This window comes from Saprospira grandis DSM 2844, from assembly GCF_000275825.1.
Lineage (GTDB): Bacteria > Bacteroidota > Bacteroidia > Chitinophagales > Saprospiraceae > Saprospira > Saprospira grandis_A.
The window spans coordinates 392,330-434,139 of sequence record NZ_JH719942.1; the positions used below are offsets into that span (position 1 = coordinate 392,330).

The window sequence follows — 41,810 nt, forward strand, 5'->3', positions numbered from 1 at the left end:
ATGGACGTGAACTAGTACGGATGAACGCCTATTTCCCTAAGTTTCCCCAAATAAGCGAACTAGACTTAGTCATGTGATATTTTTAAAAATCTATCTGAATTATAATAGTCTATAAGACCTTTAAGACCTTCCAAATCAACTCTTACATCTTCTTTTGATTCAAAATGATCTCGATCATAATCAGGAAAAAGAATTCTAAAACCAATTGAGCTAAGATCAAATTCTCCATTCTTGGTTATTAAAACAAATTCATAATAATCTTCTTTTAAAAATTATACGTCTTCCTCAACTCAACTTCATTATCATAATTTTCTTTTGCATAAAAAATGAATGCTTTTACGATTTTCAGTTCATAGTCCATCCTCTCCTCGGCGGAGAGCAAATTAAGAATTTTACTATATTCTTCTAGATCATCGATTCTGAATGGCTCATTATCAATAAAATTAGAACTTATTTCAATAAAAAATCCTTCAAGATCTCTATTAACAAGTGCCTCACAATTTAAATAGTTTGTCCTTGAATATTCAATCCTAATTAAATTTGTGGAAATATAATTTCTTATCTCATTTTGACAATCTCCAAACCTTCTGGTCATCATTGAAAAATCACCTTCCTCTAAAACACCCTCATCCACATTGCCCTTACCCCCAAAATTAGGACAGTAGTTTAAGGTGGAAAAATGAAAGAAAAAAGTCGTATAATGAAGCACTAAATTACAAAAGAGATGAGAAAGAAACGTCGTAATTTCAGTTCTAAATTTAAGGCAAAAGTAGCCTTAGAAGCGCTAAAAGATCAATTGACCTTGGCAGAATTAGCGACAAAATACGAGCTACATGCAAATCAAATATCGGCCTGGAAGAAAGAGCTTTTAGCCAATAGTTTTTTGCTTTATGAAAAAAAGCGAGGCCCCAAAGTGGATGCTGATGAAGAAAAAGAAGCCCGTTTATATGAGCAAATAGGCAAGTTGCAGTTTGAGCTGGACTGGCTTAAAAAAAAATATAGGGGAATGTGATGAAGCGTTAAGACTGAGCCAAATAGCAGTATTAGAAGGACTTAGCATAGCTCGGCAATGTGAGTTAATGTCTGTTTCCCGATCAAAATACTATTATCAAGCAGTGGGCGAAAGTGCAGAAAACTTAAAGTTGATGCGTAAAATTGATGAGTTTCACCTGTCACATCCAGAGTGGGGCTACCCTAGGATGACCGAGTATTTAAGGGCCTCAGGCTTGATTTGCAACAGAAAACGAGTTGCTCGCTTGATGAAAAAGATGAATATTCGATCTGTTTTACCCAAGCCAAACACCTCATTATCAGCCAAAAGTCATAAGAAATACCCTTATTTACTTCGAGGCCTAAAAGTGAGCCGTTCAAATGAAGTTTGGGCAACTGACATTACTTATATTCCTATGCAAGCGGGTTTTATGTACTTAACCGTTGTCATGGATTGGTATAGTCGATATGTTTTGAGCTGGCGGATTTCGAACAGCATGGATAAGCGTTTTTGTCTAGAAGCTCTGGACGAAGCTTGGAAATGGGGGCAGCCTGAAATATTTAATTCCGATCAAGGCGCCCAATTTACTTCTCTAGAATTTACGTCTGAGTTGCTCAACAGAGGAATTAAGATCAGTATGGATGGAAAAGGCCGAGCCTTAGATAATGTGTTTGTAGAAAGATTATGGTGGTCCGTAAAATATGAGCATATTTATTTGAGAGCTTATGAAAATGGTTTAGATTTACACAACGGACTTAAAGAGTATTTTAATTATTATAACAATCACAGGCTTCATAGTTCTTTAGGATATAAAACTCCTCAAGATATTTTTCTTCAGCATCTTCTCTAGAGAGGGAAGCTAGTTCCCCTCCCTGAAGAAACTCCACCTTAAATTAAGGGACTTTCTGTTTAAGCATTGGGGTAGGCGTACATATCTTAATTTATATTGATGCTGATTAAGATCATAGAATACCATAAGACCTTCGACTCCACATAAGTTTTGAGGTATGCTAAACTGATTATATACTTGTCCCATTACTATAGCAAGATTTAATATTATTAAGTTAATAGTTAATGTTACTCTTTTCATTTTCATCTAGTTATTTATCAATGGGACACCAAGTGGATTAGCCCCTATCAAATCACGATCGTTGTATCCATAAATCCATCCTGGCATCCTTGCTTTAAATTTAACCCTAATTACTCCATTTACTTCCTTATAAAAAGCAACATAATGTCCAAAATTAATTGATTTGCTTTCCGCATAATTCCGAATACTAGAAACATCCGTAACATCGGCAGTTGTTACTAAGTAATAAAACGTAGCTTTCTTTTTTGCAGCATAGGGGAACTTATGCTCGATTGCTGCAATTTGAGCTCCTATTTGTTTATAGTTTTTATATATTTTTTCCCTCTGTACTCTTTTTACTTCATAAAAAGCAACACCCTTTACTTGCTTGTACCGATGTCCTCTTCCTGGATATACATCTGTATGATACCCATTGGACTTGCCATCGAATGCAACGTTTCTCCCCCAAGGAGAATAATATTGGTCACTTTCTTTTTGACGTTCATATTTAAGCCTTATCATAACAGGACTTGTTTCTGCAAATCTATTCCAAGCATCCTCCAAATAAAAACCAGAAGTATGTGAATTTCCTGTAGTCATTTTATCTAACAATTTTGCGGGTAAAGGCATCCACCCATCTTGAACATCTCTTTCTAGTTGAGTAGATTGTTTACCACTCCTTGCCCCTTCTCGTCCTTGAATTGATTGGTCTTCTCTGGAATTAGAAATTCTGATATTCCTAGAATCTATTGCTAGATCTTTCTTATCTCCTATTCTTTCTGCAACTACTTTAACAGTTTCTGTTGTTCCCCCTTCTATTGTTGGAGGATCTTTTTCCTCATCTTCACCAGACTTCAAAGGGTTATCATCATCTTCACCAGACTCTATCCCACCACAATCTACGCAGGCCCCAGAAGCATCCGTATAATATATCGGATTTCCATCAAAGGTATTATAGGGCGATTGATGCGGGAAGGTAATAGGGTCCGTAGACCACCAGCGGCCCATCCGCCCATCTAGCTCTCTAAAGTAAGTAGTATGATGCCCTGAGCCAATTTCTGGGCTTTTGCGCATTTCAAAGAACGAGGTCTAAAGATAGTATTTTTTTGGGGCCTGCCGCCTAAGGCGGCCGGGCCCTTTCAGGGCTCGCAGGTTTGCTCGGCCCTGCGGGCTTCGCCCTTGGTCTGCCGCTGCGCGGCACCCTTGCAGGCCCCTAGGCCAAGTCGCTTCGCTCCTTTGCGGCGGCTTCGCCGCCTGCTAGCTGTGGGCTGCAGGTTGAAACCCGCAGCCATACAACAACCCCATTCTACATCTATAGTGCGGAGAGGATTAAAATCCTCTACCGCTTTGAACAAGGGTTATTTTTTTCTTCGGTTGTTTGATTTTGTTTTTTTCTCCTCCATAAATTTCATAATAACCCTAGGGCCAAGGCCCTAGGCTATCGAAAAAATCGCCATCCCCTCATACGAGGGGATTTTCTGTTTCACTAGGCTCCATCAGCAAAGAAGGGCTTTAGCCCGCCAGTTTGCATAGACCCGCAACCATGGGCTTTAGCCCATGGCAGAAAAGGCGAGCTCCTAGAATCTTTAATTAAGCTTAGTCAACAGCGGCTATGCTTAGCGCCCTGGGCTGAAGCCCAGGGTTGTAGACTTGAGCGAACTAGCGGACTAAAGTCCTTGTTCGCTTTTTCTACTTGTAGCTTTCCATTAAGCTTCAGCCCAAAACTACCTAGCCACTAAAAAACGCTTTCTTTATCTCTTATCTCTCCTTTTTCAAAAAACCCCAGAAAAAGTTGAGGGACTAATATTAAAATCTTCTGTGCGCCCTTTCCTGCGCCTAGGGACAAGCCCCTAGGCGATGAATGGCAGGCGGCTTCGCCGCCATGGCCGAAGGCCAAACGGCCTAGCGATGTGCAGGGGTGGCCAAAGGCCAGACCCAGCGGGCGCAGCCCGCGCAGGGCCGAGCGAACAGCGAGCCCCGAAACGTAGCGCCGCAGCTTTGCTGCGGAGGCCCCTAAAAAAGCAGAAGAAGCAAAGGGAATCTGGAAAAAAATAAATATTCTTCTTAGCTTTGTGCGAGCCAAAAATGCCCAATTATGTTGATGTATCATTTATCAAAAAGAGAAATACGAGCCGGTAGTCAATTGACCCGGGGCGTATATGGGGAGCGGATCCGCCGCGATGATTTTTTGAAAGCAGCCTATGGTAGCTACCTCAAAGAAGAGATATTTGAAGACATTCGGCAGCGGTATTACCCTGATGCGCCATCTCGTTTTAAGGCCGTTTTTTTGTTTGCCGATTTGACGACAGCCAAGGCTTTTTGGGCCAATCAGGACCATTATCAGTCTTATATTTATAGTGTTCGTTTGGCGGAAGACGCCCAGCCTTTTCTGGCCGAAATGGAGCTTTTGCGCACAGACGGACTCCCCTATTCCGATATTTTGGAACGAGCGCATGCCTATTGGCAGCAAAAACAACAGCCCGAATCAATGAGCCTAGAGGCCATTTGTACGGGTACTGTATTGGTGGAGGAGCTAATTTTGCCTCCTTCTTCTATCTTATAAGCCTTCGGGCCATTCAATAGCGTAATAAAACCAGAGCTTATGGTATTTCTAGATTTTGAACAACCCCTAGAAGAACTACATAATAAAATGGAGGCGCTCCGCGAACGCCAAGACCTGACCGAAGAGGAAATTGAGGAGCAGGTAGGCAAGTTGGAGAAATTGCAGTCTTCTTTGCGCCGTAAAATTTATAACAACCTAACCGGTTGGCAGCGGGTGCAGCTTTCTCGCCACCCCAAACGCCCTTATACCCTTACTTATATTGAGATGATGTGTAGCCGCTTTGTAGAAATGCAGGGCGACCGCTGTTTCCGCGATGATAAGGCGATTGTTGGCGGTGTGGGCCGTTTGGACAATATGACGGTGATGTTTGTGGGCCACCAAAAAGGAGCCAACACCAAAGCCCGTCAGTACCGCAATTTTGGTATGCCTAACCCAGAGGGGTACCGCAAAGCCTTGCGCCTTTTCAAAACGGCAGAGCGTTTTAATATGCCTATCGTTTGCTTGATTGACACCCCCGGTGCTTTTCCGGGCATTGAGGCCGAAGACCGCGGACAGGCCGAGGCCATTGCCCGCAACCTCTTTGAAATGGCCCGCTTGACCGTTCCCGTTATCTGTGTCATCATTGGCGAAGGGGCATCTGGTGGAGCCTTGGGCATTGGTGTGGGCAACCGCATCTTTATGTTGGAAAATACTTGGTATACCGTTATTTCGCCAGAATCTTGCTCTAATATTCTTTGGAAAACCATTGATTATAAGAAAGAAGCTGCCGAGGCCCTAAAATTGACCGCTCCCGATGCCCTAGAACTGGGAATCATTGATGGTGTGGTCAAAGAGCCTTTGGGCGGTGCGCATATTCAGCCCGAAGCCATGGCCAAGGCCCTCAAAAAGCACCTAAAGAAAGAAATCAACGAGCTTAAGAAATTGAGCCCCGAAGAATTGGTGGCCCAAAGAATTGAGAAGTTTAGCGCCATGGGCCCCACACAAACGATCAAAAAACAGTAGGGATGGGATTAAAGTCTGGCCTTCAGCAAATGGCCTATAAGCAAGCATTAAAACCACATTTGGCGCAACAACCCGCTCCGCAGGCCCTCAATTTTTTGCAATTGCAAAAAATTGCCATTCTCTTTGATGCCAGCTCGGCCTCAAATACAGAAGCGATTTTGGCCTATGCGAAGAGTTTGCAAAAAATGAAAAAGGAGGTGCAGCTTTTGGCCTATTGGCCCGAAAAAGAACTGCCCGAAGGGCTGCCCTATGAGGCCTTTTCTACTAAGGAACTCAACTGGGCGGGCATCCCTAAAGGAGAACAAATTGATGCTTTTTTGGCCCATAAATATGATCTGCTGATGGCCCTTTATGTTGGCGAACAGTTGCCGCTCGACTTTCTGCTGCAGGCCGCCCCTAGCAAAATGCGGCTGGGTTTCTTTGCAGAAGGCCGTACCGATCAGTTTGATTTGATGGTGCATGCCGCTAAAAAACCTATGCCCAGCCTCCTCAAAGAAATTCATCAGTATTTAGAACGCATAAACAAAAAATAGCATGTACGCTTCTCTTATTCGTCAATTGCGTGGTACTGGGGTCGCCCTAGTTACCCCCTTCAAAGCTGGCCAAATTGATTATCCCGCACTGCAAAAACTTATTGACCACTGTATAGAAGGGGGCGTAGAGTTTTTGGTGAGTATGGGCACCACTGGCGAGTCGGTAACGCTCTCTAAGGAAGAGAAAAAAGCCTTATTGGCCTTTACCAAAAAGGCGATTGCAGGCCGTGTACCCTTGGTTTTGGGCCATGGGGGCAACAATACCGCCGCCCTAATTGAAGAGCTGCAAGCTATTGATTTGGAAGGAGTTGACGCTATTTTGTCGGCTTCTCCAGCCTATAACAAACCCAGCCAAGAGGGGATTTATCAGCATTATATGGAGTTTGCAGCCAATTGTCCCTTACCCATTATTCTCTATAATGTGCCTGGCCGAACCAGCAGTAATATTTCTGCCGCCACTTGCATCCGCTTGGCCAAGGCCAGCAAGCAGTTTATTGGCGTAAAGGAGGCCTCGGGCAATTTGGGCCAAGCCATGGAGATTATCCAAGGCGCACCCAGAGAATTTGCCCTTTGGTCTGGCGATGACAACCTCACTTTGGCATTAATTGCCTTGGGAGGCGATGGCGTGATTTCGGTGGTGGGCAATGCCTATCCCCTTCGCTTTTCAGAAATGGTCCGCCATGGCCTAGAAGATGAATTTCGAGAGGCCCGAGCCCTGCATTACACCCTCAGCCAATTAGTCGATTTGCTCTTTGTAGAGGGCAATCCCGCCGGCATAAAATGGGTGCTCAACGCTATTGGCATTATGGAAAATGAGTTGCGTTTGCCTTTGGTCCCCATGCAAAATGAGCAGTATATCAAGGCCCTAAAAGCCGAGGTAGATGCGCTTCGCTAAGCAAAAATGACTTAAAATTATATGGCCCAGTTCTGTTTTAGGACTGGGCTTTTTTGTGGATTTTTGGCCCGCTATGCAGTAGTCGTTCTAATAATAAGCCTAAGGCTAGATTCTACTCCACTGCCTCATAATAAACCAACACCCATTCTAGCAAAAGAGAAAAAAGGGACTTTGCTTATTTTTTAAACAAAGTCTGTAAAATCAGCAACTTTTTTTCTAGATTGTCGTTTGAATCCCCAACACCTACTTAGTTTACATAATAAACAAAGCTATGAAAATTGCAATCGCTCAACTCAACTACTATATTGGCCACTTTGAACAAAACTTGGCCAAAATGCTTCGGGCTACAGAAGAAGCCAAGGCCCAAGGGGCTGATATTGTTGTTTTTGGAGAATTGGCTAGCACGGGCTACCCGGCTAGAGATTTCTTAGAATTTGATGACTTTATTGCCAAAAGCGATGCGTTGGTCCAAGAGTTAGCCGAAGCGGCTCAGGATATTGCCATTGTGCTCGGCGCGCCCTCTCGCAATCCGGTTCCAGAAGGCAAGGACCTCTATAATTCGGCTTACTTTTTAGCTGATGGCAAAATTTTGCATAGGCAGCACAAGGCCCTTTTGCCCACTTACGATATTTTTGATGAGTATCGTTACTTTGAGCCCGCCACTGAATTTAAATTGGTCGAATATAAGGGCTATAAAATTGCTCTTTCTATCTGTGAGGATATTTGGAATGTGGGCAATGAAAATCCGCTTTATACCATCTGCCCCCTCGATGAGCAGTTTAAGCAGGGGCCAGACTTTATTCTCAATCTATCGGCTTCGCCTTTTAGTTACTCTCAGGCCCAAGAGCGGCTAGCCATTATCAAAGAAAATGTGCAGCGCTACAAATTGCCCTTTTTCTATGTAAATCATATGGGTGCCCAAACGGAAATCATTTTTGATGGGGGCTCGGCGGTTTTCTCGCCCAATGCAGAGCTTTTTGAAGAGCTGCCTTATTTTGAAGAGTGCATCAAAACCTTTGACCTTAAGTCGGTGCGCCTAGGCCAAACCCCCAAGGCCCAAACCAAAGAAAAGATGCAACTGATTGAAGATGCTTTGATTCTCGGTATCCGCGATTATTTTGGCAAATTGGGCTTAAAGAAAGCCATTTTTGGCCTTTCTGGCGGCATTGATTCTGCCGTGGTGGCGGTTTTGGCGGCCAAGGCCTTGGGCCCACAAAATGTGCGCTGCCTGCTCATGCCTTCTCAGTTTTCTTCTCAGCATTCTATTCAGGATGCCAGGCAATTGGCCCAAAATCTCAATATTCAGTACGACACGATTTTTATTGAGGATATTTACAAGGCTTATCAAAAGGAGTTGGCTCCTATTTTTGCAGGTACTACCTTCGATTTGGCCGAGGAAAACCTTCAGGCCCGCGCTCGGGGCATGTTGCTTATGGCGGTCTCCAATAAGTTTGGCAATATCCTGCTCAACACCTCTAATAAGAGTGAGGCGGCGGTGGGCTACGGCACGCTCTATGGCGATATGGCCGGCGGCCTGTCTATTATTGGCGACCTCTATAAAACCGAGGTCTTTGAGCTTGCCCGCTTTATGAATATGGAGGGCGAATTGATTCCAGAAAATATTATTACCAAGCCCCCAAGTGCCGAGCTTCGCCCCGATCAGTTTGATAGTGATAGTTTGCCCGACTATAATATTCTGGACCAAATTTTATTTCAGTACATTGAGCGCCGCCAAGGCCCCAAAGAGATCATCCAACAAGGTTTTGATGCTCAGTTGGTCCGTCGAGTGCTCAAAATGGTCAATCGCAATGAGTTTAAGCGGGCCCAAACGCCCCCTACGCTCCGCATTTCGAAAAAGGCCTTTGGAATGGGCCGCAGAATGCCTATTGTCGGTCGCTATTTGAATTAGTATTAGGGGCCTCCGCAGCAAAGCTGCGGCGCTATGGTCCACAGCTCGCAAGTCTGCTCGGCCCGTCACAGGCTGCGCCTGTTCGGTCTGCCGCCTTTGGCGGCACTGCTCCCCAGCGCTAGGCCCTGCCAAGCTGCTGTAAGAACGGTATTCGTCGCTGCGCTCCTCATTCCTTAATATTAACCCGCCCACCCTCCCCTCCAATGGATTCCCTAAGGAATCCATTGGGGGAGCTTGGGCCATTTTTTCATCCTGCAGGCCCAAAGGGCCGCAGGCAATAGCCAGATTTAAACGCACTCACTTTTATTGTTTGCAGCAATTTCCCGCTAGTCGGCCCTATTTTTCTCGACCATAGCGAAGGCTATGCCCTTAAAAAATAGCTGGCCTAGCAGAAAATTCATAGCAAACTATAGCCAAAGCAGCGCGATTAAATCTGGCTGAGGGATGGACAGCAGTGGCGCAAAGCGCCAGACCCAGCCGCCTTTGGCGGCGCAGGGCCGAGCGAACAGCGAGCTGCGACACAGCCCGACCCAGCCAAAGGCTGGGGCAGCCCCAAAAAAAACAACAGCATGTCCAGCAAAAACTACTATATCCTTGGCCTAATGTCAGGCTCCTCCCTAGATGGGCTAGACCTCGCCTACTGCCGTATGCAATGGGGCCCAAATGGCCTAGAAAACTGGGAGCTGCTCGCCGCCCAAAGCCTGCCCTACTCCAACAGTTGGGAGGAACGGCTGCGGGCCCTGCCCCAACAATCGGCCCTCATTTATGCCAAAACCGACCAATACTTTGGCTTTTATATGGCCGAATTAGTGCAGCAGTTTTTGGCCCAAAACAACATTCGGCGGCTCGACTTCATTGCCTCGCATGGACATACCGTTTTTCATGAGCCCCATAAACGTTTTGGAGCCCAAATTGGCCGGGGCAGCGCCTTGGCCGCACTCACAGGACGGCCCGTCATTAGCGATTTTAGAAGCCAAGACCTCAGCTTATCTGGAGAGGGCGCTCCTCTAGCTCCTTTAGTTGATGCCTACCTGTTTCCGGGCTACAATTATTACCTCAACCTAGGCGGCATTGCCAATTTATCGGCCAAAGCAGGCCAAAACTGGCGCGCCTTTGACTTTGCCCCCGCCAACCAACTACTCAACTTTTTGGCCCAAGAAAAGGGCGCCAGCTATGATGAAGACGGCCAATGGGCCGCCCAGGGAGAAGTTCAAGAAGAACTATTGGCCGCCCTACTCTCCGACCCATTTTATCAACAACCTTATCCCAAATCGCTCTCTAATGCCTGGGTGCAAGGGCCACAGCTCCGCACCTTAGCCGAATTTGAAGCCAGCACAGAAGATAAGCTGGCCACAGTTTGCGAACTCATTGGAATTAGCCTGCGCCAAAGCATTTTGGACCTCAAAAAAGAGGAGGGCTTTGGGCAGGCCGGCAAACTCTTGGTCTCTGGTGGGGGCGCTTTTAATCACTACCTTTTGGGCCAATTACAAGCCTATGTAGAAGATTTGGGCATAGAGATTTTTCTGCCCAACAACAACATTATCGAATTTAAAGAAGCCCTACTAATGGCCCTACTTGGCCTACTGCGTTGGGAAAAACAAACAAATGCCTGGCCCCAAGTGACCGGCGCAAAAAAAGCAAGTATCAATGGGGGCATCCACTGGCCGCCCCCCAAATCTTAAGATTATGAAAAAAGTAGATATTTTGGTCTTGGGCTCTGGCGTGGCCGGGCTCAGCTTTGCCATTCGGATGGCCCAAAAACAGCCCCAAACGAGCATTGCCGTACTCAGCAAAACCATCTCTTCAGAGAGCAATACTAGCTATGCCCAAGGTGGAGTAGCCGCCGTTTGGGACGATCAGAAAGACTCTTACCAAAAACATATTGAAGACACCCTAGATGCTGGCGATGGCCTCTGTGATGAGGAAATTGTTCGGATTGTGGTAGAAGAAGGCCCTAGCCGAGTCCGCGAGCTCATTGACTGGGGCAGTCGCTTTGACAAAGAAAAGCAGGAAGAGCAGTATGATCTGGGCCGAGAAGGCGGACATTCGGAAAACCGCATCTTGCATTATAAAGACATCACGGGCCGAGAAATTCAGCGGGCATTGCTGGCCAAAGCCAAAGAACTCCCCAATATTGAAGTCTTAGAGCATCATTTTGCTATTGACCTCTTAACGCAGCATCATTTGGGCCGTTGGGTCACTCGACTCAGTCCCAATATTGAGTGCTATGGTTGCTACTCCCTCAACTTAAAAACCAATCGAGCGGAGCGCATTTTGGCCAAAGTTACCGTTATGGCTTCTGGTGGAGCCGGACAGGTCTATAAATCGACCACCAACCCAACTATTGCCACAGGAGATGGCATGGCCATGACCTATCGGGCCAAGGGAAGAGTGCGAAATATGGAATTTGTGCAATTTCACCCTACTGCCCTTTATAATCCCGCTGGAGAAAATCCCGTTTTCTTGGTCTCTGAGGCCGTCCGTGGATTTGGAGGCATCTTAAAAGATGCCGAGGGCCAAGAATTTATGCAGAAATACGACCCCCGAAAATCTTTGGCCCCTCGAGATATTGTAGCTAGAGCCATTGACCAAGAGATGAAAAATAGTGGCTCTGACTGTATGTATTTAGATTGTCGACATTTGGATCAGGAAGCTTTTTTGGCCCATTTTCCCAATATTTATGAAAAATGCAAAAGCATCGGTATCGATCCCTTTGAGCAGATGATTCCTGTACTCCCCGCCTGCCATTACTTTTGTGGCGGCATTGAAACCGATGCTTGGGGACAAACCTCTATCCATCGCCTTTATGCCTGCGGCGAATGTACCAGCACGGGCCTACATGGAGCCAACCGCCTAGCGTCCAACTCCTTGCTAGAGGGCCTCGTCTTTGCCGATCGCATTGCTAAGGACCTAGACCAAAAACTAGAAAAATGGGACTGGAAAGAGGGGATTCCCGCCTGGGAAGCCACAGGCAGCCAAGACCCCAAAGAATTGGTCCTCATTACCCAGAGCATGAAAGAGCTCAAAGAAATTATGAGTAGTTATGTGGGCATTGTTCGCTCTAATCTGCGTTTGGAGCGGGCCTTTTCTCGCCTGCGCCTACTCTATGAAGAAACCGAAGAACTATATAACAAAAGTAGAATTTCGCCTGCACTTTGCGAGCTGCGCAACCTGATTACCGTGGCCTATTTGGTCACTCGCTCGGCGGCTATCCGCAGAGAAAGCCGGGGGCTACATTTTACTACGGATTATCCCGACCGACAAGAGTATTTGGATGATACTCGCCTATAAAAGCAAAATGGCCCATAACGAATTGTTATGGGCCCTTTTTATTGGTCCTAAAGGGCCGAGCGACCCGACCAACGGGAGCCGACGCAGCGAAGCAAGTAACAGCGAGCTGCGCAATGGCCCAACCCGATCGATAATTCATGAGGGTTTCAACCCTCATTTTGTCTAGCTTCGCAAAGCGATACCGCTTTGCGCTGGGTTTTAACCTAGCGGAAGGGGCAGCCCCAAAAAATTAGATCTTACTCATCATCTAATTTAAAAGGCGTATGTTCTTTTTGGGCAGTTTCTTTATCATCGATCCCCATAAAGCGCTTTCTGAGCATGCTAGTAAATTGCAGGGCAAAATAGCTCTGGCTGCTTAGCGAATACTCAATTTCCTTCTCGCTCATCTCCTCGATAAAGTAAGTAGAGCTGAGGTAAACCACCTCATGGCCAGCCTGTTCTCTCGTCATCGAGAAGCTCTCGGTAATGAGTTGGTGGTTTGTTTTGAGGATCAGTTCCATCAATTCTTGGCGGGCTTCGATAGCTGCGGGCACCACCACAATAGGCGAAACGATGACGAGGCTAGGGCGTTTTTTCTGCTCAAAAGTGGTAGATTCTCGGAGGAGGACCACAATTTCGGCATTGCCACGATGCAAATGCCAGCGGTTTTCTTTGTCGGTGCGGCAGACCTTGGGATCTACGCCCAATTTCTGGATAGCCGCTTCAATGGTTGCTTGGTAATCAGCTAGTTCTTTCATGATTATTATTATTTACGACTGCCCGTCTAGTTGGGCTAAAAATTCTGCTTCTGTAAGGATATTGATGCCTAAATCTTGGGCTTTTTTGAGTTTAGAGCCTGCTTTTTCGCCCACCACCAAAAAGTCTAAATTTTTGGAGACCGAAGAGGCAGCAATGCCCCCAGCAGCCAGCAGGTGTTTTTTGGCTTCGGAGCGGCTCATCTCTTGCAAACTGCCCGTAAACAGGACCTTTTTATTGGCAAAGGGGCCTTCTTTGGGACCCTCTTGGGGTTTTTCTTCTTCTAGTTGTTTTAGATTGAGGCCCAATTCGCCTAGCTCTTCTAGCAGCTGTTGGATGGCGGCTAGTTGAAAGCTATCATAGACCGATTGGGCCATTTTGGGCCCCACATCTTTTAGCTCGCTGAGCTGCTCGATGCTCCAGTTTTTAAGTTCTCGGATATCGGGGACAATAGCGGCCAAAATCTTGGCATTTCCGCTCCCCACATGACGCAGGCCAAGGGCATAAATGAGGCGGAAAATCGGTTGATTTTTGGAGGACTCAATCGCCTCTTGCAATTTGGCTACAGAGCGCTGGCCAAAGCCCTCGAACTGAGCAATTTTATCATAATCTAGGCGGTAAACATCGGCTAGGCCATGCAGCAGGCCCTCCTCATAAAACTTCTCGACATAAGCGGCACCAAAACCAGAAATATCCATGGCTCCCTTAGAGACAAAATGCTTGATGCGTTCTAGCGTCTGGGCCTCACAATCGGGATTGATACAGCGCCAAACAGCTTCGCCTTCGGGCCGTTCCAGCAAAGAATCGCAGACCGGGCAATTGCTTGGAAAAACGATGGGCTGCTCCTCTCCGGTCCGTAAATCCTCTAGGGGTTTAACGATTTGGGGAATCACATCTCCCGCTCTTTTGACCAGCACATGATCGCCGATGCGCAAATCTTTTTCGGCAATTTGCTCGGCATTATGTAGAGAAACCGAGCTTACGGTTACCCCGGCTAATTCGACCGGGCGAATTTTGGCTACAGGAGTAATGGCCCCCGTTCGGCCCACTTGATATTCTACACTTTCTAGGACAGAACTAGCCTCTTTGGCGGTAAATTTATAGGCAATAGCCCAGCGGGGATGATGATTGGTGTAGCCACAAATTTCTTGTAGGGCCAAGTTATTCAGCTTGACCACCATGCCATCAATTTCGTAGGCATAATCTTCTCTTTGGGCCTCCCATTGGGCGCAAAAATTGCCTACGGCGGCAATATTTGGGCAAAGTGCCCGCTCTTTATTAGCAGTAGGGACCTTAAAACCTAGGTCGGCCAAGCAGGCCAAAATATCCCAATGGCTCTCAAATTGGTCCAAAACATTTTCGGCTTTAGCATTAACCGCAAAGCCCATTTGATAGACAAAAGCCTCTAATGATCGGGCTTTTACTTGTTGTGGATCTTTTAGGCGAAGGCAACCCGTTGCGGCATTTCGGGGGTTGGCAAAAAGGGCCTCTCCGGCGGCGGCTCGCTTTTCATTGACCCGCTCAAATCGGTCTTTTCGGATCAGGGCCTCTCCGCGCAGTTCCACTTTTTGGATGCCGTATTTACTAAAATTGGCCTGTAGGGGAATGCTAGCAATGGCGCGGGCATTGGCCGTGATTTCATCGCCTTTTTCTCCATTTCCGCGGGTGGCGGCACGGACCAACTGATCATTTTCATAAACCAACACAATTGTCCCCCCATCAAACTTGGGTTCTACACAATAGGCCAGTTCATTTTGGGCCAAATCTTCGGGCAGAAGGCGGCGAAGACGCTGCTCAAAATCCTGAAGATCCTCCATATTTTCAGAGTTCTCTAAAGAAAGCGTAGGCGTAAGATGCTCCACGCTTGGAAAGCCCTCTGTTAGGTCGCTAGACACTCTTTGCGTGGGCGAATGCGGGAAAACCCATTGGGGGGCCGCCTCTTCTAGGCGCTTCAATTCTCGAAACAACTGATCATATTCATAATCACTCAGCAGGGGCTGATCGAGCACATAATAGCGCCATTCATGATAAGTAATCAGGGCAATTAGCTCCTGAATAAAGGCCTCTTCTGTAGGCAATGGCTTTTGGGCCAAGAGCGCTTTAGAGCGCTCAAATAATTCTTTTTGCTCTTGAGCAGAATAACGCATAAGTTAATGTATGAATTTTTTTTGTGGTGTTGGGGCCTCCGCCTCGCTGCGCTCGTCGGCGCTACGTTTCGGGGCTCGCAAGTCTGCTCGGCCCTTCAGGCTCCACTTCGTTTCGCCTTTGGTCTGGCCTTCGGCCACCCCTCCACATCGCTAGGCCGCGGACCGTTTGGGCGGCATTTGGGGCTCCAATTTACTGAAAAATTTTCTCCGCACTATGCGGGCAACGCTTAAAGATTCGTTTCTCTAAATCTTGGAGAAAAAACTCTCTTTGGGCATCAGATAGACCTTTTTTGTAGGGTTCAAATTCTTCTGCAAAGCAGGGATTTAGGCCCGTAGCATATTGGAAACCTTCTTCGAGCAATTCGTAATCACCAGTTTGGACCTCTTCCATTAGGGTGCACTCACAGAAACTGGTGGCCAAATTATTTTTGATGCGATCATCGCGAAAAGCAATATAGTCAATCGTATAGATGAGGACGACCAAAAAAAAGAGGACCGCCGCTCCTGTGATACTCCACTGGATAATGGTTTTCCGTTCCATAAGATAATTGGGTAAATTATTAAGTGTGTATGCGTAGTAGAATGTAGTATGCTATGCCTTAGAAAGGTAAGAGATTTATAGCGTTAAACTAATTTTTTTTGGCCTTCTTTTGGGCCTTTTTTTTGTGGTGGGCTGTCTTACTGGCCATTTGTTATATTTGAGCTTAATCTATATTTTCACTAGAACGAAGCGATTCTGTTCAAAGGCAGGGGAAAAGACAATTTGAGGAAGAAGAAAAAAGCCTTGCAGAAATGCAAGGCTTTTTTCTTAGGCCTCCTTAAAGGCTCTGGTCATTTCTCTTTTGCCTTTTGGGCCAGGCAGGGCTTCTACCCTAAAGCCGATGCTTTTGAGGAGTCGCTTGAAGGCGCCTTTGGCGCAGTAGGTGGTCAGGCAAGCGCCGGGGCGCATGGCCTCATAAATCTTTTTGAGCATGGGTTCCTTCCAGAGTTCGGCCTGTACATTTGGAGAAAAAGCATCATAATAGACAATATCGAAGGCATTTTGGGCGGATAAGTCCTCAAAATGCTGAATATTCAAGCAGAAATTAAAGTTTTCGGCTAGGGTTTGCCAGCGGTTGGGCTGCTTGTGCATAGCCAGAAAAGCAGCTTGGCTAGTTGGGCTGGCTAGCTCTTGGGTATAATTAAGGGCCTGGGCGGTTTTGCTAGGAATGGGATAAGCCTCTAGGGCCAAATACTGAATTTGGCATTGGGGCGCTTCTTTTTGGCTATACAAATAGCTCATTAGGGCATTTAGGCCGGTACCAAAACCAATTTCTAAAATAGCTAATTGTGCTGGCCCCTTAGCCAATTGATGGGCCAAGGCCGCCTGTATAAAAACGGTATCGGTTTCTTGGATGGCCCCATGTGTAGAGTGGTAGCTGGCCGCAAACTTTGCCGACTCTAGGCTGTGAGAGCCATCGGCGGTTAGGATAATTTTAGCGTTAGAATCTGCTTGCATATAATCTACTAAATTGGATCAGGTCAAAGTAAGATTTTTTGATGTTTATACAACAGCCTAAGGAAGGAAGTTGTTTAGTTGGTCCTTTATATTTGCGGTAGACAGGGCGCGAAGCGCCCGCAGGCCTAGCGATGCGGAAGGGTGGCCCAGAGGGCCAGACCGAGTAGGCGAAGCCTGCGAAGGGCCGAGCGAACAGCGAGCCCTGAAGCGTAGCGCCGCAGCTTTGCTGCGGAGGCCCAAAAAAAAAGGCCCTCTTCCCAGAGGACCTACAACAATAAACATCTAGCTGTAAGGCGCAACATTTAGTAGCGGACATCATGGTGAATGGCAGCTAAAAACTCCTTGCGGAACTGCTCTTTTTCAAATTGACCACTGTAGGCGGTTGTTACCGTACTACTAGATATATCTTGGATGCCTCGGCTAGAGACACACATGTGTTTTGCATCAATATAAACGGCCACATCATTGGTACCTAGGCTCGTTTTGAGTTCTTCTAAGATTTGGCGGCTCAGGCGTTCTTGTACCTGCGGGCGTTTGGCATAATACTGCACTAATCGGTTAATCTTTGAGAGGCCGATCACTTTACCATTGGGAATATATGCTACATGGGCCTTGCCATAGATGGGCAAAAAGTGGTGTTCGCAGGTAGACTGCAGCAAAATGTTCTTTTCGATCAGCATTTCTTCATACTGATATTTATTTTTGAAAAGGGCAATTTTGGGTTTATTGGCGGGATTGAGACCACTAAAAATCTCCTTGACATACATTTTGGCCACTCGGTAGGGGGTCCCTTTTAGAGAGTCGTCGCTAAGATCGAGCCCCATAATTTCCATGATAGCCTTAAAATGGGTTTGAATCTGCTCTACTTTTTCCTCATCGGAAAGTAAGAAAGCGTCTTCTCGCATGGGGGTATCGATAGAGCTAAGAATATGTTGGTCGCCCATTTCATCAAATAGGGCCTGCTCTTTGGCAGTCAGTGTTTTTACGGATTGGTTCATTTTAATTGAATTTACTTCTGAAAAAATAGGCAGATAAAAAATTCAGAAAAAGCTCTGCTACTTTTTTTGTCGTTAGATACGACTGAATTTTACGTTTTGTTTAGCCCTGAGGGGCTAAAATTTAGGGGCAACTCAAAACAACAAAGCTAAGGGAATCTATTGATTTAGAGTAGGCAGTTTGCGCATTTTGGTAATTTAGGTGTAGATGTCTGACTCCTTTTCAAACAGGCCTTGCTTTTTTTTGTTTAAAATACTACTTAGACTAGTTAAAAAAAATAGTAGAAAATGAAAATAGGCATTATTGGCTCGGGCATGGGGAGTCTTTCTGCGGGAGCGCTCTTGGCCAAGGATGGGCATGCTGTTCACATTATAGAACAAAATTATTTGCCTGGGGGTTGCACGAGTTCTTATTATCGTAAGGGCTTTATTTTTGAGGCGGGGGCCACCACTGTAGTGGGCTTAGACCAGCATATGCCTTTGCGCTACATTTTAGAGCAAACGGCGATCCAAATTGATATGAAGCCCTTGGATCGGCCCATGCAAATTCGGCTAAAAAATGGGCAGCAGCTAGAGCGATTTGCCAATTTGGAGGATTGGATTAGGGAGGCCGAGCGCATTTTTGGACCAAAGGGGCAGGCCGCTTTTTGGCGGCGCGCCTATGCCATTAGTCAGTTTGTTTGGGAAACCTCCTTGCAGCAGCAGAGTTTCCCGCCCTCTTCTTGGCAAGATTTGGGGCCTATGATCAAGGGGTTTCGGCCCAAGCAGTTGGCTTTTGCTGGACTGGCCTTTCGCTCGATGAAAAAGATGCTGCAACAATATGGGCTAGACAAAAATCCCGATTTTATTGCCTTTGTCAATGAGCAGCTGCTCATTACGGCCCAAAATTACCTGGAGGAAGTCAATGTTTTGTTTGGGGCCACGGCTCTTTGCTACACGCTTTTTGGCAATTATTATGTCTATGGGGGGCTCTACCAACTGGTCAAACCTTTTTGCGATTATATTGAGGCGCAGGGCGGAGAGCTTCATTTGCGGCGAAAAGTAGAGCAGATTAAGCGCAAAAATGGGCAATATATTTTGCAGACTAATCAGGGCCCAATGGCTTTTGACCGGCTGATTTCGGGTATTCCCATCAATAATTTACTCGATATTTGGCCCAATAAAAAGCTGCATCAGCGCTATAAAAAGCGGTTGTTGCAAAGTCCGCAGCTCAATTCGGCTTTTCAGATGGGCATAGGCTTTAAGCGCCAAGAGGACTCCCCGGTTTTGCACCATCAAATACATCTCAAGCAGCCACTTTCTCAGATTGGAAGCCAGAGTATTTTCCTCAGTTTTTCGGACCCCATAGATTGGTATCGAGCGCCTTTGGGCCAGGGCGTGGCCTCCATTTCTACGCATATTCCAGACCCCGCCCGCCGGCCCGTTAAAGACAAGGCCGCCCTAGAAGAAGAGATCCTAAAGGTCTTGGACGAGGAGGGCTATATTGCTCAAGACCAGGTTTTGTACAGGCATAGCTCGGCGTCTAGCAGCTGGGAAAGCTGGACCCAGCGCAAGTTTGGTTTTGTGGGCGGTTATCCTCAATTTCTACGCATTAAGCCCTGGCAGATGCTGGATGCTCGCCTAGAGAAGGGCGCCTATCTTTGTGGCGACACGGCTTATCCAGGGCAGGGGATTCCGGGCGTGGCCCTTTCGGGCATTATTGCCTATAAAAAGTTGTTGTTGGATGGCTAGTTTTTTGGGCCTCCGCCTCGCTTCGCTCGTCGGCGGTTACTCCCTTTGGTCGTCGAACTGCGGCCTAAAGGCCTTGTTGTCGTTTATTCCCGTTGGTCATCGAACTGGCGCCTCTTCGAGGCTGGTTGTCGGGGCTCGCTATTACTTGCTTCGCTGCGTCGGCTCCCGTTGGTCGGGTCGCTCGGCCCTTCGCCAGCAAGCTGGCTCGGTCTGGCCTTCGGCCACCCCTGCACATCGCTAGGCCTGCGGGCGCTTCGCGCCCTGTCTGCCGCAGAAATGGAGCCCGCCCTTAGAGGTCTTCCTCAATGCGTTGACTCAGCAATTGGTAGAGGGCCAGCAACTGCGGTTGATGCTCGGCCAAATAGGCCTGATGTTTTTGCATGCTGCTTTGGTCTCCTCGAATAGCGGGACCAGTTTGAAAATCTTTGGCGGGGCCTTCTTCTAGACGCTGGGCCGTTTGCAAAATTAGGGGGAAAAGAATTTCTGGATCGATTTGGGCCTGTTCACAGATGGTTTGGCCCATGGCAAAAAGATAGTTACTAAAATTATTGACCATAACGGCGGCCAGATGCAGGGCGGGCCATTGTTCCTCTGCTAATAAATGGTAGCGGCAGCCTAGCGATTGGGCTAAATCCTTTAATTGGTCCAAAAAAGTGGGAGAAGAAGCCGCCAAACAGATTGGAATGCTGGCCAAATTGGGCAAATAGCCCTCATGAAAACTTTGCAAAGGATAAAAAATGCCATATTGCTGGGCTTGAGCCAGTGCGCTTAATGGCGTAGCGCCAGAGCAGTGCAAAATTAGTCGTTCAAGGCGGATACTTTCGGGCAATTGGGCCAATACCTCAGCAATGGCTCTATCATGGACAGCAAGTAAATAATAGCCTGCTTGGTTTTGTAGTTGATCGAGGGCAAAAACAGCTTGTCCCCCTAAGTCCAGAGCCGCTTTCTGGGCCTTTTGAGGGCTTCTGCTATAGCATTGGCCGATAGTATGCCCTGCCTGAAAAAACGCATGGCCTAGCGCTTGGCCGACCTTTCCCGTCCCTATAATATGTATCTGCATCTTGTATTAGCGCAATTTGGCCACCGAAAAACGGCGGTAGGTTGCCTCACCAAGAATGACCACATAATACTCGCCGGCTTGGAATTGGCTAAAATCTAAATTGAGTTTTTGTTTTTTTCCGGCTTGAATGGGCGGAAAAAACTGTTGTTGCAAGCTACCGTTTTGGTCTAGGATACTACAAACCAAAGATTCATTAGTTTCTTCTGTTTCTAGAGAGACCTTAAGGCCTTCTTGCAAAACTTTGCTTTGTTCGGAGATATTGGGCAGTTGTTCTAGGTCAATTTTGGCCCAATTGATTTTTCGTTTAGTTTTTTCTTCTTCAGCAGAAGAGCGCAGCTCTTCTAGTTCTAGCCTTTGCTGTTGGTCCAAGGAGACATTGGCGGGAGTAGTTTGGCAGGAAAAGAGCAGGCTCAGTAGACAAAAAGCGGTACAATAACGAAGCATAATAAATGATCTTTTGAGTTCTTAAGATAGCTTATATTAGGGAGCTAGGCAAACCTTAGGGCCGCAGTTGCACAAAATACTCTTTGCCTGCACGGGGTTTAATGGAGTTATGGCAATCATTTATTTGGACTGAAGAAAAATGGGCCTTAAAAAGTTGTTGATAGGCGGCTAGGCTCCCGCCAAAGGGTGGGCCTTTTGGGCTCAGCGGAAAATTGAACAGCAGGCCAATAAGTTGGCCGGAGGGGGACAGCAAGCTGGCCATTTTTTGGGCATATTGGGGTCGAAGTTTAGGGGGGAGGGCGCAGAAAAAAGTTTGTTCGATAATGAGGTCAAAATTATCTTCTTGCAGGGCAAAAAAATCGCCTTGATGAAAATGGTGAGGGGGCAAATCGCTTAACTTTTCTTGGAGTTGGCTTAGTGGTTTTTGGGCCCAATCGCAGAGGTGGATATTTCTAAAGCCTTTTTGGTAGAGATATTGGGCCTCATGGCCATGGCCACAGCCTGGAACAAGAATTTTGAGGCCCAAATCCTCCAGCTGATCAATATAAGTAGCGATAGGGCGGGTACAGCTGCCGGCGTTCCAGCCCGTAGTTTGCTCGAGGTATCGGTTTTGCCAATAATTGGCAGATAGTTTTTCTTTCATGGCAGTTTATTTTAGGATGTTGCAGGCGCAGAGCGCCGCAGGCTATAGCCAAATTTAAATCCGCTCACTTTTATATTGAGCTGCTATTTTGGCCTATACGGCCCTATTTTTCTCAGCCATAGCTGGGCTATTCCTTTAAAAAATAGCTAGTCTAGTCTAAAATTTCTAGCTAAATACGGTCAAAGCAGCGAAGTTAAATCTGGCTGAGGGATGGATAGCAGGGCCGCCGCAGGCGGCAGACCAAAGCGCTGAAAGCGCTGCAGGGCCGAGCAGACCTGCGAGCTGCGACACAGCCCGACCCGAGCGAAGCGAGTGGGCAGCCCCAAATCATTCTGCTAGCGTTGGCCAAAAAGGGCGGAGCCAATACGGACAAGCGTGCTGCCTTGTTTTAGGGCCAATTGATAATCTCCGGACATGCCCATAGAGAGCTCCTTAAAGCTAGGATCTTGGGCAAAAAACTGTTCTTTTAGTGTTTGGAAATACTGGGCTAATTGGCCAAACTCGGCCAAAACCTGTTCCTGATTATCGCTAAAGCTGGCCATGCCCATCAGGCCAACAATTTTGATATTTTTCATTTGGGCGTACTCTTTGGAGGTTAAGAGCGCCTGAGCTTCGGTCCAATGGAGGCCAAATTTACTATCTTCTTGGGCGATGTGAAATTGGAGCAGGCAGGAAATGGTTCTGTTATTTTTTTTGGCCTCCTTGTTAATTTCCTTTAAGAGACGGAGGCTATCTACGGCATGAATCAGGCTCACAAAAGGGGCAATATATTTCACTTTATTGCGCTGTAGGTGGCCAATTAGGTGCCATTCAATATCTTTGGGGAGGCTTTCGGCCTTTTCTAGGAGTTCCTGCACCTTATTTTCGCCAAAAATGCGTTGTCCTTGATTGTAGAGGGCTTGAATAGCGGCAGCGGGTTTAGTTTTGGAAACCGCCACCAATTCCGTTTGCCCATTGGCCAACTCCTTCTTAATGTTTTGATAAAAATCTAGATCTAGCATAAAAACCTTTGCTTTTTTTTGCTGTTGTGGAATAGGAAACCGTACTTTTGATAGTATTACTATCATTTCAACCCCTTCTAAATCATCTTATGGCTTCAGTTCAGCCTTCTTTTAAGCCGCTCAAGCGGTTAGGCAAGATGTTATACCTTGACCGCAAAGATATTTATTTAGTCAGTTTTTACGCTTTTTTTGCGGGTCTTTTAGGCTTGGGGATTCCTTTGGGGATACAAGCGATTATTAACTACATTGCGATTGGAGAGACCACGACCAGTTGGTACACCCTCTGTTTTTTGATTACGGGGGCCAGTGTGGCGGTGGGCATCAGTCGTTATATGCAAGTATTGATTGCGGAGGGGATTCAGCAGCGAATATTTACTCGTTCGGCCTTTGAGTTTGCCTATCGGATTCCGAGATTCAAGATGGAGAGCATTCGGGAGGCTTATGCGCCTGAATTGGCCAACCGTTTTTTTGACACTTTATCGGTGCAGAAGGGGGTGCCCAAGCTCATCATTGATTTGCCGGCTTCTGTATTACAAATACTCTTTGGGTTAATTTTGTTGGCCAGCTATCATCCTTTCTTTGTCTTTTTTGGTTTGACCTTATTATTTGTGTTGGTAGCTATTTTATACTTTACCTATCAGGAAGGTTTGGCCAGTAGTTTAAGAGAATCTAAATATAAGTACAAAGTTGCCTATTGGTTGGAGGAATTGGGGCGGACCATGGGCTCTTTTAAGTTGGCTGGGCGCACCCAGTACCCCTTAGAGAAAACCGACGAATTGGTGGGCAGTTACCTCAAGCATCGGCAGAGTCATTTTGCGGTTTATCGGCAGCAGTTTATGAGCATGGTGGGTGTTCGGGGAGGCGCTACCTTGGCTCTTTTGTTATTGGGTGGAGGCTTGGTCATTTCCAATGAAATGAACATTGGGCAATTTGTTGCGGCAGAAATCATGATTATCATGGTGCTCAATGCCTTGGAGAAAATTATTTTGAGCATGGAAACCGTTTTTGATGTCCTTACGGCCATTGAGAAAATTGCGCATGTTACGGATTTGCCTTTAGAAGAAGAAAAAGGCATTGATTTTCAGGAAATTGTTGGAAACAAAGGGATTCATCTTCGGGTACACAAAATGAGTTATCATCCAGAACCGATGATGCCGCCGGTGCTCAAAGAGATTTCCTTTGAGTTGGGTGGAGGAGAGCACCTTTGCATTACGGGTTTTGCCGATTCGGGAAAAACTACTCTTTTGCGGATCTTGCTGGGCTTGTACCAAAACTTTAAGGGGACCATTGATTACAACCAAATGCCCATTCGCAACCTCAATTTGAGTAGTTTGCGCTCTTATATGGGCGATTATTTGAGAGAGGAGCATTTATTTTATGGCAATTTGCTAGAAAACATTGCTATGGGGCGAAAAGATGTTACGGCCCAGGATGTCCTTTCTACTTGTCGGGCGGTGGGGCTTGACCGCTTTTTGCAGGAGCATCCAGAAGGCTTAGATGCCATTATTCCCTCCGATGGGCAGGGCTTATCGCAATCAACCATCAAAAAGATTTTATTGGCCCGTTGTATTGTGGACCATCCCCGTTTTTTGGCAGCAGAAAACCTATTGGTAGGCTTAGAGAGTAGAGAAAAGCGGATGTTGACCAATTTGCTTACTGCACCTAATGCGCCTTGGACCCTAGTGGCCGTTAGCCGCTCTTCTGAGCTGGCCGCCCGCTGTAAACGAGTGATTGTTTTGGATAAGGGCGAAATTATTTTTAATGGCTGCTATAACGACCTAAAAAAAGAGCCTTACTTCAATGAGCTATTTGATGGCTGCGAAGAGGCCTAAAAGCCAAAGACCAAAGCTAGTTTAGCTTTGGTCTTTTTTTCTTACTTCAGTACCTCTGATTCAAATTGCCAGACTCGGCCTCCTCCCCCATTATTGGACAAAATGCTCCGGATCAACTGCATTTCTGGCCAAAGGTCGTTCATCATGCCATCTGTACGAGCCAAACGCTCATAATCACCAATGATGGGCCGAAAAAAACTAAATAATAACTCTGGATTTAGGCCTCTGGCTCCCTGCAAATTCTTGAGCACCTGAAATCGGCGATTGGGCTGATGCAACAAAAACTGATAGAGCGGCAAAGAACGAACAAAAGCCCCCGGAATACGGGCCAAAAGCGTTAGGGCCGCATCTGCTAGGGCCAAATCATCGGCCTCGGCCATCATCTGAATGTAGCGCTCTTGAGTAGCTACTTCTCGACCAAAATCTTGTAGGCCCAATAATAAACGAGCCGCCAAAGCTTCATCCTTGCTGCCCAAAGCATCAAAAAATCGCAAAATTTCTGCTTTTGTTGGAATCCTTCGGAACTTTTGCAAATTCTCGGCAGTTGTGGCCTTAATTTTCACCGTCTTCCTCCGCTTTAGATCCAAGATAACAGCCTTGAATTTTGGATTGGGACAATAAAATAACAACAACTTTTCTAAAGCCTCCAAACGCTGCTGCATAGCATTATCGGCCCCCTCATAAATTTGAAATAAAGCCTCTTTTTCTTCCCTTGGCCAAAGCGCCTCCCAGAAAGAAAGCCGCAAATCATATTTATGCCGATCAAAAATTTCTACATTCTCTTCTGCCGAAAGCGGACTCTGCTCTTGCAGAAAATCTAAATTTTTTTGATGTTTGGGATCCATATTGCTAAGTTGTTAAAGAAAACTTAATAAATTGCAGTGCTCCTATAGAGCTTAAGTCAATAATTTAACGATTATTTCCTTTTTTTCTTGGCTAAAAGAATGCTCCCCCTAAAAAAAGTAGCAAATACATCAAAAATTAACCTAGGATTTAAATAGCTTACTAGACTTTTGTTTAATTTTGTAGCCGCTTTTTAAATCAACCTAGCTTGACTTTACACTCAAGTAGAAATTACACCAAATGAAAAAGGTTTTTCACGCTTTCCTATTTTTGCTATTTAGCTTGGCTCTTTTTTCTTGTAACAATGAAGCCAGCAAAGTAGACAATAACGAACCTAAAAGCGCCGAACTGGCGCAAGATAGTAGCCAAAAAGAAGCAGCCACTAAGCCTGCCGAAAAAACACTTTTGGGCAAGTGGTATGTTATTGACATGGACAATGAAAAAATAGAAAAGGGAGCGATGATCATTGAATTTAATGCCGACGGAAAGGTATCGATGCTCAACCAAGAAGATAATTCCGCTGCTGATTATGAGCTAATCGAGGAGGAAAACCTTATTAAGGTAACCAATAGCAATGATGCTCCAGAAACTTGGACCATTGAAAAATGGGAGGATAAAACCCTTGCCATCACAGCCAAATCTCCTGATGGAGAAGAGGCACTACTTACGCTAGAGCGCTAAGCGCCAATAAATTAGACAATAATTACTTATTGTATATATTCAGACTATTCACATTTTTTTGATCTATCAAACATTCCAACCATGAAATTTTTGAATCTATTGTTCGTAATGGTTTTCGCTTTTGCTATCACTTCTTGCGGTGAAGAAGCTCCCAAGAAAGAAGAAGTAAAACAAGAAGAAACTACCAAAGAAGGTGGTGAGAAAGCACAGGAAGAAGGCAACACTGAGGCCGCTCCTGAAACTGAAGCTACAACTGAAGGTGAAGGTGAAGCTGCTCCTGCTGAGGGTGAAGCTGCTCCTGAAGGCGAAGCTAAAGAAGAAAGCCACTAAGGTCACGATCACTAGTCACTAGCGATCTAGAATAAGAGAGGCGCTCAACTTTTGTTGGGTGCCTTTTTTTTATGTTTTTTGGGGCTGCCCCTGCGGCCTACGGCCTTGGGTCGGGCTCTGTCGTGGCTCGCAGGTCTGCTCGGCCCTGCAGTTTTTTTCGCTTCGCTTCAAAAAACTTGGGTCTGGCCTTCGGCCACCACTATCCATCCCTCAGCCGTTTTGGCCTTTGGCCAAATTGGGCCGTTTTAGGGCTCCAAGGCTTGGTTACGAATCAGGCGGTGGCCAATACTACAAGACAAACAACGGCGCTCTACACAATAACACTTATAGAGTTGAATCAGGGCCTGCGACTGCTGTGCATCCTTGGCCGAAATATCCCAGCCTCCCCAATTTCTCAAAATCTGATTATTTTCTGCGGGCAACTGCCCTAATAGATCAAGCAGCAACTCAACCTCTTTTTCTTGGCCATTGGCCTGAGCATGCAAAAAGCGAAAAGGGGCCAAAAAATTGATAAAAAGCAACTGAATACTCTCCTTGCCCAAGCTTTTCTGCTTACGGGCCTGGCTTTTTTTCCCTAGGCGATAATGGCTCAGCCAATAGGGAGAATTTATTTTAACGCCAAATAAAGCCTGCAAAGCTTTTAGGGAGTCTACCTCCATAAATTTGGACCAAAGCTTTTCCTTTTGCAAAAGCCCAAGCAAAAGAACAAGGCGAAAACTAGGCAAAGCTGAAGGACGCAAGCCCCCAAAATTCCAGGCTAAGGGCAGGGCCGTTCCGAGCAGCTCCTTTTCTTGCAAATAAGCATACTCTTGGGCCAAAGCCTGGCTATAGTCATCTTCTGTTTGGGCCAAAAAGCCGGCTCGCCCAAAAAAGAGGGCCTCTAGCTGTTTGGGCCGGCCCAAATACTTTCGCCAAAGCCGATAAGGCAAAGCCTGCCCTAGGCGCTGAAAGTTTTCGGCATTTTGGCCCAAACCAAAATGAGCAATGAGCTGTTCATAGAAACAGGCGGTCCAATCGCCTCGCCAATGGCTTAGGCGCTTGCGCAAGGCCGCCGCTTTTTGCTCTAAGCGCTCAATGGTTAGGCGTTCTAACCAAATGGACCATTCTAAGGGGTCTATTTGGGGAAGTTGCGGCCCACAGGCGATGGGCTGTTCTAGCTCGCCGAGCAAGCGCATCCCCTGCTCAAAGAGGGCGGGAGAAATGCGTCCCCGCAAGGCCAAGGCGGGCAAGCGGCTACCATCTGCCCGCCGAATAACTTGGTCCTCATCATAGACCAGATGCAAAATGACATTTTCATAATTGGGGTCGTTTTGGTGTCCATGCCGCAGCCAATCAGAGGCGCGTTTGTGGACCTCCACCTGCCCGGCCCAAAGGGTGCCCCCAATATAAATTCGGGCATCGGAAAAATCGGGGCCGGCGGCATGCTGGTTCCAGTGGCCCGGATAAACCAACTGAATTTCTTGGCCTTCGGCAGTGCGCAAAAAACGCTTGTCGTATAATTGAAAGCGCCAGATATAATGCAAAAAGGATTCGGGAAAAGGATATTTACTCATCGCTAAATTTTTAAATACAGCTAAAGTTAGCTAAAAATAACGCTAATAGCAACAAAATAATTAATTTTGTTTACTATAGTGTTAAGTTCTGGTAAAATCCTTTTGGCGCCAGAAGGCTGGGCTTTGCCCAGCCTGGCTGAGGGATGGACAGTGGTGGCTGAAGGCCAGACCCAGCCGCCGAAGGCGGCGCAGGGCCGAGCAGACCTGCGAGCCACGAAACAGCCCGACCCGCCCGCAGGGCGGGGCAGCCCCAAATCAACATCTGAAGGATAAAATATTTCGTTTTAAAAGAAAAGAACTATGTGGAAACCATTATTTTCGTTGGTTGTTAGTGTACTAATTTTATGTCAATACGCTTGTGGGCCGGCCAACAGCCCTGCTGTAGTAGGCGCGAGCGACAAAACGGTAGAATCTATGGAAGGATTAGCGGTGGCCACCTTAGGCGCGGGTTGTTTTTGGTGTGTAGAGGCCATTTTTCAGGACCTCAAGGGGGTCAAAAAAGTAGTATCTGGTTATGCTGGCGGGCAGGTAGAAAACCCGACTTACAAAGCGGTTTGTGCTGGGACGACTGGGCATGCGGAGGTGGTCCAGATCACTTTTGACCCGGAGGTATTATCTTATACTGACTTATTGGAGGTCTTTTTCTTTACGCATGATCCGACGACGCTCAATCGGCAGGGGAATGATGTGGGGACGCAATATCGCTCGGCTATTTTTTATCATTCGGAAGAGCAAAAAGCGGCAGCGGAAAAGGTGAAGGCGAAGATGGCGGTGGAGTTTTCGGATCCTATTGTGACGGAGGTTGTGGCTTTTGATCGTTTTTATTCGGCGGAGGATTATCATCAGGACTATTATAATTTGAATGCGAACAAGAATCCTTATTGTTCGGCGGTGATTAGTCCGAAGGTGAATAAATTTCGGAAAAGCTACAAGGATAAATTGAAAGAGGAATTGAAGAAGTAGTTCTAAGAAGAAAAGAGGCAAATCGCCTCTTTTTTTTTTGTACTTTTAGGACAAAGCCTTGTCCATGTTACTATTAAAATCTTGGTTAGACCTTGTTCAGCAGCTACTGACCTCTCCTGTTCTTTTGATGGGGTTATTTGTGGCTTTGATTGTTTTGCTCTTCCTTATTTCTCGTTTTAACAACTACTTAGAGGTACGTGGGGTAGACCGTGCGATTGCGATTACTCGGGGGATTGTGGGGTCTTTTATTTGGTTTATTGTGGTTCCCACGGCTCTATTTATTTTTGTCAATGTGGTGGCCTTAATTTTCCAGGTTCCCTTAGTGAGTATTAGTTTTTTGGGCAACTGGTTGGGTTTGACGGCCTCTTCTTATTGGTGGCTGCTTCGTTGTATGTTTAACAGTGCGGATTTGAATGGGGCGGACACCTCTTATAGTTTGCATTCGATTATTCGGATTTTATGGATTTTGATTCCCTTTAGTTTAATTTGGTTTCGGACTAATAAGGGGCGGATTCCGCGTCTAATTCTCATACCGATTATCATTGTTGTTTTTGTGGTTACCCAGGGAAAGAGGGCTGATGAAACCTTTATTACTGAGCAATTTGAGATGGAGACCCTGCGTGCTCTTCCGGTGATTGGGTTTGTTTTTGAGGAGCCTGAAGCGGGAACGGATCAGGGGAGTATGCATCCGACCACCCGTAAAATTATTTCGGTGGTTTTGGTTCTTTTGGTATTGGGGGGATTGGCTACGGGCTTGGTGGCCGAGAAAAGGGTCATTGGGTTGATTGTAGTAGCTGTAGGCATTGGGGGTTTTATGTTAATTATGCCTTCGGGGCAGAGCAAGGATATTTTGGCCGAGGGTTTAACTGAAGAAGAGAAAAAAGAGAGTCCATTTCATCATGACATTGACAGCTTAGTGCATCGGTTAGATAGTTTTTATGAATTGGAGGGGGTTAATTCTTTAGAGGTCTATTATATTACGATAAAACTAGATGCGGCCTATCGGGCACAAAGAGAAAAGGAGCCCTTTCCGGACTCCCTTTGTCTTCGTTACAAAGACTTTTTCTACGATTGGTGTCGTTAGGACCAATAGTTTTACTGCTTTTTGAGCTGCATACGAATATCTCTTTCTTGGAAAAGGATTTTGAGTTTCAGTTCGTCCTCTTTGGCTTCTAGCACATCAATTTTGAGTTGTCCGCCGCCAACAATCAGTTGCTTATCTTCAATTTTATAGGCTTCTGGATTATTGAGGCCAAACTGTTCGAGCAGTGCAAAATCGAGTTGTTCTTCGGCCAAAAACTTTAGTCTTGCGCCAGCCTGTTGCTTGGCAGAATCTTCAACAAACAGCACATCTTCGCTATTGCCATCAATGCTGCCGGCTACGCAGAGCCATTCTCCGGTAAGTTTTTCGGTGGTTAAGACAGTTGTTTCTTTTTGGGGAGCATCGCCTTGGCAAGCCATGAGTAGCAAGCTAAAACACAAAAGGTAAATTTGTTTCATAGGATAGAAATTGGGTGTACAATAGTAGACCTCTTTTTTTGTTGATCTACGTCTTCAATGATACAAAAAAAAATCAGAAACCGCCTTTGCTTTGCATTTTAACTTTTCGGCCGGGCAGGCTATCCCAATTTTCGGCGGCCAAGCCATTGGGGCTAATCATCCAGAGCAAGGGGATGCGGCAGCGAACTTCGGGTTTGGCAGCAAAGCCGTCGGTAAAATAGATTAAGGCATCGGGCCGATAATCTTCATTGGCCCATTTGATGGGAGCGTCAAAGCGGGTGCCGCCACGGCCTTGAACCAGCTCGGGCGTTTTACCTTTATAGGGATAGATGCGTTGAATATCAACATCGCATTCAACCAGCATGATTTCGGCCCCTTGTTTCCAAATATGATAGAGCTCACTAAAAAAGAGCTGCAATTCCTCTTGATTGACAGAGCCCGAGCTATCTAGGGCTACCCCAATTTTCTGTTTGCGTTGAATTTTAATTCCGGGGCTTGTTCCATAACGCTTCGAGGGCTTTTTGATCGTATTTCTGATGCGGGTTCGGCTACTAGAGGACGCAAAAAGCCGCAGGGTTCTCCGCCAATTGATGCTGGGCTGCAAACTCTTCATCAGTTGGTCCAAATACTCCTGCAATTGGGCCGGCAAATTGGTATAATTTCTCGTCTTTAAGCGCGCTAAGCTATTTTGGATGGCATCATTGACAAAGGCCTCCATAATTTTTTGCTCCGAGGGGCTCTGCTGCTGAATATCATCCCAAAAAGCATGCTGCTCCAAATGCGGATGCTCTTCTTCTAAGAGCGCTTGCAATTTTTGTTGGGCCGAATTAAATTCCTCATTTTCTTCGCTGCCTCCTCCCCCATTCATCATCTCTTCTAGCTCATCGGATAGGCGGTTGTAGTAGTAGTCTAAGCTTTGGCCACGCTCCAAAGAAAAATCTGGAAAATCTTCTAAACGTATAGCTTCTTCCTCCAATTGGTCCGAATCAATATATTGGTTGACGGCCAAATCGGCAGCAATACCATAGAGTTGCTTGTTCCCAAAATCCTTGGCCCGCAAAATATGCTTAAACACAATATGCAAAATCTGATGCTTGATGGCCCCATAACGCAGTGCAGCCGTTTGCTTGGGCGTTGCCCCTTGGAGCTTTTCCTCCCAGTAGTTGGGGTTTACCAAGAGCTTGAGCATTTGACTGCCACCCAAACGCAGGGCCATAGTTTCGGTCTCTTGGCTCACATCCCTAAGCAAAGAAGAAAAAAAATGACCATAAAAAGCCTCTTTCAGCATCAGCTGAATGCTCGTTTTGGCTAATTCATCAAGTATTTTTTGAGACATAACTAGGCGCGTTCACAATATTCAAAATACAAAAAACGATCAATGAGAATATTGCCCCGATAAGGAAGCAATGTTGGCGTTTTGTAGTAGCATTCTATAATAATATAGGAATATTTGGCCTTAGTAATGAAGTTGAACTGATATGTTTTCCATTCATAGTGCGCAATTGGCGCCGAGCTGGCCAATAACTGCAATGGCTCCTCCGCAGTTTTGGCCCCCCACAAACGAAAACAGGCCGCCCCCGTATAACCCGCATAGGCCTGCGAACGAGAGAGGTCCAACTCAAATTTATAACATTTGTCCTTCTTTAAGGCCTTGGGCAGTTTGGCCGCTACCGACTCAAATGTGCCGTCTTCTCGACAAATCAGCCCCATAAAAGTATTCCCATCTGTTGGGCGCTGATAAACCCCCCAAGGCCCCGGCAAAATATCGGGCGTAGAATTATAACTGCTGCTTTCCCAGCCCTCCGGATGTAGCGCATCTCTGGGCGCCCCTTCAAAAGAGCCATTGGGCAACCAAATTTTTGGCCCCTTTTGCCCCCAAAGCCCTAAGGCAAAAAAGCAAATAAATAGGCTTGTCAATATCTTTCTGGACATAAGCAAATCTCATCTTCGCTTTGTTTCGGTCCAACTAACCCATCAGCAATTTGGCCAAGATAGCTAGCCCTCCCATAACAAAGCAATAAATAGAAAAATAGAGCAATTTCCCTTTTTTGACCAAGTTGAGCATCCAGCTACAAGCAAAAACACCCACAATCAAGGCCGCAAAAAAACCCGCCAACAAAGGCAAACTCTCTGCTGTATTCAACTCCAAATCTCCACTGAGCAAATCTTTAGCCAGCTTGCCCAAAATTAAGGGAATGACCATCAGGAAGGAAAAACGAGCCGCCTCTTCTTTGTCAATTTTGAGCAAAACAGAGGTCGAAATGGTAGAGCCCGATCGAGAAACCCCCGGCAACAGCGCCACGGCCTGCGATAAACCAATCAAAAAGGCATCTTTATAACTTACTTTTTTATTGGTTATTTTGGCCCGATCAGCCAAAAAGAGTAAAGCTCCCGTTAGCCAAAGCATTAGCCCCACCAAGATAATCTGCCCCTCAAAAAGTTGCTCAATTTGCTCATCAAATAAGAGGCCCACTACTGCCGCCGGCAGCATAGAAATAACCACTTTGAGCGAAAACTGCAGCTCTTCATTCCAAGCAAACTGAAACAGCCCCCTGAGCACCCTGGCCACTTCTCTCCAAAGCACAATCAAGGTACTAATCACAGTGGCCACATGCAAGACAACCGATAGCGTCAGGCTGTCTTTTGGCGTGTAACCCAAAAAATATTTGGCCAACTCAATATGGCCGCTACTGCTCACAGGTAGGTACTCGGTTAGCCCCTGTACAATGCCCAGAATAATATTGTAGATGTAGTTTTCCATGCCTTTTTTTGCCGCTTTGTCTGCTGCGGATCTATTTTTTTATTTTTTTGGGGCTGCCCCGCCCTGCGGGCGGGTCGGGCTGTGTACTCCCGTTGGTCGTCGAACTGGCGCCCCTATAGGGGCTGGTTGTCAGGGCTCGCAGGTCTGCTCGGCCCTGCGCAAAAATGCTTCGCATTTTTGCTGGCTCTGCGGCTTCGCCGCCCCCTTTTCCATCCCTCAGCCGACGGCCCTTCGGGCCTTCAGGACCAGAAAACACCCAAACACTCCCCGAAGGGATTCCCCTAAGGAATCCCGCAGAGGGGTGGGTGGGCGGGAACTATCTACGCATGAGGAGCGCAGCGACGAATACCGCTTAAAAGGGAAAGCCCCGCCGCCAAAGAATAGGGCCAAAAGAGAAAAGATAGTTGGGCGGCCCAGCGCTGCGAAGGGGTGGCCGAAGGCCAGACCGAAGCCGCCACAGGCGGCTGAAGGGCCGAACAGTCTTGTGAGCCCCGCAGCATAGCGGCGGCCAGCTAGCTGGCCGCGGGCCCCAAAGTCCTCCTAATTACTAAATTGTTTTGGGCGCTTCTATTTCTTCTGCAGGATACTGCTCTTGATAAGCCTGCTCTGCCGCCTTATCTTCTGGCGTTTGGAAAAAGAGCGCATAGGCAAAAACAGCCAAGCCCAAAAGGACCACAAAAGGGGCCAGCGTAATTCGGCGGAAGCTATAAATTTCTTCGGGCTTCCAAACATTGGGGTCTTCCATTCCGCCACCAGACATTAGGAAAAACCCAATGATGACCAACAAAACGGCTGCGCCCATTATCATATAATGTTTTTTGCCGTATAGCAGCTCGCGCTGCGCTTTTTTAGTTTTTCTACTCATGCTATTATTTTTGTTCTTGGCGCCAAAAAGAAAGAGGTTGGGCCATATATTTTTTTAAGCTATACCAACTGCTTAGCCAAGAAATCCCCAAGCCAAAGGCCAAAAGCAGCAAGCTATTGCTGAGAAGAGCGCCAAAACTGAGGTAAGGCCAAAAGCCTAGGGCCAAAATACTCAATAAGAGGGCAAGGCTGGCCAAGGCCCCGCAATATAAGCCATTATAAATACTTTTTTGCAAAAAAGGGCGGCGCAAAAAATCGGGATTGGCCCCAACAATTTGCAGCAATTCAATTTGTTCTCGGTTGCTGAGCAGCTGCAACCGCAAATGATGCCGCAGTAGCGTGAGGGCTAGCAAAACAAAAAAGAGGACAAAAATACTGCTCAGCCAGCTCAGGCGGCTCAGCCAATCTTCTCCGCCCAACAAAGGCGTTTGCGCATAGCTCACCTCTACCACAAACTCTTCTTTTTCCAAAGCTTCTAGTTGTTCGGCATATTGGCCCAGGGCTTCGCTCTTCATCTGAAAGCTAATGGCATTGGGCAAAAGGTTTTCGCCAAGGACCAAAATGTCTTCTTCTTTGAGGTCGCCATCGGCCAGCATTTCTTCTAGGGCTTCTTCTTTAGAAATATATTGTAGGCTCCCCTCTTTGATATAATCTTGGCTGGCCAGCTCCTTTTGAAAGCGGAAGACCTCGGCCTCATTGGCCCCATCGGCCAACTCTATATAAAAGGGAATGCTTTCTCGGAGTTGTTTGAGGCTCGATTGGCCATAGGTAGATAGCAAAAGCAGCCCGCCCAACAAATAAAGTAGTAGGCTGAGGGCCAAAAAGGCGTAGCTGTTGTGGCGGCCCTTTTGGGGATATAAATTTTGTTCTTTTTTGGCGGCAGCTAAAGGCATCTCTTCTAATCGTTTGTCAATAAGTTTTGGCCCTGCATGAGTTCGGGAACGGGCAAGTTCATGGCCTGTAAAATAGTGGGGGCAATATCGGCCAAGCTTCCATCTTTGATTTGGTAATTATCGACATCCTTGGCCACAAAAATACAGGGGACGGGGTTGGTAGTATGGGCCGTATCCGGGCTGCCATCGTCATTAATCATATAATCAGAATTGCCATGATCGGCTAGAATAATCATTCCGTAATTTTGCTTAATGAGCTGATGCACCAACTTTTGCAGGCATTCATCTACGGCCTCGGCGGCTTTGATGGCGGCCTCAAAAACGCCAGTATGGCCCACCATATCGGCATTAGCATAATTGAGACAGAGGAAATCGGGTTTGGCCTCTTCTAGTTCTTCTATAATGCGTCGGGTTAGTGGGTAGGCGCTCATTTCTGGCTGCAAATCGTAGGTAGCTACTTTGGGCGAAGGGATAATAATCCGTCTTTCTTTGGGATAAGGCTCTTCTCGGCCTCCATTAAAGAAGAAAGTGACATGTGGATACTTTTCGGTTTCGGCAATACGGATTTGGCTTTTGCCGGCCTGGGCCAGGCATTCGCCTAAGGTTTGGCTGAGGTCTTGTTTTTCATAAATGACTTGCGTTTTTTGAAAACTTTCGTCATAGCGGGTCATTGTATACAGGCGAATATCTAGGGGCTGCATTCCTTCATTTGGGAAAGCCTCTTCGACCAAGGCGCGGCAAATTTGGCGGGGGCGGTCGGTGCGGAAATTATAGAAAATGACTACATCTCCTGCTTCGATTTGGGCCAAGGGTTGGCCTTTGTCATCTTGCATATAATAAGCTTCGACAAACTCATCGCTTTGGCCGGCTGCATAACTCTTTTCTATGGCTTCTTGGGCAGAATTTACGGCAGCACCTTGGCCTTGGGTCCAGAGTGCATAGGCTTTTTGGGTACGTTCCCAGCGCTGGTCTCGGTCCATAGCATAATAGCGGCCAATAACAGAGGCTATTTGGCTAGGGTGTTGGGCGATGCTTTTCTCTAGCTCTTGAATATATTCTTTGCCGCCATTAGGGGCGGTATCTCGGCCATCGGTAATTGCGTGAATAAAGACCTTTTCGAGGCCTTCTTCCTTGGCCATTTGGGAGAGTGCCTTGAGGTGATCGATATGGGCATGCACCCCACCATCGGAGAGGAGGCCCACTAGATGTAATTTAGAGGCTTTGCTCGCTTGCATAGCGGCTTTGAGTTGTTTTTGCTCAAAGAAGTGGCCCTCTACAATTTCTTTATTGATTCTGCTGAGTTCTTGATAGACCAGACGGCCTGCCCCCAGGTGAATATGTCCCACTTCGGAGTTGCCCATTTGGCCTTGGGGCAGGCCAACGGCCTGGCCAAAAGTAGTCAATTGGCTATTGGGGTAATTGCGCAACAAGCTATTGATGAAGGGGGTATCGGCTTGGGCCAGGGCGCTGCGTTGGGGGTCTGGACCTAGGCCCCAACCGTCTAGGATGACTAAGGCAAAACGTTGAAAAGTAGACATAGGAAAGAAATTAAGTAATGAGGAGGGGGCAAAGATAATAAAGAAGTTCTTGAACTCATTTAACTGGCCCTATCTTTTGCGTTTGGCAGGGCCGAAGGCCCGCATAGGAGCGAAGCGACTGGCCTAGCGATGGTAGGCAGTGCGGCGCAGCCGCAGAGCCAGCAAAAACTTGTTTTTTGCGCAGGGCCGAGCGAGCAGCGAGCTGCCGAACGTAGCGCCCGCCGAAGGCGGGAGGCCCCTAAAAATAGTAAAAAAAGAGATGAGCCTCTACAGGGAGAAACTCATCTCTATATAATATATGGCTCGTCACGATTAGGCGGCGCTCATGCTGGCTAGCTTGCGTTTGCTAAGTTTTTCCTTGGCATAATCTAGGGTTAGGATAAACTCATCGACCTCTTGCGAGGGCAATTCAAACATGGCGTCGGTCATAATGGCTTCGCAGATAGAGCGGAGGCCACGGGCGCCGAGATTATAATCTAGGGTTTTTTCCACGATAAAATCGAGGGCGGCTTCTTCAATTTCGAGGCGGATTCCTTCGAGTTCGAAGAGGCGTTGATACTGTCTGATCAGGGCATTTTTGGGCTCTGTTAGGATAGAGCGCAGGGTAGCGCGATCGAGGGGGTTGAGGTAAGTGAGCACGGGCATTCGGCCAAGCAGTTCGGGAATAATACCAAAAGACTTGAGGTCATGATGGCTAACGAACTGCAAGAGATCTTCGCGGTCTACTCTTTCCTCTTCTTCCTTAGCAAAGCCAATCACTTGGCTATTGATTCTGCGGGCGATATTTTTTTCTACGCCGGCGAAGGCGCCGCCACAGATGAAGAGAATATTTTTGGTATTGAGTTTTACCATTTTTTGTTCGGGATGTTTGCGGCCACCTTGGGGGGGGACCAAAACATCGGTACCTTCTAGCATTTTGAGCAATGATTGCTGCACGCCTTCGCCAGAAACATCTCTGGTGATAGAGGGATTATCGCCTTTGCGGGCAATTTTATCAATTTCGTCGATATAGACGATTCCTCTTTCGGCGGCGGCCACATCATAGTCGCAAGCTTGCAAGAGGCGGGTCAGCATACTTTCCACATCTTCGCCCACATAGCCGGCTTGAGTAAAGACGGTGGCATCGACGATAGTGAAGGGAACATTAAGCATTTTGGCGATTGTTTTGGCCAGCAGGGTTTTTCCTGTTCCGGTGCGGCCAACCATAACCACATTAGATTTTTCGACCTCTACGATCTCCTCTTCTTGGATTTTCTTTTGGTATTTGGCTTCTTCACGGATACGTTTATAGTGGTTATAAACGGCCACGGCCAGAATCTTTTTACTTTGTTCTTGGCCAATCACGTATTGGTCCAGATGCGCCTTAATATCCATTGGGCGAACTAGTTCGGGCAGGGCATCTGCATCAAATGCTTCGCCTTTGGGCTGCAACAGTTCTTCGCTAATAATGGCATGGGCTTGCTCTACACAAAACTCACAGATATAGCCTTCGATGCCAGCGATTAGCATTTGGGCCTCAGACTTGGGGCGTTGGCAAAAAGAGCAGTGGGGTTCTTTTTGTTTTTTAGACATTCTTCTTGGTTCATTATAGCCTTGCCTCTTGGCTAGGCGCTCACATAAAAAGGTTCAGCCCTTGAGGCCTGGGGCATCAATGGGCTGAACGATTGGGCAGTTGGTTAGCCCTTATTTTTGGCGGCGGAGTACTTCATCCACCAGGCCGTATTCTTTGGCGGCATTGGCGCGCATCCAGTTGTCACGGTCACAATCTTTTTCAATAATATCGTAAGGTTGGCCCGTATGGCTAGCCAAAATGTCATAGAGTTCTTTTTGGAGCTCTTTGATCAATTTGTAAGAGATTTCCATATCAGAAACTTGGCCTTGCATACCGCCCAAAGGCTGGTGAATCATCACTCTAGAGTGGGGCAAACAGCTCCGTTTTCCTTTTTCTCCAGCGGCCAAAAGTACAGCGCCCATAGAGGCCGCCAAACCGGTACAAATTGTGGCCACATCGGGGGCAATATACTGCATAGTGTCATAAATCCCTAGACCTGCGATGACAGAACCACCGGGGCTATTGACAAAAATCTGCACATCTCTTTTGGGGTCGGTAGACTCCAAGAAAAGCAACTGCGCTTGCACCACATTGGCTACATAATCGTTGATTCCTACGCCAAGAAAGATAATGCGGTCCATCATCAGGCGAGAGAAAACGTCTACAGCAGCTACATTCATTTGGCGTTCCTCAATCACATTGGGCGTAAAGTTGCCAATTTGAGGGATGCGAGGCATCATGCCGCGAGTAGATTGCTGTGCGTATTGTTCTAGGTGTAGGCTGTCCATATTAAGATGCTTGACAGCGTACTTCTTAAATTCATTTTGATCAAACATAAAAAGCGATTTTTTACTGAAGGATTTGTATGGGGTTGCGGTTTAGCCCTTTTAGGCGCTTAAACTACATTTTTATATACAATCTTGCAACATTAAAGTTGTGCCAAGGCTTTTTTTCTGACAAATCGTCAGTTTTGCTGATTATTTTCTGGGGCTTGCCCGCCCGATGGGCGGGCCGGGCTGTTTCGCAGCTCGCTCTCTGCTCGGCCCTGCGCGGGCTATGCCCGCTTGGTCTGGCCTGACGGCCACTGCTGTCCATCCCTAAGCCTGCGGCGGCTTCGCCGCCTGCTAGCTGTGGCTGCAGCTTGAAAGCAGCAGCCATACAACAGCGGTATTGCTCCGCAATGCTACCAGAATGAGCGTTGCCTTTACTCTTTAAGCAAAACAAAGTAACCTGCCATATCTTTTGATTGTGCGCGTTTAACTTCGTTCAGCTTATAGCGGAGAGGTTGAAAGTCTTTGCCTTTCAGTTCCTTGAGCTGCTTATTTAAGCGTGTTGTCATTTTTTGGCAGACCTCCTTAACTGTACCTTCATTGTATGAATGTCTAAAAGTAGCCCTGAAAATCAATTGTGTAGCCTTGGTAGTTGCTATTCGCCTTGCCATCTCCTTGATTTTAACCTGAAAGTTATCGAGGAAAATTCCACCAAACTCCTTTTCATATCTGCTCTCCTCTTTACTGTAAATACCAAAGGTATTACTGAGCAGATAGGTCTTATTCAGTTGGAGCTCTTGGCCAAAAGCAACATTTTTATCACTCAACTCTTTTTTTACCTGAATTTCTTTCTTGTACTTATCGGTCTTGGCAATTTCCTCATGAAAACCAGAAGCATCCGCTCTAGCTGCAATGAGTCGGAGAACTATCTCTTCATCCACTCCATACCGTCTTGCATTATTGGCCAAGCCCCTTTATTTTACCTAATAACTCATGCTCAGCAATAATTTCTTTTAACTCCTTAAGAGAGCCATATTTTACTGTTGTTGGATCAATTCCAAAAGTTCTGGCTTTGGCTTGAAGAGCTATTCTTTCTTTTTGCTCTTCTCGATCTTGGGCCTCTTGTCTCCGTCTTTTGGCTAAGGAGTTGGCATATTGAGAAGCTGTAGAGGGGCAACCATCTTCAGTTTGATTAAAATCAACTACTTTTTCTTTTCTTTCCTCTTTAAATAATTCAGTCGCCAATGATTCATAATTATTAGATGTCTTATATTGGTCAATTCCTGTACTTGCTAATCCTTGACCTTGATAGTAAATAATTGTATTAGGAAATACTTTTTTTAACTCAAGAAGAGATGCAACTTGAGTCGTTTTTCCAGGGAATGCTATTCTAAAAATCTCTTTATTGATATCTTCATCATTTGTAAACTTTGTTTTAATAACTTTTGATGGATCAACCATATTTCCATCCAGCGGAAAAGTGGTATATTCACAAGTTTGGGTGACAGAGGTATTAGATTTTTCAAAAAGTTCTTGTAATGAGGCTTTCATTAAACGATCGACCTGATTGTCTAATGTTAGATTTGACTTTTCCAAATTCTCTGAGGCCTCATGAATAGACTCTATGAAAACCTTAAATTTGATATATTTACTAGGCAGGCTTAAGGATTCATCCGAATTTATTTTTTTTAAAAAACTCTTGAGTTGTAAATTGATTTTAGTGACACCTTTTAGATCTTCTGTTTTTTCATATATTATTTTTTTCCTTATGTCTAACTCTAAGGACGCACTGAGGCTCGCTTTAGTAATTGCTGCTGGAGAAGAGGGGGCTAGTACCGTTAATATTTCGATAACCTCATCAAAGAGAGGTAAATGATCTTGGACTAATTTTGTTGCCTTATTAGTTATTTTTTCAACAACATAGCCTTTTATTCCTCCTTCTGAAGGAATACTTTCGGATAAATCTAGACTATCTAGGATGCGTTTTGCATAATCAAAGGAGCTTTCACTAAAGTCAAAAATAGTTGAGAGGACCTGCTTTATAGCACTGGTATATGTATCGGTAACCGTTTTGGAATCTTGGAATGCATCGAGTACTCTGGAGGCTGTTACATCACTAAGTTCTTCATTCTGAAGGACCTTTACAAGCTCTTCATTAACAGAGATAAAGGCTTCAGTTTCTCTTAATTGTTGTTCATAGAATTCTAGTTGCGTACTTAACTCTTTATCTAAAGGGTTACTTATTTCTTGTTTTCGAAGCTTGTGTACAAGGTTTTTGTAATTTTCTTGCTCCTCCTTGAAGGCAAGTAAAATTTTACTTATTTCCGCTAATATTTTTTCTTTTCTGTCCATGACTTATTTTAGTGATTCGGGTTCGGTAAGAAGATTCTATGAATTGATTTGGTAATAAATCCATTTTTTTTGATATACTATCAGCCAATATATAAGATCCTGTATCGTTTTGAATATATGAAAATATGTAATCGCCATTCATATGAAAATATGACCTTCTGATTATATGTATTGACTCGCTATCTAGTTTTTTATTGAATTCGTTTTCTATTATAGCAGGGATGACTTTAGGGTCAAAGCTAAGTCCTCTATCATTCTTTGTATTGCTTATCATAAGGATTGACTTAGTATAAGCATAGTTGTCTTTAGGCATGTATTCTATTAAGTCGTATTCTTGTATGGGAATATTTTTTGGACTAAAAAAGTCTAATCCATGGAAAGAGTCAATTACTATAGAGTAATGGCCTTGTTGCATAAATCATAATTCACTGATTAGCAGCAACTTTTAGCTTGACAGCATTAAGCTCATTTAAAATTTGAATACGCATCAGGACTTCTTGTTTCTGCATTTTAAAGCTGATCGAAGAGAGCCGTTCAGAGAAAAAGTGCTTGAGCCGCATCATTGCAGTTTCGCTTAAATTTCGACGATGATAGCCTAAATCTTGTTTCCAAGCAGCCGCTCCTAACTCCCAGATATATAAAATATCATCATTGCGATAACTATCGACTAGCTCTCCATTTTTTCCTTTTTTTAGGCGAGCATTTTTACGTGGGGGAATCAATGGAACCGCCCCAGCCGCACAAATTGCTTCTCGACATTTTGTTTGGTCATAGGCGCCATCTGCATAAACTTGGTTAATATTAAATGGCTTCAATTTTTTCATCATTTTGAGGAGTTGAGAAGCATCGGTTTTTCGCTCTGTGGTAATCT

Annotated in this window: 40 protein-coding genes; 14 read left to right on the forward strand and 26 right to left on the reverse strand. The window is 46.0% G+C overall.

The features are described 5' to 3' along the window. Positions 1 to 265: 265 nt before the first annotated feature. Positions 266 to 709 carry a hypothetical protein gene (locus SAPGRDRAFT_RS01990; protein ID WP_156001805.1) on the reverse strand — a complete coding sequence of 148 codons (444 nt, stop codon included), beginning with the start codon at positions 707 to 709 and terminating at the stop codon, positions 266 to 268. Positions 710 to 724: 15 nt separating this feature from the next. Between SAPGRDRAFT_RS01990 and SAPGRDRAFT_RS02000 the strand changes: the two genes are divergently transcribed. Continuing rightward, positions 725 to 1,841 (forward strand): IS3 family transposase gene (locus SAPGRDRAFT_RS02000; protein ID WP_437343622.1). Its coding sequence is split into 2 segments (ribosomal slippage): positions 725 to 1,009 and positions 1,011 to 1,841, totalling 1,116 coding nucleotides; the frame shifts between segments, so codons are not numbered across the junction. A gap of 246 nt (positions 1,842 to 2,087) precedes the next feature. On the opposite strand, the gene SAPGRDRAFT_RS02010 is transcribed toward SAPGRDRAFT_RS02000, so the two are convergent. Beyond that, complete coding sequence (locus SAPGRDRAFT_RS02010) at positions 2,088 to 3,134, reverse strand: hypothetical protein (RefSeq protein WP_037349720.1); 1,047 nt, start codon at positions 3,132 to 3,134, stop codon at positions 2,088 to 2,090. 1,021 nt (positions 3,135 to 4,155) lie between these two features. On the opposite strand from SAPGRDRAFT_RS02010, the gene SAPGRDRAFT_RS02025 reads away from it, so the two are divergent. The 7 genes from SAPGRDRAFT_RS02025 (at position 4,156) to nadB (ending at position 12,253) form a co-directional block, all read left to right on the forward strand. Further along, positions 4,156 to 4,623: a DUF2441 domain-containing protein gene (locus SAPGRDRAFT_RS02025; RefSeq protein ID WP_002656768.1), complete on the forward strand. Its 468-nt coding sequence runs from the start codon at positions 4,156 to 4,158 to the stop codon at positions 4,621 to 4,623. A 39-nt stretch (positions 4,624 to 4,662) separates the two neighbouring features. Next, the gene (locus SAPGRDRAFT_RS02030; protein ID WP_002656769.1) at positions 4,663 to 5,625 is read left to right on the forward strand and encodes an acetyl-CoA carboxylase carboxyltransferase subunit alpha; all 963 of its coding nucleotides are present in this window, start codon (positions 4,663 to 4,665) and stop codon (positions 5,623 to 5,625) included. 2 nt (positions 5,626 to 5,627) lie between these two features. Continuing rightward, on the forward strand, positions 5,628 to 6,158 hold the full coding sequence (locus SAPGRDRAFT_RS02035; protein WP_002656771.1) for a DUF6913 domain-containing protein: 531 nt from the start codon (positions 5,628 to 5,630) through the stop codon (positions 6,156 to 6,158). A gap of 1 nt (position 6,159) precedes the next feature. Further along, a complete protein-coding gene (gene dapA / locus SAPGRDRAFT_RS02040) occupies positions 6,160 to 7,053 on the forward strand; it encodes a 4-hydroxy-tetrahydrodipicolinate synthase (protein WP_002656773.1) in 894 nt (297 codons plus the stop codon). A 271-nt stretch (positions 7,054 to 7,324) separates the two neighbouring features. Further along, complete coding sequence (locus tag SAPGRDRAFT_RS02045; RefSeq protein ID WP_002656775.1) at positions 7,325 to 8,962, forward strand: NAD+ synthase; 1,638 nt, start codon at positions 7,325 to 7,327, stop codon at positions 8,960 to 8,962. A 569-nt stretch (positions 8,963 to 9,531) separates the two neighbouring features. Continuing rightward, positions 9,532 to 10,644: an anhydro-N-acetylmuramic acid kinase gene (locus SAPGRDRAFT_RS02050; RefSeq protein ID WP_002656777.1), complete on the forward strand. Its 1,113-nt coding sequence runs from the start codon at positions 9,532 to 9,534 to the stop codon at positions 10,642 to 10,644. Positions 10,645 to 10,648: 4 nt separating this feature from the next. Next, positions 10,649 to 12,253, forward strand: coding sequence for an L-aspartate oxidase (gene nadB, locus SAPGRDRAFT_RS02055; RefSeq protein WP_037349725.1), 1,605 nt, complete (start codon positions 10,649 to 10,651; stop codon positions 12,251 to 12,253). A gap of 236 nt (positions 12,254 to 12,489) precedes the next feature. Here nadB and SAPGRDRAFT_RS02060 read toward each other — a convergent pair whose 3' ends face one another. The 5 genes from SAPGRDRAFT_RS02060 to folE all read right to left on the reverse strand — a co-directional run bounded on the left by SAPGRDRAFT_RS02060 (position 12,490) and on the right by folE (position 17,631). Then, on the reverse strand, positions 12,490 to 12,990 hold the full coding sequence (locus SAPGRDRAFT_RS02060; RefSeq protein WP_002656781.1) for a hypothetical protein: 501 nt from the start codon (positions 12,988 to 12,990) through the stop codon (positions 12,490 to 12,492). 12 nt (positions 12,991 to 13,002) lie between these two features. Next, positions 13,003 to 15,135, reverse strand: coding sequence for an NAD-dependent DNA ligase LigA (ligA, locus tag SAPGRDRAFT_RS02065; RefSeq protein ID WP_002656783.1), 2,133 nt, complete (start codon positions 15,133 to 15,135; stop codon positions 13,003 to 13,005). A gap of 190 nt (positions 15,136 to 15,325) precedes the next feature. Next, positions 15,326 to 15,676, reverse strand: a complete 351-nt coding sequence (locus SAPGRDRAFT_RS02070) for a hypothetical protein (RefSeq protein ID WP_002656785.1) — start codon at positions 15,674 to 15,676, stop codon at positions 15,326 to 15,328. Positions 15,677 to 15,943: 267 nt separating this feature from the next. After that, positions 15,944 to 16,633, reverse strand: coding sequence for a tRNA (5-methylaminomethyl-2-thiouridine)(34)-methyltransferase MnmD (mnmD, locus tag SAPGRDRAFT_RS02075; RefSeq protein ID WP_002656787.1), 690 nt, complete (start codon positions 16,631 to 16,633; stop codon positions 15,944 to 15,946). Between the two features lie 302 nt (positions 16,634 to 16,935). After that, a complete protein-coding gene (gene folE, locus SAPGRDRAFT_RS02085; RefSeq protein ID WP_002656789.1) occupies positions 16,936 to 17,631 on the reverse strand; it encodes a GTP cyclohydrolase I FolE in 696 nt (231 codons plus the stop codon). Between the two features lie 285 nt (positions 17,632 to 17,916). On the opposite strand from folE, the gene SAPGRDRAFT_RS02090 reads away from it, so the two are divergent. After that, the gene (locus SAPGRDRAFT_RS02090; RefSeq protein ID WP_002656790.1) at positions 17,917 to 19,359 is read left to right on the forward strand and encodes a phytoene desaturase family protein; all 1,443 of its coding nucleotides are present in this window, start codon (positions 17,917 to 17,919) and stop codon (positions 19,357 to 19,359) included. A gap of 289 nt (positions 19,360 to 19,648) precedes the next feature. Here the strand turns inward: SAPGRDRAFT_RS02090 and SAPGRDRAFT_RS02095 are convergent, their stop codons facing one another. From SAPGRDRAFT_RS02095 to SAPGRDRAFT_RS02110, 4 genes are all read right to left on the reverse strand, one after another. Next, positions 19,649 to 20,419: a Rossmann-like and DUF2520 domain-containing protein gene (locus SAPGRDRAFT_RS02095; RefSeq protein WP_002656794.1), complete on the reverse strand. Its 771-nt coding sequence runs from the start codon at positions 20,417 to 20,419 to the stop codon at positions 19,649 to 19,651. A 6-nt stretch (positions 20,420 to 20,425) separates the two neighbouring features. After that, the gene (locus tag SAPGRDRAFT_RS02100; protein ID WP_002656796.1) at positions 20,426 to 20,863 is read right to left on the reverse strand and encodes a hypothetical protein; all 438 of its coding nucleotides are present in this window, start codon (positions 20,861 to 20,863) and stop codon (positions 20,426 to 20,428) included. A gap of 55 nt (positions 20,864 to 20,918) precedes the next feature. After that, positions 20,919 to 21,506 (reverse strand): methyltransferase domain-containing protein, encoded by a 588-nt coding sequence (locus SAPGRDRAFT_RS02105; RefSeq protein WP_002656797.1) that lies wholly within the window; start codon positions 21,504 to 21,506, stop codon positions 20,919 to 20,921. A gap of 335 nt (positions 21,507 to 21,841) precedes the next feature. Then, positions 21,842 to 22,507 (reverse strand): YggS family pyridoxal phosphate-dependent enzyme, encoded by a 666-nt coding sequence (locus SAPGRDRAFT_RS02110; RefSeq protein WP_002656798.1) that lies wholly within the window; start codon positions 22,505 to 22,507, stop codon positions 21,842 to 21,844. 89 nt (positions 22,508 to 22,596) lie between these two features. Between SAPGRDRAFT_RS02110 and SAPGRDRAFT_RS02115 the strand changes: the two genes are divergently transcribed. Next, positions 22,597 to 24,339 carry a peptidase domain-containing ABC transporter gene (locus SAPGRDRAFT_RS02115; RefSeq protein WP_002656800.1) on the forward strand — a complete coding sequence of 581 codons (1,743 nt, stop codon included), beginning with the start codon at positions 22,597 to 22,599 and terminating at the stop codon, positions 24,337 to 24,339. 41 nt (positions 24,340 to 24,380) lie between these two features. Here SAPGRDRAFT_RS02115 and SAPGRDRAFT_RS02120 read toward each other — a convergent pair whose 3' ends face one another. Further along, positions 24,381 to 25,184 (reverse strand): hypothetical protein, encoded by an 804-nt coding sequence (locus SAPGRDRAFT_RS02120; RefSeq protein ID WP_002656802.1) that lies wholly within the window; start codon positions 25,182 to 25,184, stop codon positions 24,381 to 24,383. A gap of 238 nt (positions 25,185 to 25,422) precedes the next feature. Between SAPGRDRAFT_RS02120 and SAPGRDRAFT_RS02125 the strand changes: the two genes are divergently transcribed. Together SAPGRDRAFT_RS02125 and SAPGRDRAFT_RS02130 are read left to right on the forward strand one after the other, a co-directional pair. Next, a complete protein-coding gene (locus SAPGRDRAFT_RS02125) occupies positions 25,423 to 25,863 on the forward strand; it encodes a hypothetical protein (protein ID WP_002656804.1) in 441 nt (146 codons plus the stop codon). 81 nt (positions 25,864 to 25,944) lie between these two features. Further along, positions 25,945 to 26,193 carry a hypothetical protein gene (locus SAPGRDRAFT_RS02130; RefSeq protein ID WP_002656806.1) on the forward strand — a complete coding sequence of 83 codons (249 nt, stop codon included), beginning with the start codon at positions 25,945 to 25,947 and terminating at the stop codon, positions 26,191 to 26,193. 245 nt (positions 26,194 to 26,438) lie between these two features. On the opposite strand, the gene SAPGRDRAFT_RS02140 is transcribed toward SAPGRDRAFT_RS02130, so the two are convergent. Next, complete coding sequence (locus tag SAPGRDRAFT_RS02140) at positions 26,439 to 27,746, reverse strand: DUF2851 family protein (protein WP_002656809.1); 1,308 nt, start codon at positions 27,744 to 27,746, stop codon at positions 26,439 to 26,441. Between the two features lie 300 nt (positions 27,747 to 28,046). On the opposite strand from SAPGRDRAFT_RS02140, the gene msrA reads away from it, so the two are divergent. Both msrA and SAPGRDRAFT_RS02155 read left to right on the forward strand, forming a co-directional pair. Next, entirely contained in the window at positions 28,047 to 28,709 is a 663-nt protein-coding gene (gene msrA / locus SAPGRDRAFT_RS02150; protein WP_002656811.1) for a peptide-methionine (S)-S-oxide reductase MsrA, read from the forward strand. 64 nt (positions 28,710 to 28,773) lie between these two features. After that, entirely contained in the window at positions 28,774 to 29,793 is a 1,020-nt protein-coding gene (locus tag SAPGRDRAFT_RS02155) for a hypothetical protein (protein WP_002656813.1), read from the forward strand. An 11-nt stretch (positions 29,794 to 29,804) separates the two neighbouring features. Here the strand turns inward: SAPGRDRAFT_RS02155 and SAPGRDRAFT_RS02160 are convergent, their stop codons facing one another. The 13 genes from SAPGRDRAFT_RS02160 to SAPGRDRAFT_RS02225 all read right to left on the reverse strand — a co-directional run. Further along, the gene (locus SAPGRDRAFT_RS02160; protein ID WP_002656816.1) at positions 29,805 to 30,209 is read right to left on the reverse strand and encodes a hypothetical protein; all 405 of its coding nucleotides are present in this window, start codon (positions 30,207 to 30,209) and stop codon (positions 29,805 to 29,807) included. Positions 30,210 to 30,282: 73 nt separating this feature from the next. Beyond that, on the reverse strand, positions 30,283 to 31,545 hold the full coding sequence (locus SAPGRDRAFT_RS02165; protein WP_002656818.1) for a vWA domain-containing protein: 1,263 nt from the start codon (positions 31,543 to 31,545) through the stop codon (positions 30,283 to 30,285). Between the two features lie 2 nt (positions 31,546 to 31,547). Then, on the reverse strand, positions 31,548 to 32,141 hold the full coding sequence (locus tag SAPGRDRAFT_RS02170) for a hypothetical protein (RefSeq protein ID WP_002656820.1): 594 nt from the start codon (positions 32,139 to 32,141) through the stop codon (positions 31,548 to 31,550). Positions 32,142 to 32,175: 34 nt separating this feature from the next. Further along, complete coding sequence (locus SAPGRDRAFT_RS02175; RefSeq protein ID WP_002656822.1) at positions 32,176 to 32,970, reverse strand: undecaprenyl-diphosphate phosphatase; 795 nt, start codon at positions 32,968 to 32,970, stop codon at positions 32,176 to 32,178. Between the two features lie 547 nt (positions 32,971 to 33,517). After that, positions 33,518 to 33,835 carry a DUF3098 domain-containing protein gene (locus SAPGRDRAFT_RS02185; RefSeq protein WP_002656824.1) on the reverse strand — a complete coding sequence of 106 codons (318 nt, stop codon included), beginning with the start codon at positions 33,833 to 33,835 and terminating at the stop codon, positions 33,518 to 33,520. A 4-nt stretch (positions 33,836 to 33,839) separates the two neighbouring features. Beyond that, a complete protein-coding gene (locus tag SAPGRDRAFT_RS02190; RefSeq protein ID WP_002656826.1) occupies positions 33,840 to 34,727 on the reverse strand; it encodes a cell division protein FtsX in 888 nt (295 codons plus the stop codon). Between the two features lie 5 nt (positions 34,728 to 34,732). Further along, positions 34,733 to 36,265: a 2,3-bisphosphoglycerate-independent phosphoglycerate mutase gene (gpmI, locus tag SAPGRDRAFT_RS02195; protein ID WP_002656828.1), complete on the reverse strand. Its 1,533-nt coding sequence runs from the start codon at positions 36,263 to 36,265 to the stop codon at positions 34,733 to 34,735. Positions 36,266 to 36,577: 312 nt separating this feature from the next. Next, entirely contained in the window at positions 36,578 to 37,837 is a 1,260-nt protein-coding gene (clpX, locus tag SAPGRDRAFT_RS02200; protein ID WP_002656830.1) for an ATP-dependent Clp protease ATP-binding subunit ClpX, read from the reverse strand. Positions 37,838 to 37,948: 111 nt separating this feature from the next. Next, positions 37,949 to 38,653, reverse strand: a complete 705-nt coding sequence (locus SAPGRDRAFT_RS02205; RefSeq protein WP_002656832.1) for a ClpP family protease — start codon at positions 38,651 to 38,653, stop codon at positions 37,949 to 37,951. A 368-nt stretch (positions 38,654 to 39,021) separates the two neighbouring features. Beyond that, a complete protein-coding gene (locus SAPGRDRAFT_RS23345) occupies positions 39,022 to 39,528 on the reverse strand; it encodes a hypothetical protein (RefSeq protein WP_253271246.1) in 507 nt (168 codons plus the stop codon). A gap of 16 nt (positions 39,529 to 39,544) precedes the next feature. Then, entirely contained in the window at positions 39,545 to 40,939 is a 1,395-nt protein-coding gene (locus tag SAPGRDRAFT_RS02215) for a hypothetical protein (protein WP_002656836.1), read from the reverse strand. After that, complete coding sequence (locus tag SAPGRDRAFT_RS23080) at positions 40,902 to 41,354, reverse strand: hypothetical protein (RefSeq protein WP_002656838.1); 453 nt, start codon at positions 41,352 to 41,354, stop codon at positions 40,902 to 40,904. The genes SAPGRDRAFT_RS02215 and SAPGRDRAFT_RS23080 overlap by 38 nt, the downstream gene beginning before the upstream one ends. A 10-nt stretch (positions 41,355 to 41,364) precedes the next feature. Further along, positions 41,365 to 41,810, reverse strand: a 446-nt coding sequence (locus SAPGRDRAFT_RS02225; protein WP_002656839.1) for a transposase, incomplete at its 5' end; no start/stop codon positions are given.

Coding starts and splice junctions, on each gene's coding strand:
- SAPGRDRAFT_RS02010 (WP_037349720.1), bottom strand. CDS start 3,134: ATGCGCAAAAGCCCAGAAATTGGCTCAGGGCATCATACTACTTACTTT.
- SAPGRDRAFT_RS02025 (WP_002656768.1), top strand. CDS start 4,156: ATGTTGATGTATCATTTATCAAAAAGAGAAATACGAGCCGGTAGTCAA.
- SAPGRDRAFT_RS02030 (WP_002656769.1), top strand. CDS start 4,663: ATGGTATTTCTAGATTTTGAACAACCCCTAGAAGAACTACATAATAAA.
- SAPGRDRAFT_RS02035 (WP_002656771.1), top strand. CDS start 5,628: ATGGGATTAAAGTCTGGCCTTCAGCAAATGGCCTATAAGCAAGCATTA.
- dapA (WP_002656773.1), top strand. CDS start 6,160: ATGTACGCTTCTCTTATTCGTCAATTGCGTGGTACTGGGGTCGCCCTA.
- SAPGRDRAFT_RS02045 (WP_002656775.1), top strand. CDS start 7,325: ATGAAAATTGCAATCGCTCAACTCAACTACTATATTGGCCACTTTGAA.
- SAPGRDRAFT_RS02050 (WP_002656777.1), top strand. CDS start 9,532: ATGTCCAGCAAAAACTACTATATCCTTGGCCTAATGTCAGGCTCCTCC.
- nadB (WP_037349725.1), top strand. CDS start 10,649: ATGAAAAAAGTAGATATTTTGGTCTTGGGCTCTGGCGTGGCCGGGCTC.
- SAPGRDRAFT_RS02060 (WP_002656781.1), bottom strand. CDS start 12,990: ATGAAAGAACTAGCTGATTACCAAGCAACCATTGAAGCGGCTATCCAG.
- ligA (WP_002656783.1), bottom strand. CDS start 15,135: ATGCGTTATTCTGCTCAAGAGCAAAAAGAATTATTTGAGCGCTCTAAA.
- SAPGRDRAFT_RS02070 (WP_002656785.1), bottom strand. CDS start 15,676: ATGGAACGGAAAACCATTATCCAGTGGAGTATCACAGGAGCGGCGGTC.
- mnmD (WP_002656787.1), bottom strand. CDS start 16,633: ATGCAAGCAGATTCTAACGCTAAAATTATCCTAACCGCCGATGGCTCT.
- folE (WP_002656789.1), bottom strand. CDS start 17,631: ATGAACCAATCCGTAAAAACACTGACTGCCAAAGAGCAGGCCCTATTT.
- SAPGRDRAFT_RS02090 (WP_002656790.1), top strand. CDS start 17,917: ATGAAAATAGGCATTATTGGCTCGGGCATGGGGAGTCTTTCTGCGGGA.
- SAPGRDRAFT_RS02095 (WP_002656794.1), bottom strand. CDS start 20,419: ATGCAGATACATATTATAGGGACGGGAAAGGTCGGCCAAGCGCTAGGC.
- SAPGRDRAFT_RS02100 (WP_002656796.1), bottom strand. CDS start 20,863: ATGCTTCGTTATTGTACCGCTTTTTGTCTACTGAGCCTGCTCTTTTCC.
- SAPGRDRAFT_RS02105 (WP_002656797.1), bottom strand. CDS start 21,506: ATGAAAGAAAAACTATCTGCCAATTATTGGCAAAACCGATACCTCGAG.
- SAPGRDRAFT_RS02110 (WP_002656798.1), bottom strand. CDS start 22,507: ATGCTAGATCTAGATTTTTATCAAAACATTAAGAAGGAGTTGGCCAAT.
- SAPGRDRAFT_RS02115 (WP_002656800.1), top strand. CDS start 22,597: ATGGCTTCAGTTCAGCCTTCTTTTAAGCCGCTCAAGCGGTTAGGCAAG.
- SAPGRDRAFT_RS02120 (WP_002656802.1), bottom strand. CDS start 25,184: ATGGATCCCAAACATCAAAAAAATTTAGATTTTCTGCAAGAGCAGAGT.
- SAPGRDRAFT_RS02125 (WP_002656804.1), top strand. CDS start 25,423: ATGAAAAAGGTTTTTCACGCTTTCCTATTTTTGCTATTTAGCTTGGCT.
- SAPGRDRAFT_RS02130 (WP_002656806.1), top strand. CDS start 25,945: ATGAAATTTTTGAATCTATTGTTCGTAATGGTTTTCGCTTTTGCTATC.
- SAPGRDRAFT_RS02140 (WP_002656809.1), bottom strand. CDS start 27,746: ATGAGTAAATATCCTTTTCCCGAATCCTTTTTGCATTATATCTGGCGC.
- msrA (WP_002656811.1), top strand. CDS start 28,047: ATGTGGAAACCATTATTTTCGTTGGTTGTTAGTGTACTAATTTTATGT.
- SAPGRDRAFT_RS02155 (WP_002656813.1), top strand. CDS start 28,774: ATGTTACTATTAAAATCTTGGTTAGACCTTGTTCAGCAGCTACTGACC.
- SAPGRDRAFT_RS02160 (WP_002656816.1), bottom strand. CDS start 30,209: ATGAAACAAATTTACCTTTTGTGTTTTAGCTTGCTACTCATGGCTTGC.
- SAPGRDRAFT_RS02165 (WP_002656818.1), bottom strand. CDS start 31,545: ATGTCTCAAAAAATACTTGATGAATTAGCCAAAACGAGCATTCAGCTG.
- SAPGRDRAFT_RS02170 (WP_002656820.1), bottom strand. CDS start 32,141: ATGTCCAGAAAGATATTGACAAGCCTATTTATTTGCTTTTTTGCCTTA.
- SAPGRDRAFT_RS02175 (WP_002656822.1), bottom strand. CDS start 32,970: ATGGAAAACTACATCTACAATATTATTCTGGGCATTGTACAGGGGCTA.
- SAPGRDRAFT_RS02185 (WP_002656824.1), bottom strand. CDS start 33,835: ATGAGTAGAAAAACTAAAAAAGCGCAGCGCGAGCTGCTATACGGCAAA.
- SAPGRDRAFT_RS02190 (WP_002656826.1), bottom strand. CDS start 34,727: ATGCCTTTAGCTGCCGCCAAAAAAGAACAAAATTTATATCCCCAAAAG.
- gpmI (WP_002656828.1), bottom strand. CDS start 36,265: ATGTCTACTTTTCAACGTTTTGCCTTAGTCATCCTAGACGGTTGGGGC.
- clpX (WP_002656830.1), bottom strand. CDS start 37,837: ATGTCTAAAAAACAAAAAGAACCCCACTGCTCTTTTTGCCAACGCCCC.
- SAPGRDRAFT_RS02205 (WP_002656832.1), bottom strand. CDS start 38,653: ATGTTTGATCAAAATGAATTTAAGAAGTACGCTGTCAAGCATCTTAAT.
- SAPGRDRAFT_RS02215 (WP_002656836.1), bottom strand. CDS start 40,939: ATGGACAGAAAAGAAAAAATATTAGCGGAAATAAGTAAAATTTTACTT.
- SAPGRDRAFT_RS23080 (WP_002656838.1), bottom strand. CDS start 41,354: ATGCAACAAGGCCATTACTCTATAGTAATTGACTCTTTCCATGGATTA.